Below are 44,406 nucleotides of genomic sequence, written 5' to 3'. Positions count from 1 at the left end.
GGAGGGCCCGGCCGCCCCCGCGCGCCGGGGCCGCTCTGTGTGCCCCCCGGGGGGGCTGGGGGGGGGGGGGGGGGGGCGAGGCGCCCCCGCGCCGGGGCGGGGTGGGCCGGGGGGGGCCGGGGGGCCGGGGGGGGCGCCTGGTGGGCCCCCCGGCCCGCCCACCCCGCACTGGGGGGGGGGGGCCCCCCGGACCGGCTGCCGTGGACCCCGCTCGGGTCCACGGCGGCCGGCCGAGGGCCGTCCCCCTCCGGCCGGCCGTTCTGGGGGAGGTGCCCCCGAGCCGTCAGGCCCCGGCGGCGATCTGCGCGAGGCGGCGAGCCTCGTCGCGGGTGGCGCGGGCGATGGCGTCCTCGTCCACCGTGGTCAGGTGGTTGCCCTCGACGACCGTCTTCCCGTTGACGAGGGAGAGGGTGACGGGGGCGGCGGCGCCGAAGACGAGCGCGACAACCGGGTCGGCGATGGAGGCGTGCGCGAGCGTGTCCAGCTTCCAGAGCACCAGGTCGGCGAGCTTGCCGACCTCCAGTGACCCGATCTGGTCCGCGCGGCCGAGGACCTGGGCGCCACCGTACGTTCCCAGACGCAGGGCCTGACGGGCATTCAGTGCCTTTTCCCGATGGGCGCCGAGGCGGTTGATGAGGAGGGCGTTGCGCAGCTCGGTGTGGAGTTCACCGGACTCGTTGGAGGCGGTGCCGTCGACACCGAGCCCGACGGGGACACCCGCGGCCAGCATGTCGGGGACCCTGGCGATGCCTGCCGCGAGGCGGGCGTTGGAGGACGGGCAGTGCGCGACGCCGGTGCCGGTGCGGGCGAACGCGGCGATGTCGGAGTCGTTCATATGGACGCAGTGGGCCATCCATACGTCGTCGCCGAGCCAGCCCGTCGACTCGAAGTAGTCGGTGGGGCCCATCCCGAACAGCTCGTGGCAGAACTTCTCCTCCTCCACGGTCTCCGAGCCGTGGGTGTGCATCCGGACCCCGCGGCGGCGGGCCAGCTCGGCTCCCTGGCGGAGCAGTTCGGTGGAGATGGAGAAGGGCGAGCAGGGTGCGACGGCGATCTGCGTCATGGAGTCGAAGGAGCCGTCGTGGTGCGCGTCGATGGTCGCCTCGGTGCCGGCGAGCGCACCGTCGAGCGTCTCGACGGCGAAGTCCGGCGGCAGCCCGCCGTCCTTCTGGCTGCGGTCCATGGAGCCGCGGGCGAGGGTGAACCGTACGCCCATGTCGCGGGCGGCTCCGATGATGGCGCCGGACAGGTCGCCGGAGCGCTGCGGGTAGACGTAGTGGTGGTCCATGGCGGTGGTGACACCGCCGCGGGCCATCATCGCGAGCGAGCCCTGCGCCGCGGCGCGGACCATCGGCTCGTCGATGCGCGCCCAGGTCGGGTAGAGGGCGACCAGCCAGTCGAAGAGGTTGTGGTCGGTGGCCAGGCCCCGGGTGATCCACTGGTAGAAGTGGTGGTGGGTGTTGATCAGGCCGGGGGTGACGAGGTGCCCGGCGCCGTCGATGCGTCGCACGACGTTCTCCAGCCCCTCGGGGGCCCGGCCGGCGCCTACGTGCTCGATGCGGTTGCCCGCGACGACGACATGGCCCGAGGCGTACTCGGTGTCGTCGGCGTCGACGGTCGCGATCGAACAGTTCTCGATGACGATGCGTTCCACACGATCAGGGGCTGCCATGGCGCTTCCTTCTTCTCTCTGTGATGAGGTGGGCACGGCAGGACCCTAGGAGGATTTGAGTGCCACAGCCGTGCGGCTGTGGGTGCCGAGATGGTGGAAGAACAGGTTGAGCAGGACCGCGACGAGCGCTCCCGCACTGATCCCGGAACCCAGCACGGTCTGCGCCCAGGACGGAAATCCGGCGTAGAAGGCGGGCGCGGCGAGCGGGATGATGCCCGCGCCGAGCGCCACGGCGACCAGGATGATGTTGGAGCTGTCGTCGAGTCCGGCCTCGGAGAGCGTACGGATGCCGCTGACGGCGATCGAGCCGAACAGGACGATTCCGGCGCCACCGAGCACGGGCATCGGGACGAGGGAGACGACCGCGCCGAGGACGGGGAAGGCGCCCAGGACGATCAGTGCTCCGCCCGCGGCGGCCACGACGTAGCGGCTGCGTACCTTCGTCAGTGACACCACGCCGACGTTCTGCGCGAACGCGCTCGTCGGGAAGCCGCCGAAGACCGGGCCGAGCAGGGTGGCGATGCCGTCGGTGCGCAGGCCGCGGGTGATGGTCCGCCCGTCGGTGCGCCGGTCGCAGATCTCGCCGAGCGCCAGCATGCCGGCCGAGGACTCCGTCATCAGGACCAGCATGACGATGCAGAGGGACAGGATGGCGGCGGGCTTGAACTCGGGGGCACCGAAGGCGAAGGGCGCCGGCAGGGCCGCGAGCGGTGCGGATCTCAGCGCGGAGAAGTCGGCCAGCCCGAACGGGATCGCGGCCAGCGTTCCGATCAACAGGCCGAAGAGCAGGGCGACTTGTTTGACGAAGCCGCGCCCGAATCGCTGGATGAGCAGGATGACGGCAAGGGTGAAGGCGGCCAGCGCCAAGTACTTCATGGCGCCGAAGTCGGCGGCTTCCTTGTCACCGCCCTGCGCCCAGGAGACCGGGACCGGCATCAGGGTGACGCCGATGAGGGTGATGACGACGCCGGTGACGAGCGGCGGGAAGAAGCGGAGCAGCCGCCCGAAGAAGGGTCCGACGGCCAGACAGAAGGCTCCGGCGACGAGCACCGCCCCGTAGATCGCCGGGAGTCGGTGGCCGGGGGCGCTGGTCTCGGCGATGGCGAGCATCGGGGCGATGCCGGCGGAGGACGCGGCGTTGACGAACGGCAGCCGGTTTCCCGCGACGCCGCCGATGCCGAGCGTCTGCAGGAGGGTGGCGAGTCCGGCGATCAGCAGACTGGCCGCGATCAACCGGGTCATTCCGGCCGGGTCCAGGCCGGCGGCCTGGCCGATGATGAGCGGAGGGGTGACGACGCCCGCATACATGGCGGCGATGTGCTGGAGCGCGGCGGGGACGAGCCGCGAGGGGGAAAGCTTTTCGTCCACCGGATGGACGGCGTTCTCCGGTGATGCGGTACAGGGGCCGTCTGCTGCCGGGCCCGTTGCAGGCTGTGCCATGGGGTTTCCCTCCGGGTCGGCCGGTCCCCGCCCGTCGGCGGGCGGGGACCGGCCTAGGGCCGCGTCAGAGGTTGGTCATGTCGACCGGGATCTGCGGCTCGGTGCCGTCCCGCAGCACGGTGGCCTCGATGAGTCCGTACGGGCGGTCGGCCGCAAAGTAGACAGCGCCGTCGGCGGTCTCGTTCTTGAGACCGAAGGGCTCCAGGTCCACCAGGAAGTGGTGGTTGTTCGGCAGGGAGAAGCGGATCTCGTCGATCTCGCTGCGGCTGTTGATCACCCTTGACCCCATCTGGTACAGGGTCTGCTGCAGCGAGAGGGAGTACGTCTCGGCGAAGGCCTGCAGGATGTGCTTCTTGGCCTGCGCGTACGACTTCTCCCAGTTGGGCATCCGATCGCCGTCGCTGGTCCAGTTGTAGCGCCAGGCGGCAGCGACATCGGTGCACAGGATGCGGTCGTACGCCTCCTTGAGCGTCGTGTACTTGTCCTTGACGTAACCCCAGAACTCCGAGTTGGTGGTGTTCATGACCGTGAGGTCCTTGAGTCCCGAGATGACCTGCCAGCTCTCACCGTCGTAGGTGATCTGGGTGGTGCGCACCTCCTGGCCCTTGCGGGCGAAGGAGTGGTTGACCTCGTCCGAGCCAATGAACTTGGAGTTGTTGTCCGAGGTGGCGATGCGCTCCCAGGAATACTCCTGGATACGGATGCGCGCCCGATGGATCGGCTCCTGCGACGTGACGAAGTGGCGGGCGAGGTGGATGCCGAACTGCTCGGCGGACTCGATGCCGTACTCCTTGGCGAACGCGTACACCGTGTTCTTGGTGGTGTCGGTCGGCAGGACGTTGGCGTTGGAGCCGGAGTAGTGGACGTCGTCCATGTCGCCGGAGAGGGCGACCGAGACGTTCAGGTCCTTGATGTGGTGGGTGTCGCCATCCCGCGTGATCTTGACGACGCGGTTCTCTGCTTTGCCGTACTGGTTCTGGCCGAGAATCGTGGGCATGTCTGCTAGCTCCCTCGGTATACGGAGTAGCCGAACGGGTTGAGCAGCAGCGGTACGTGATAGTGCTCGCCCGGTACGACGGCGAAGGTGATCGCCACTTCCGGGAAGAACGCACCGCTGTCCCTTACGCGGGGGGCGTCCTGCTGCGCCTCGGCTTGCTTGTTGAAGAAGTACGCCTCGGTCTCGAAGTCGAGACGTACATGGGTGGTGCCCTCCGGCAGCGCCGGCAGGTCCTTGCATCGCCCGTCCGCGTCGGTCGCGGAGCCGCCGAGCGTCACCCACGGCGCGTCGCTGCCACTGCGGGCGGCGAGCGTGACGGCGACGGCTGCGGCGGGGCGGCCGATGCTGGTGTCCAGGATGTGCGTGGACACCGATGCGGTGGTGTCGGTGCTCAAGACCGTCACTCTCCTTCGGTTACGAGGCGGGTCAGCCGGATGCGGTTGATCTTGCCCAGCTCGGTGCGCACGATCTCGCGCTCCTGCTCGGGCGAGTTCCCGATCCGGGACTTCACCGCGTCGCGCATCTGCTCTCCGGTGGCACCGGTGGCGCAGATCAGGAAGACATGTCCGAACCGCTCCTGGTAGGCCAGGTTCAGTTCGAGCATCTCGGCCTTGAGCTCCTCGGTGGCGTCGGCCATCCCCCGCTGTTCGCGGGAGGAGGTCGGGTCCCCGGGGGCCGGGCGGCCGATCGGGGGGTGACCGGCCATCGCGTCGGCCAGATCTTCGCGGCTCAGCTCGGCCGTGACGGCATCACTGGTGGCGAGAAGGGCTTCTGCGGTGGCGTACGGGCGCCGGGAGAGGATCGCTCTCCCCCATGCCGCACTGGCACACACCTCGTGCAACGCGGTGGTGGCCTGGCCGTCCGCCAGAGTATTGAACCGGGCGAGGCCCGGTGTGGAGCTCAGAGTCACGGGAGCCTCCGTGGCTTTTTTCGCTGTGCGTTGGTCGGGCTGCGGATAGCTAACGCCCTCCACAACACCACGTCAACACTTTGTTGAAATTCCGCGAACGCCGAAGGCCGTCGCCCGACGATCCGGGCGACGGCCTTCCGCGTGCTTCCGCGGTCTTCGCTCAACTACTCACCTTTGGCGGCATTTTCCCGGTTCAGATAGTTGTAGACGGTGAAGCGGCTGACCCCCAGCGCCCCCGCCACCGTCTCCACGCCGTGCCGCACCGAGAAGGCACCCCGTGCCTCCAGGGTCCGTACGACCGACTGTTTGGTCTTACGGTCCAGCTCGGCCAGTGGCATGCCGTGCCGCCGCTCCATGGCGGCCAGGATGTGGTCGAGCGAGTCCGAGAGCTGCGGCAGCCGTACGGCCATGACGTCCTCGCCCTCCCAGGCCAGCACCACGTCGTCGGTCCGGGCGTCCTCGGGCCCGACCAGCTCGGCGCCCATGGCGTCGACGAGCGGCTTGACCGCGGCGACGAGGGGGTGGTCCGCGGGTTCGGTCACTTCGAGTCCTCCCCGATGACGTTGACCTGGAGCGATACCCGGGTGGCACCGGACTCCAGGGCCTTGCGCAGCAGGGAGTCCACCGCGGTGAGCACCGCGTCGGCGCCGCCCTCCGCCGTATTGCCGAAGGGGCCGACATCCACGGCGTCCAGCTCGGCCGTCTGGATCACCTCGCGGGCCACCACCGCGTGGGCGGGCGCCTCGTCGAGATCGAAGGGCTCGGTGGTGAACTCCACTCTCAAGCGCACTGTGCCTCCATCATGTGCTCGCCGCACCCGGGGGCCCGCGGCTCGGCCCCGACCCTAACGGACCACTGGGGTTTCTCGTTCGGATCAGCCGCGCCGGAACCCGAGCGGCAGCACGCAGACGGCCGCCGGAGCGACGAACGGGGTACCGGTGCGGCGCAGCCCGCCGTCGGCCCGGTCGACCGCGAAGACCGTCACCGTCCCGGACCTCTGGTTGGCGGCGAAGAGCAGGCCCCCGTCCGGCGAGAAGGCGATGTGCCGGGGGAAGTCACCGCCCACCGGCACCGTGTCGATCAGCCGCAGCGCCGCCCCGCCGCCCTCGACCGCGTAGCGGGTCAGGCTGTTGTGCCCGCGGTTGGCGAGGTAGGCGAAACGGCCGTCGCCGGTGACCAGGAGCTGGGCGGGATAGCTGGTGCCCGGGCCCGTTCCGGTGGCCTGCGGGGTCCCCGGGGTGAGGGTGCCGGTCGCGGGGTCGTAACCGCAGACGACGACGGTGTTGTCGACCTCGCAGGCGAGATAGGCGAAACGGCCGCCGGGGTGGAAGGTCAGGTGGCGCGGTCCTGCACCCGGGCGCAGGAGCGCGTACGAGACCTGGTGGAGCGCGCCCCGGCGCAGATCGAGCCGGTAGGTGTACACGGTGTCGTTGCCCAGGTCGACGGCGAGGACATGGCCGCCGTCGGGGGCGGTGACGATCTGATGGGCGTGAGGTCCGTCCTGGCCGGGGCCGGGGGACGGGGCCGCGTGGGCGACCAGAGCGGTGCGCTCCCCCAGGGAGCCGTCGGCGGCGATCGGGTGGACGGCGACACTGCCCGAGGCGTAGTTGGCACTCAGCAGCCACCGCCCGGACGGGTGGACGGAGAGATGGCAGGGGCCTGCGCCGCCGGTGGAGCGGGTGCCCAGCACCCGGAAGGTCCCGTCCGCGGCGAGGGCCACGGCGGTCACGCCGCCCTGCTCCTGCTCATCGACGGCGTAGACCGTGGTGCCGGAGGGGTGCATGGCGAGGTACGAGGGGTTGTCGACGCCGGTGACGGTGGTACGCCCGGTGATCCTCCCGGCCGCCGACCGGTCGTACCGGGCCACACCTATCCCCGTGCCCCCTCCGGCGGTCGAGGTGTACGTCCCCAGGAGGAGCGTCCCGGACCGTCGGTCCGGGACGGCAGAGGTCTCCCGTCGGCTCGCGGGGCGGGCCGTCGTGGGCGGGGCCGGCGCGGTGGTGAGAGCGGCACCCGCCAGGAGCGCTCCGAGAAGGGTGCGGCGACTGGTGGGGGCGGTCATGCGGGGCACCTCGGAAGATCGGCGGCGGCTGTGCCAGCCACAGTGTCCTGCCGCGATCACCGCCGCAAGGGGCGCCCGGGCCCTTGCGCCGACGAGCCCGGAAGGCGGAGAGCAGCCGGAGGGCAGACGACCGGAAGGCGTCCGGCCCGACCTGCGCATGTCCGGACGAGCCCTTGACCGGCCCGAATTCCGGTCACCCCCTTGACAGCCACTCCACTCCCCGGGCAATCTTCCGTTAAGCAGAAACTAACTTCCGCAATACGGAAGGAGCGCCTGACCCTCATGGGATACCCGGACCAGCGCTTCGATGTGAACCTTTCGATCCTCTTCACGGAACTCCCGCTCCTGGAGCGCCCCGCCGCCGCTGCCGCGGCGGGCTTCACGGCGGTCGAGCTGTGGTGGCCCTGGATCGAGACCCCCACCCCGCCGCAGAGCGAACTCGACGCCCTCAAGAAGGCGCTCGACGACGCGGGCACGCAGCTGGTGGGGCTGAACTTCTACGCCGGACAGCTGCCCGGACCCGACCGCGGCGCACTCTCCGTGCCCGGCCCGGAGTCGGACCGCTTCCGCGCCAATATCGAGGTGGCGGCCGACTTCGCCGCTTCGGTCGGCTGCAAGGCGCTCAACGCGCTCTACGGCAACCGCGTCGACGGCGTGGACCCGGCCGTGCAGGACGAGCTCGCTCTGGAGAACCTGGCCCTGGCCGCCCGCGCGGCCGACCGGATCGGAGCGGTCCTGCTGATCGAGACCCTGAACAAGCCGGAGTCGCCGCGCTACCCACTGGTGAGCGCACCGTCCGGAATCGAGGTCGTCGACAAGGTCAACGCCGCGACGGGGCTCGGCAATACGAAGTTCCTGCTGGACCTGTACCACCTGTCGATGAACGGCGAGGACCTGAGCCAGGTCATCTCCGCGTACGCCGACCGGACCGGTCACGTCCAGATCGCCGACAACCCCGGGCGCGGCGCGCCGGGCACCGGCTCCCTGCCGCTGGAGCAGCTCCTCGACGAGCTGACGAAGGCCGGTTACGACGGCTGGGTCGGCCTGGAGTACAAGCCCGGCGACCAGCCGAGCGTCGAGTCCTTCGCATGGCTCCCGGCCGAGGCCCGAGCGGCCCGCTGAGGCCGTCGGACTCCCCCTCGTACACACGTTTCAGGAAGGCACCCCTCATGAGCAACAACCTCCCCAAGGTTGCGTGGATCGGACTCGGCATCATGGGCTCCCCCATGTCCGAGAACCTGATCAAGGCCGGTTACGACGTCACCGGATACACCCTGGAGCAGGACAAGATCGACCGGCTGGCCGCGGCCGGCGGGCACGGCGCGGGTTCGATCGCCGAGGCGGTCCGGGACGCCGATGTCGTCATCACGATGGTGCCCGCGTCCCCGCACGTCGAGGCCATCGCGTACGGCCCCGAGGGCATCCTGGCGAACGCCAGGTCGGGCGCCCTGCTGATCGACATGTCCTCGATCACCCCGCAGACCTCCGTGGACCTCGCGAAGAACGCGAAGGAGAAGGGCATCCGGGTCCTGGACGCCCCGGTCTCCGGTGGCGAGGCCGGTGCGATCGAAGCCGTGCTGTCGATCATGGTCGGCGGCGAGCAGGCCGACTTCGACGCCGCGCAGCCGATCCTGCAGGCGCTCGGCAAGACGATCGTGCTCTGCGGCCCGCACGGCTCCGGCCAGACGGTGAAGGCTGCCAACCAGCTGATCGTCGCAGTCAACATCCAGGCCTGCGCCGAAGCCGTCGTCTTCCTGGAGAAGTCCGGGGTCGACCTCGCGGCCGCGCTCGACGTGCTGAACGGCGGACTGGCCGGCTCGACGGTGCTGACCCGCAAGAAGGACAACTTCCTGGGGCGCGACTTCGCGCCGGGCTTCCGGATCGATCTGCACCACAAGGACATGGGCATCGTCACCGACGCCGCCCGTAATGTCGGTGCCGCGCTCCCCGTCGGGGCCGTGGTCGCCCAGCTCGTCGCCTCGCTCCGCGCGCAGGGCGACGGCGGCCTGGACCACTCGGCCCTGCTGCTCGCGGTCGAGCGCCTCTCGGGTCGGCCCGTCCAGGCCTGACCCGCCGCCCCACAGACTTCCGGATGGTGTCGGCGCTGACACCTGTCCTGTCGCGCCCAGGCGTCGGCACCATCCGGAACACCTCACTCCCAATTTCAACAAACTGTTGACGTCTGGTTCGGAGCGTACCTACGCTCCTGGAGCCCCCAGGGCGTAGCAGTTCAGCAGCTCCCGTACGGAAGGTCGCCCCGACACCATGACGCAGCGTGTGCTTACGACCGAGTCAGGCGCCCCGGTCGCCGACAACCAGAACTCCGCCACCGCCGGCGTCGGTGGCCCGATCCTCCTCCAGGACCAGCACCTGCTGGAGAAGCTCGCGCGCTTCAACCGGGAGCGCATCCCAGAGCGCGTGGTCCACGCCCGCGGTTCCGGCGCGTACGGCTACTTCGAGGTGACCGACGACGTCACCGGCTTCACCCGGGCCGACTTCCTCTCCGCCGTCGGCAAGCGCACCGAGACGTTCATCCGGTTCTCGACGGTCGCCGACTCGCTCGGCGGCGCCGACGCCGTACGCGACCCGCGCGGCTTCGCCCTCAAGTTCTACACGGACGAGGGCAATTACGACCTGGTCGGCAACAACACCCCGGTCTTCTTCATCAAGGACCCGATCAAGTTCCCCGACTTCATCCACTCGCAGAAGCGTGACCCGTTCACCGGCCGTCAGGAGCCGGACAACGTCTGGGACTTCTGGGCCCACGCCCCCGAGGCGACGCACCAGGTGACCTGGCTGATGGGCGACCGGGGCATTCCTGCCTCGTACCGCCACATGAACGGCTACGGCTCGCACACCTACCAGTGGACGAACGCCGAGGGCGAGGCCTTCTTCGTCAAGTACCACTTCAAGACGAACCAGGGCGTGCGCTCCCTCTCCAGCGAGCAGGCCGCCGAACTCGCGGGCAAGGACAGCACCTCGCACCAGACGGACCTGCTGCAGGCCATCGAGCGGGGCGTGAACCCGTCCTGGACCCTGTACGTGCAGGTCATGCCGGCCGCCGAGGCCGCCGACTACCGCTTCAACCCGTTCGACCTCACCAAGGTGTGGCCGCACAGCGACTACCCCCTGCAGCGCGTGGGCCGGCTGGTCCTGGACCGCAACCCGGACAATGTGTTCGCCGAGGTCGAGCAGGCCGCGTTCTCCCCGAACAACTTCGTGCCCGGCATCGGCCCCTCCCCGGACAAGATGCTCCAGGGCCGCCTGTTCGCCTACGCCGACGCGCACCGCTACCGGCTGGGCGTCAACCACACCCACCTCCCGGTGAATGCGCCGCGGACGGCTGTCGTCGACAACTACGGCCGTGACGGTCTCCACGCCACCCGCAACGGTACGCGCCACGACAAGAACTACGAGCCCAACTCGTATGCGGGCCCCGCCCAGACCGACGCGGCGCTTTCCGCCCCGCTGGCGATCCACGGCTGGACCGGCACCCACGCGGCGCCCGCCCACACCAAGGACGACGACTTCTTCCAGGCGGGCGAGCTCTACCGGCTGATGTCCGAGGACGAGAAGGGCCGCCTGGTCGCCAACATCGCCGGGGGCCTCTCCCAGGTCACCCGCGACGACGTGATCGAGAAGAACCTCGCCCACTTCCACGCCGCCGACACCGACTACGGCAAGCGCGTCGAGGAAGCGGTCCGCGCCCTGCGCGAGGACTAGAACTTCCTGGAACACCAAGACCGCGCAAGAGAGATGACGGGAGGTCATCTGTCCTGCGCTGTCCGTCCGGCCGGCCCTGAGGGGTGTCCGGCGGGACGGACGTGACCGAGGACCGCGGCGGCGTGCGAGCCAGTGCGGTGGTGCAGGCAGCCGTCGGCCGCTCTCGACCTGAGAGAGAGCGGACCCGGCCGCCCATCGCCCGCCGCCGCGGTCCCGGTGCGACAACCAGCCTCTCAGCCTGCAGAACTCCGCCCGGCGGCGGAGTCGAAACGGTCACGCCGGCCTCTCGCCGTCGGGCGGTCACCATGCCGGGCGGGGGAACGGTGATCCCGTGCCCCCGCCCTTTCGCCTGCACGTCAGTAGCCGGCCGGTCGCACCAGGCCCGTCTCGTAGGCGAAGACCGCCGCCTGCGTCCGGTCGCGCAGCCCCAGCTTGGCCAGTATCCGGCTCACATGGGTCTTCGCGGTCTGCTCCGCCACCACCAGCAACTGGGCTATCTCCGCGTTCGACAGACCCTGTGCGATCAGGGACAGCACCTCGGTCTCGCGTTCCGTCAGGTCACCGATACGGTCCTTGAGCGGGGCCCGGGGGGCGGCGGTCATCCGGGAGAACTCCACGATCAGCCGCTTGGTGATGTTCGGGGCGAGCAGCGCGTCACCGGCCGCCACCACCCTGACCGCATGGGCCAGTTCCTCGACCGATGCGTCCTTGAGGAGAAAGCCGGACGCGCCGGCACGCAACGCCTCGTACACGTACTCGTCGAGATCGAAGGTGGTCAGGATGAGCACCTTGACCCGGGCTCCGGGCGGTGAGGTGATGCGGCGGGTCGCCTCGATACCGCCGAGCACCGGCATCCTGACGTCCATGAGGACGACGTCCGGGGCGAGTTCGGCGACCTTGGCGACGGCGTCGAGGCCGTCCACCGCCTGACCGACGACCTCGATGCCGGGTTCGGCGTTGAGCAGCACCGTGAAACCCTGACGAACCATCATCTGGTCGTCGGCGATGAGTACGCGAATGGTCGTCACGGGGTTTCCTCGGCAGGTTCGGCGGCCAGGGCAGGGGCGCTCACCGGCAGGATAGCCGTGACCTCGTAGCCGCCGTCCGGGGTCGCCCCGGCCGCGAGTTCGCCGCCCAGCATGGCAGCGCGTTCGCGCATCCCCAGCAGTCCGTGTCCCATGGACTGCGAGCGCGCGGGCGCCCCGTCGGGCGCGGTGTTGGTGATGCGGACGGTCAGCCCGGTCGTCCTGTAGGCCGTCTCCACCCGCACCTGCGCGCCGGGGGCGTGCCTCATCGCGTTGCTGAGCGCCTCCTGGATGATCCGGAAGGCCGACAGCTCGACACCGGGCGGCAGCGGGCGCGGCGCACCGGTGGTGGCGGTGGTGACCGTGAGCCCCGCGGCGCGCACATTGGCGACCAGTTCGTCGAGCCGGTCGAGGGTGGGCTGAGGGGTATGCCTCACCCCTTGCGACAGGGCGTCCTCGGACCGGAGCACGCCGAGCACATGGCGCAGTTCGGTGAGAGCCTCGACGGCATTCTGCCGGATGCCCGCGAGGTTCTCCCGGAGCTCCTCGGACGGGTTCTCGACCAGGTGCGGGGCGACCTGCGCCTGGATGGAGATCACCGACATGTGGTGGGCGACCACGTCGTGCAGCTCGCGGGCGATCCGGTTGCGCTCCTCCAGGAGGGTGCGCCGGGCCCGCTCACCGGCGGTGAGCTCTTCCTGGACGACGAGCTGGGTGCGGGCCACCCGCAGACCGCGCAGCGAGGCGCCGAGCACCACGGCGGCGATCAGGACCGGAGTGGAGCGGTAGATGACGTAGTGGTGCGGCATGGTGGTGAAGAGGGTGCAGGACAGTCCGGCGAGGAGAGTGATCACCAACGCCCCGGCCGCACGGCGGGGCGGGACCCGCAGCGCCAGCAGGAAGAGCGCCCCGCACTGGAACGCGAGCCCGGGAACGCTCCATGGGAACAACTGGTCACGGCTCATATCGGGCTCGGAGAGCCGCACGGTGACGACCATGAGGACGGTCGACGCCCACCAGGCCGGCACCGGGCGGAACATCACGGCGACGAGCGCCGCCCCCTGGGCGGAGCCCAGCACCACCCCGTACGTGGGGATGCCGCCACCGTCCCCCGGACTCATCTCGTTCACATGGACCACGGTGAGGAAGGTCGCGCAGATGACCAGCAGCATCCCGAACACCGGCCGCCAGACCGGCCATCCGGGCCGGCCCATGTCCGGCAGCGGGTCGGCGGGCGCCGTCAGATCCTCGAGCAGGGCGCGAGGCGCCCTCCGCAGGGCGGCCATCACCCGCTCCTTGTCCCCCACCGGTTTCCACGTCATTCGGACCACCCTATTTGCGATGCATCGCATCCGACGCCGCGAGCCGATCGGACTCCCATGTTGCGATCTCCTCTCTCAGGCACGGCGCATCACCGAGGTCCTGGTGGGACGGTTCTCGCGGACGATCCGGCCCTTCTCGCTTCGGGGCCGTCCCTCCTCGTACTTACGGAACGCCGCCCAGCAGACCAGCAGCGCCACGGCGAACACCGGCAGCCACACCAGACGGGCGAACACCCAGCCCGAATCCCTGGGCACAGTGTGCAGTCCGGGCAGCGCCTCTCCGGGGAGCAGGCCGATGGCGGTGACCGCCATCATCGCGGTCTGGTGCCAGAGGAATATCGTCATCGCGGAGAGGTTGACCAGCGCCACCGCCGCCCAGGCCGCGGGGCGGCGCAGGACCCGCCGCAGCGGACCGAGCAGCAGCCGGGCCGCACCGCACTGGGCGAGACCGAAGGCCACGGCCGCGAGGGTGGGCGGGTCGAGGTTGGAGATCCTGCTGCCCGGCACCCCGACCATGGACGCGGGGTAGCCGGCCCAGAGGACGAGTCCGATGGTGGCGGTGGCCCCGACGAGCAGCAGCAGCCATCCGGTCGCCCGGCTCTGAAGGCCGCCGCGGGCCCAGGTCGCACCCAGGCAGTAGGGGACCAGCCAGCCGGCCGCCACATTGATCCAGCCGAGCCAGGCGGGTCCGCCCAGTCCGAACCGGATCAGGTCGACATGGAGCACCACGGCGAGCGGCCAGAGCGGATGGAGCCTGGAGACCAGTGGGGTGACCGCGGTCAGCGCCGCGAAGACGAGCAGGAACCAGAGCGGTGACAGGACCAGCTTGAGCAGTGCGTGCACGGTCTCCGTGCCCACCCCGGAGGCGAGCAGCGTGCCCGCGATCACGGTCCACACCACCAGCACGGCGGCGACCGGCCGGAACAGCCGGAGCGTCCGGGCGCCGAGCCACTGCCCGTACGTGGTGCCGCGGGCGCGGGCGGAGGCGTAGCTCGTCGCCGCCACCTGTCCGCCGACGAGGAAGAAGACCGCGAGGGTCTGGAACAGCCAGGAGACCGGGATCAGTTCGGGCATGTGCTGGAGGGGGCTGGCGGCGCGCACCGTGCCGGTGTCGGCGATCAGGGCGGTGACAAGCCAGTGGCCGAGCACCACGCCCAGGATGGCGAGAGCGCGCAGGGCGTCGACGGCCCGGTCGCGGTCGGGCGGGGTGGCTGCGTCGATCCGCCGGACGAGTTCACGCATGACGGCCCTCCTCGGCAGGGGTCCGGCCGGAGACGATCCGGGCGAGGTTCTTCAGGGACAAGGAGCCGGGCTTCAGGTAGTCGCTGTGGCCGCCGTCGCCCGCCGCGAAGTGCCGGGCGCCGAACTCGGGCGAGACCGGGTCGGTCCCGAACCCGAGGGTGACGAACGGAAGTCGGAGCTGTGCGTGCGGTACGTGGGTGATCCAGTCGCTGCCGCCCCGGCCCGCCCAGACGGTGGCCGGGGTGTGCAGCGCTGCGACGCTGTGCGCGCCGGTGCCGGGACTGCCGTACAGGACGATGTCCGAGACCTTCAGACCGGACGCGGCCTCGGCGCAGACGACGGAGCCGTAGGAGTGACAGAGCAGCGCGATCCGGGCGGACGGCTTGGACCTCTTCAACTCATGCAGGAATGCGCGCAGTTCGGGGGCGGCATGCTCGGCCAGGCCGGGGGTCACCGCTTCCGGGCTCACCGTGGCCGGCGTTGCGTACCCGAGCCAGCCGATGACTGCCGATCCGTCGCCGAGCTCCCGCCGGAGCGCGACACCGCCGGCCCGCAACCGCCAGTACTTGTCGAGACCGATGCCCGCGCCCGGGACCAGCACCGCGATCCGGCGTGCCGTGGACAGATCACCGAAGACCTCGACGCTGCGTCCGCCGTCGCGGCCGTCGAAGGAGAGGAAGTGGCGCTCCGGGTCGGCCAGTTCGCGCAGCGCTGCGGCCCGCTTCCGGTCGCCGTGGCCGGTGGCCATCCGTTCGGCCGCCTGGATGGAGCCTCGGTTGACGGCATATCGCACGGCCAGGGCGGCGGGGGTCGCGCGCAGCGGGGCGAGGGCGGCGGGAGCGGGCGCCGGGACGGCGGAGGGGCGTGCCGCACCCGAGACGGGCACGGCGACCGCGGCGATGACGAGGGCGGCGAGGAGGGTACGGGCGCCGCGCGGGCGGCTCGTGAGGAGGCGGCGCGTGCGCGGGCGGATCCTGGGCTGGCGGGGCGCCATAGGTGGGTGGTCCTTCCGTACCGGATGTCCGTCGTGCTTCCGGTACAGAAGCTAGGGAGCAGACCGTGTGGTCGGCGTCCATCCGTGGAGGACACCTTCCATATAGCTCTCAAGTACTACGGGTAGGGGCGTCGGCCGGGTTCGCCCCGGCCAGGACGGGAAGTGGGGGCGGATCACCGGGTTCCGGTGATCCGCCCCCACCTGGGAGACATGCCGAGGAGTGGTGCGTCAGCTCGCCACGAACGGGCGGATCGCCGTCGGGGCGTGACCCGGCTCGGTGGCGATGTCCTCCCACTCGTTCACGGCGTCGATCCCGGCGCCGCTCATCGAGATGTTGGTGACGCGCTCCAGGATCGCCTCGACGACCACCGGGACTCGGAACTCGGCGGCCAGCTTCTTGGCCTCCTCGAACGCGGGCAGAAGCTTGTCCGGCTCGGTGACCCGGATCGCCTTGCAGCCCAGCCCCTCGACGACCTTGACATGGTCGACGCCGTAGACGCCCAGCTCCGGGGAGTTGATGTTCTCGAACTCCAGGTTGACCTGGAAGTTGATGTCCAGGTTGCGCTGTGCCTGGCGGATCAGCCCCAGGTAGGAATTGTTCACCAGGACATGGACGTACGGGATGTTGTGCTGCGCGCCGACGGCCAGTTCCTCCAGCATGAACTGGAAGTCGTAGTCCCCGGAGAGCGCGACGACCTGGCCCTCGGGGTCGGCGGTGGCGACACCCAGCGCGGCGGGGATGGTCCAGCCGAGCGGGCCGGCCTGGCCGCAGTTGATCCAGTGGCGCGGCCGGTAGACGTGCAGCATCTGCGCACCGGCGATCTGGGAGAGGCCGATCGTGGTGACGTAGCGGGTCTCCGGTCCGAAGGCCCGGTTCATCTCCTCGTACACCCGCTGCGGCTTCAGCGGCACTTGGTCGAAGTGGGTGCGGCGCTGCAGCTTCGCCCTGCGTTCCTGGGTGGAGGCGGCCCAGGCGCTGCGGTCCGGCAGCCTGCCCGCGGCCTTGAGCTCCTTGGCCACCTCGACGAAGAGTTCCAGCGCGGCCCTGGCGTCCGAGGAGATACCGAGGTCCGGCGGGAAGATCTTGCCGAGCTGGGTGGGCTCGATGTCGACGTGGACGAACTTCCGGCCCTTGGTGTAGACGGCCAGGTCGCCTGTGTGGCGGTTGGCCCAGCGATTGCCTATGCCGAGGACGAAGTCCGACTCCAGGAAGTTCGCGTTGCCGTAGCGGTGCGAGGTCTGGAGGCCGACCATCCCGGCGTTGAGCTCGTGGTCGTCGGCGAGGATGCCCCAGCCCATCAGCGTCGGGATGACCGGGGTACCGGTCAGCTCGGCGAACTCGACGAGGAGTTCGGAGGCGTCGGCGTTGATGATGCCGCCACCGGCGACGATCACCGGGCGCTCGGCGGCGAGCAGGAAGTCGATCGCCTTCTCGATCTGGGCGCGGGACGCGGCCGGCTTGTAGACGGGCAGCGGCTGGTACGTCTCCGGGTCGAACTCGATCTCGGTCAGCTGGACGTCGATGGGCAGGTCGATGAGGACCGGACCCGGGCGGCCCGAGCGCATCAGGTGGAAGGCCTGCTGGAAGACGCCGGGCACCTGCGCCGCCTCCAGGACGGTCGTCGCGGCCTTGGTCACCGGCTTGGCGATCGACGCGATGTCGACGGCCTGGAAGTCCTCCTTGTGGAGCTTGGCCACCGGCGCCTGGCCGGTGATGCAGAGAATCGGGATGGAGTCGGCGATCGCCGAGTAGAGCCCGGTGATCATGTCCGTGCCGGCGGGTCCCGACGTACCGATGCAGACGCCGATGTTGCCGGCCCTGCTCCGGGTGTAGCCCTCGGCCATGTGCGACGCGCCCTCGACATGGCGGGCCAGGGTGTGGTCGATGCCACCACCGGCCTTGAGCGCCGCATAGAAGGGGTTGATGGCCGCTCCCGGCACGCCGAACGCGTGGGTGACGCCTTCCAGCTTGAGGATCTCAACTGCCGCTCGGGCAGCGGTCATTCGAGGCATTTGAGTACTCCTGCTCGGACCTGGTGGAGTCGGGCTCTGTCGCGCCACCTGAGAGCGCCAATTCCGTATTACGGAAGTTCATTTCTGCTATACGGAAGCAATCTAAGCGGCCGTCGCTCGGCCGTCAAGAGAGGGCGCCGGGCCCGCTGCCACGCGATGCCGGAACGGCCGCGAATCCTCCAAGTCACTCCCCCACGCCCCACTCGTGATGGAGCATGGGGGCGCGGGGCGCGGTCGGACGGTGACGGCCACGGAGCGATGTGCCCGAAGACAGGCACCGGGGCGGCAGCGGTGCCGGAGGGAGGCCATGGTGGAGTCCGTGCCGGTACGCTGCCCGGCCTGCCGCCGCGAGCACGCGTACCTCACACCGGTCTACCCGTGCCCGTGCGGGGCCCCCACCGCCGCCCCGATGCTGCGCGGCGCCGCGCCCGAGCCGATCACGCACCGCACCTGGGACGACGACTGGGTGACCGTGCGCTGCCGCGCCTGCGGACGCCATGACCAGTGGCCGCAGCCGGAGCTGTGCTGCCCGTGCGGGACGGTGCTGCGGATCCCGGTCGCGGCGGCCGGCGCCGACCCTGCGGACGGAGTCCGGCCGTCTCACATCCCGCTGCCGCGCACGGCGCCCGCCCCCCGCCCGTCCTTCCGGCCGATGACGATCCGCACCGGCCGCGACGCGGTCACGGCCGCCGCGATGTATCTGCGGTGGCTGGGCTACCGCGAGGTCGTCATATCGGCGGAGAGGCCCTCGTCCCGGATCGATCTGCGCGCCGCCGGACTGATCGCCCAGGTCGACTCGACCACCCGGCCGAGCACCCTGCGCGACGTCGAATGTCTCTGGCTGAACGCCCTCAACACATCGGTGACCGGCGTCTTCTTCTCGCTGGCGGGGTATGCGCAGGACGCCAGGGCGCGCGCCGACGGGCTCGGTGTCCCGCTCTTCGTGATGGACCTCACCGGGACCCCGCAGCCGGTGAACGGACCGGCGGACGAGCTGCTCTCCGCAGGGGCCTGAGGGCGTCCGCACCGTATCGCCGTCCACCCGAAGGGGCCGCTGGACGAGCGGGTACGCAACGCGATCGCCGCCGGGGCTCGGGGAAGTCCCCGGCGTTGCTCAGCTGTTTCCCAAGACCCACGGCTGTCGACAACCCTCGCGCTCAAGGCAGCTGGAGCACGCCGCTGCGGACCCGGCGGCCGGGTCAAAGCTGCACGATGACCAGGGCGGTGTCGTCGGTGACGCCGCCGAGCGGGAGCAGGTCGGCCAGCAGGGCGTCCGCGAGGGTTTCGGGGTCGGCTCTCCGGTGGCTCGCCAGGGAACGGGCGAGCCGTGCGAGACCGGCGTCGATGTCTTCGCGGCGGCGCTCGATCAGGCCGTCGGTGTACAGCGCGAGGACGGACCCCTCGGTGAAGGGCACGGTGGCCTGGGGCCGGGGGGCCGGTTCGGGGCGGGCGCCGAGCGGGGGGTCGGTGGCCTGGTCCAGGAACTCGACGGTTCCGTCCCCGTGCAGGAGGGCCGGCGGAGGGTGGCCCGCGCTGCTGTAGGTGATGGTGCGGGTGTTCCAGTCGATGAACGTGTTCGCCACCGTGGTGTTCTCGGCGCCGTCGACCGAGCGGGCGTACAGCCCGAGGACTTCCAGGGCACGGGCGGGGCTTTCGGTGACACGGGAGGCGGCGCTGAGCGCGCTGCGCAGTTGCCCCATGACCTGAGCCGCAGACAGGCCGTGGCCGACGACGTCGCCGACAGCGACCGCGATGCGGTCGCCGGGCAGTTCGACCAGGTCGTACCAGTCACCGCACACGTCCAGCGCGTCGACGGCGGGCCGGTAGCGTGCGGCCGCCGGGTGGCGCCCGACCGGGCGGAGAGCGGGCAGCATCGCCTCCTGCAGACTCAACGCGACCACACGGGCGCGGATGAGCTCGGTGACGTCCTCGATGCGGTGCATCAGCAACGCCACCCGCCCGTCCGAGCCGAAGACGGGAATGTTGATCATGGTGAAGTAGCGCTCGCCCGGCACCCTGGGCCGGTCGGGATCCTCCATGTCGTAGCGCTGCACCTCCATGGTGTCGCGCTCACCGGTTTCCGTCACCCGACGTAGTGACGCCTCGATGTTGCGCACCACGGCCGCGCCGGGGTCGTTCGGGCTGTGGGCAAAATCGTCGCGCATGTCGCAACCGATGACTTGGCTGCGAGTGCGGCCCAGCACGCGCAAGAACTCTTCGTTGACGTCCACGTAGACCAGCTGCGGGGTCAGCAGCGCCACCGCACCGGGCAGGGCCTGGAACACCGCTGCGTAATCGATCTCCGGTTCCGTCACGCCTGCCCCACCTCGACGCCGCTGGTGTGTCTTTTCACGATAGGCACGGCAAGCCGAAGCGACGACACTTCGCTTCCCGTGGGGCTGAGCAGGTCACACGGTTGGCCCCGGCAGCTGCCGGCGAGGGCCGGGAGAGCCGGATCGGCAGCCTGGCAGGCACGTCACGGAGGAGCAGCCGGTACGCGGTCGACGCGGCGCCCCGTCGACCGGTCGCACGGATCGGTCCGTGCGACCGGCGGCGTGCCGGATCTTCGCGCTGTGCGTCGTTCGCCGTCCACGACCGGACGTGGCCGGGTCCCCGAAGGAGAACCCAGCCACACGGTGTCACCACCTGCCCCGCGGACCCCCGCGAGGACTCAGAGGTCGCTGGGCTCCCAGACGGGCAGCCAGACGTCGTTGGTCGCACCCTGGGCGGTGCAGTCGTACTGGACGAGAGGGCGTCCGGCGCCTACTCCCCCCGCGACGTTGAGGCACTTGTCGCTGGACCTGACGACGATCTGGTAACCGATGCCCTTGGGGACGAGCCTCCACAGTGCGTTGTCGGAGTTGCCGCAGGTGTACTGGATGACCGGGGTGCCGTTGGCGCTGCCGCCTCCGCTGACGTTGAGGCACTTGCCGCTGCTGACGGACCTGAACCGGTAGTAGCCGCCCGCGACCGCGTTCGCTTCCCAGCGCTCGTTGGCCGCAGCGGACCACGGGTACTGGATGATCGGGACGCCGTTGCCCTGGGCCGCCCCTCGCACGTTGGCGACCTGGCCCGGAGCGGCAGCCAGTCTCAGGGTCAGCTGCCTGGCGACGACGGACCGTGGGGCTGCCCCCGCGGGGTCGCTGGCGACGGCCGGGCTGACTGAGCCCGACACCAGCGCGGCACTGATCGCGACGGCCCCCAGGCCCACAGCCCGCTTGCAAGTTTTCACGTTCATTTCTCCGATCCCGCTGCCGCACACGTCGACCCCAATGTCGCCGTGCGCAATCAACTCGCTACAGAAGGTAGCGAATCGGTTGCATGCGCCACAGATGACATTGGGGTCGCGCGGGAATCGACAAACGCCTCCACACGCCCCCTCGGCACCAGCAGCATCACCCCTGGCGGGCGTTTGTCGTGCTTGACCGTCCGCCAGGAAGCCCTACGCGGTCCGGCCCGTCCACGAGGAACCGGGCCCGTGTGCGCGCGGTTCACAGGACCGGTCAGGCGCACGCAAGCTGTACGCCGCCGCCCACAGGGGCCGCGACCCCCATACCTCCACCCCTGGCGGGGGGGCCGGGGGCGGTCCAGGAAGCGCCGGAAGGGAGAACCGGCCCCAGGGCCGGGACGCCACCGGGCCACCACCCGTACCCCGATCCTCACGCTGACGCACCACACCCGCACCCCGGGACCACGCCCGGTCGGCCCCGGAACCGCGGTCCGGCAATCCGGGGCCCCTGCCCCCGCACCGGCCGCCGACGCCATACTGGCGGCATGCGTATCCGTCCCGCACGCCGCTCCGATCTCCCATTGCTCCAGGACATCGAACGCGCCGCCGGCGAACCGTTCCGCACCCTCGACATGTCCGCCGTCTCGGACGACGACCCGCCGCCTCTCGACCTGTTGGACGACTACCGCAGGGCCGGCCGCGCCTGGGTGGCCATCGCATCCGACGACCGCCCCGTCGGCTATCTGATCGCCGACGAAGTCGACGGCGCGGCCCATGTCGAGCAGGTCTCGGTCCATCCGTCCGCCGCCCGGCGCGGCGTGGGCCGCGCGCTCATCGACCACCTGGCCGGCTGGGCGGGCGACCGGCGGCTCGTCGCCCTCACCCTGACGACGTTCTCCCATGTCCCGTGGAACGCGCCGTACTACACGCGCCTCGGCTTCCGTACGCTCGCGGAGTCCGAACTCACCGACGGGCTGCGGAAGATCAGGGCGGAGGAGGCGGAACACGGCCTGGACCGCTGGCCCAGGGTCTGCATGAGACGCGAACTCTGACCCGGCGTCAAACCTCCTGACCCCGGAGCGGAACCGGTCGGCGACAGCGAGTGCAATCGGTCACGTTCGCGCCTGGGGCCACAATTGTTCGGGCTGTGTCAGTGGGCGGCCGTAAGATAGCACGCATGGTCTTAATTCCACGGCACTCCCCCTCTTCCGACGCGCTGCACGCCGCACAGCCGACACACCCGTCCGCCGTCGAGGCGAACGAGGCGATCCGTGCGCTGGTGGACGCGCGAGCCGGGCAGGACTGGTCGTCCGTGGAGTCCGCGGCGTACGAGGTACTGCTCATCGAGTGGGCGGCGGCGACCCGCGGCGCTGCCGGCGACATCATCGAAGCCGCCTGACCGCACCCCGGGCACCGCCTCCCGCCTCACCGACTATCCGTAGCTCTCCCGCAGTTCGATCTTCCGGACCTTCCCGCTGACCGTCATCGGGAAGGCCTCCAGGATCTGCAGCCTCCGCGGGATCTTGTAGTGCGCAAGCTGCTCGCGGCAGTACTCCGTGACCTCGTCCAGGCTCGGCGGGTCCGCCGGGTCCCTGGGGATGACACAGGCCAGGATCTCCTCGCCGTACGTGGCGTCCGGTACGCCCACCACCTGCACGTCCGCGACCTTCGGGTGGCCGTAGAGGAATTCCTCGATCTCCCGCGGATACACGTTCTCGCCACCGCGGATGATCATGTCCTTGATCCGGCCGACTATCTGTACGTAGCCGTCCTCGCGCATGACCGCGAGGTCGCCGGTGTGCATCCAGCGCCCCGCGTCGATCACCTCGGCGGTCCGCTCGGGCTGGTCCCAGTAGCCGAGCATCACGCTGTAGCCACGGGTGCAGAGCTCGCCCGCCTCCCCGCGCTCCACGGTCACGCCGGTGGCCGGGTCGACGACCTTCACCTCGATGTGCGGCATGACGCGGCCGACCGTGCCGGTGCGGCGCTCCAGGTCGTCGTCGCGACGGGTCTGGGTGGAGACCGGAGAAGTCTCCGTCATGCCGTAACAGATGGACACCTCGTCCATGTGCATCTCGGCGACGACCCGCTTCATGACCTCGACCGGGCAGGGCGATCCGGCCATGATCCCGGTGCGCAGCGAGGAGAGATCGTACGAGGCGAAGTCGGGGAGGTTGAGCTCGGCGATGAACATGGTGGGGACGCCGTAGAGGGAGGTGCAGCGCTCCTGCTGGACGGCGGCGAGGACGGCGGCGGGCTCGAAGGCGGGAGCCGGAATCACGATGCAGGCGCCGTGCGAAGTGATGCCGAGGTTGCCCATCACCATGCCGAAGCAGTGGTAGAAGGGGACGGGCAGACAGACCCGGTCCTGTTCGGTGTAGGCGACCAACTCCCCGACGAAGTAGCCGTTGTTGAGGATGTTGTGGTGGGAAAGAGTGGCTCCCTTGGGGAAGCCGGTCGTGCCCGAGGTGTACTGGATGTTGATCGGGTCGTCGCAGGACAACTCGGCTGCCCGTGCGGCCAGTTGATCGGCCGTGACCGTTTCAGCCGCTGCCGTCAGCTCGTCCCAGGAGGGATCGCCGATGTAGTGCACGGACCGCAGGGCGGGGCACTCCGCCCGGACCTGGCCGACGAGGGCGCGGTAGTCGCTGGTGCGGTGGGCGAGCGACGAGATCAGGATCGAGATCCCTGCCTGGCCGAGCACGTACTGCAGCTCGTGCGCCCGGTAGGCCGGGTTGATGTTGACCATGATCGCGCCGATGCGGGCGGTGGCGTACTGGACGAGCACCCACTCGGGGCAGTTGATCGCCCAGATTCCGACGCGGTCGCCCCTGGCCACCCCGGAGCCCATCAGCCCGCGCGCCAGCTCGTCGACCGCCGCGCCGAATTCGGTGTACGTCCAGCGCCGCCCCGAGACGACGTCGACCAGCGCCTCGCGCTCCGGGTACGCCTCGATCGCACGGTCGAGATTGCGCCCGATCGTGTCGCCGAGCAGAGCGGTGGTGCCGGTGCCGTGGGCGTAGGCCAGCCCGGTCCGTCCGGTCATCGCAGATCCCCCTCGTCGTATTCGGTGCCGGTGCCCTGGGCCGTGCGCTCGCGCAGCTCGATCCGGCGGATCTTCCCGGAGACGGTCTTCGGCAGCTCGGCGAACTCCAGTCGGCGGATCCGCTTGTACGGGGCGAGGACCGCCCGCGAGTGCGCGAACAGCACCTTCGCCGTGTCCGGGCCGGGCTCCCAGCCCTCCGCCAGGACGACGTACGCCTTCGGGACGGCGAGCCGGACGGGGTCCGGTGCGGGCACGACCGCGGCCTCGGCGACCGCCTCGTGCTCCAGCAGCGCGCTCTCCAGCTCGAACGGCGAGATCTTGTAGTCGGACGCCTTGAACACATCGTCGGCACGGCCGACATAGGTGATGTAGCCGTCCTCGTCGCGGGAACCGATGTCGCCGGTGCGGTAGTAGCCGCCGGCCATCGCCTCGGCGGTACGGTCCGGGTCACCGTGGTAGCCGGTCATCAGGCCGACCGGGCGGTACGACAGGTCGAGGGAGATCTCACCCTCGGTCGCACCGGGCTCACCGGTGACCGGGTCGAGGAGCTCGACCTTGAAGCCGGGACTGGGCCGTCCCATGGAACCGGGCTTCAGTACCTGGCCGGGGGTGTTGGCGACCTGGACGGCGGTCTCGGTCTGACCGAAGCCGTCCCGGATCGTGACGCCCCACTCGCGCCGGACCGTCTCGATGACCTCGGGGTTCAGTGGCTCTCCGGCGGCGACGACCTCGCGCGGCGGGGTGTTCAGCTGGGAGAGGTCGGCCTGGATCAGCATCCGCCAGACGGTGGGCGGGGCGCAGAAGCTGGTGACGCCCGAGCGGTCCATCTCGGCCATCAGGCGGCCCGCGTCGAACCGGGTGTAGTTGAAGATGAAGACGGTGGCCTCGGCGCTCCACGGGGCGAAGAGGTTCGACCAGGCGTGCTTGGCCCAGCCCGGTGACGAGATGTTGAGGTGGACGTCCCCGGGCTTGAGACCGATCCAGTACATCGTCGACAAGTGACCCACGGGGTACGAGACATGGGTGTGCTCGACCAACTTGGGGCTGGCGGTCGTTCCGGAGGTGAAGTACAGCATCAGCGGCTCGTCGGCGTCGGTCTCCCGGTCCGCCTCGAAGCTCTCCGGCTGCTCGTCGGCGCCCGTGTACGGGAGCCACCCCGGTACGTCCTCGCCGACGGTGATCCGGGTGTAGTCGCCGGGCACCTCGTCGAACTTGACGGCGTCCGCGTCCCGCACGATCACATGCCGGACCCGGCCGCGCTCCACCCGGTCGCGCAGGTCGACGGGGCCGAGGAGCGGGGTGGCGGGGATGACGACGGCGCGCAGCTTCATCGCGGCGAGGGCCGTCTCCCACAGTTCGACCTGGTTGCCGAGCATGACGAGGATCCGGTCGCCGGCGCGTACCCCCTGGGCGCGGAGCCAGTTCGCGGCCCGGTTGGAGCGGGCGGACATCGCGGCGAAGGACACCTCGGTGCGGCGGCCGTCCTCCTCCACGATGTGCAGGGCGGTGCGGTCGTTGTTCTCCGCGATGGCGTCGAACCAGTCCAGCGCCCAGTTGAAACAGTCGGCCCGGGGCCAGCGGAAGCCCTCGTACGCCGTCGCGTAGTCCTCGCGATGCTGCAGCAGAAAGTCCCGGGCGGCCCGGAACGTTTCCGTCGCGCTGGTTGCCGACATGTGCCCTCCTTATTGCGGACCGGACCGGTCCCTTAACATCATGTAAACAGTGACCCAGGTCTCACCACCCCCGAACGGGGGTGACGCGGGCGGGGCGGAGAGGCGACAGGGTGCCGGAGCCGGTCGATGCGGTCGAGATGCAGGCGGCCCTACTGCGGTTGCGCCGGGCGAGCGGGCTGCCCGTGGCATTCGGCGGACTGCTGTCGGATGCGCGTCACGCCCGGATCGCGGAGCTCAACGGGGCGCAGACCACGGCGCTGCGCGGCCTCGTCATCACTGCGGGCAGCGGACTCGGCGGCAAGTCGATCGCCCTGTCCCGGCCGTGCGCGGTGACCGACTACCCGTCGTCGCGGCACATCAGTCACGAGTACGACACCGCGGTCGCCGCGGAGGGGCTGCGCTCGGTGGTCGCGGTGCCCGTCGTCGTACGCCGCAAGGTGCGGGGCGTGCTGTACGGGGCGCTGCGTGAGCCCCTCACCCTCGGGGACCGTACGTTCGACGCGGCCGTCGCGGCGGCCCGCGACGTGGAACAGGCGCTCGCCGTGCGCGACGAGGTGCAGCAGCTCATGACCGTCACCCGGGACCAGGTGACGGACCCGCGGGCGGCGCCGGGTGCGTGGGAGGACGTCCGCGAGGCGCACCGCGAGCTGCGCGCGCTGGTCCCGAAGGTGGCCGACCCGGCGCTTCGCGAGGAACTCCTCTCGGTGTGCGGTCTGCTGGCCTCGGCGTCCGGGACATCGGTGCCGGGCGCCCGCGGGGTGCAGCTGGCGCCGCGCGAGATCGATGTCCTCGCCTGTGTGGCCGCGGGCGCGACGAACGCGGTGGCGGCCGACCGGCTCGGGCTGCGGCCGGAGACGGTGAAGGGGTATCTGCGCGCGGCGATGCGGAAGCTGGGGGCGCACACCCGGCTGGAAGCGGTCGTGGCGGCGCGCCGGGCGGGGCTCCTGCCGTAGGCGCGCGCCGGTGTCCGCCTCGGTCGCGCGCCTGACATCCGCCGGGGTGTCTGCCGTACGGTCGGGGCCAGGGGGTGACGGACATGGTGTCCACGCATCAATATCTTGTCTTCGCGGCGATGTCCCTGCTGGTGATCGCGATCCCGGGGCCGAGCGTCCTCTTCGTGATCGGCCGGGCCCTGGCCCACGGCCGCCGCACCGCGCTGGCCACGGTGCTGGGCAATGTCGCCGGTTCGTACGTCCTGGTCGTGGCGGTCGCGCTGGGCATCGGTTCGCTGGTCGAACGCTCGGTGGTGGTCTTCATGACCGTGAAGCTGGCGGGTGCGGCGTATCTGGTCCTCCTGGGGGTGCAGGCGTTCCGGCACCGCAAGGAGCTGGGGCCGGGGGCTGTCGAGGCGTCGCCGGAGCGGCCCGCGCGCGGTGATCTGCGGACGGTGATGGACGGTGTGGTCGTCGGCGTCACCAACCCCAAGGGCATTGTCTTCTTCGCCGCGGTACTCCCCCAGTTCGTGGACCCGTCGACCGGTCATCTCCCGGCGCAGATGCTGCTGTTGGGGCTGGTGCCGATCGCGATCGGGCTGGTGACGGACACCCTCTGGGGGCTCGGCGCGTCGGCGGCCCGGAGCTGGTTCGCCCGGTCGGACAGGCGGCTGTCGGTGATCGGCGGGGCAGGTGGCTTCGCGATGATCGGTCTGGGCGTGACGGTGGCGGCAACGGGCCGCGCCGACTGAGAGGAGCTGAGCCCCGCTCCCGGTCAGTCCCCGAAGTCGACGAAGGGGGCGAACCGGATGTCGTGCGCGGCCGGGTCCGCGGGTCCCATCGTGGCGAGCATCCGCAGCCCTTCTTCCGTGACGGCTTCGCGCTCCGCCGGGCTCAGCCTGCCCAGCGCCTGCACGGTGACGGTCCCCTGGCCGCCGGGCTTCTGGCCGGGCGCGCCGAACCGCCAGATCGCCGCGAGCAGGCCGTCGACGAGCACGGATCCGTATGCCTGATTGCCGTTCCCGTTGCGTCCTTTGAACCGCGGCGGGATGACGCGCGTACGGTCCGCATGGCCGAGCAGGACGTTGTCGAACTCGGGCAGGAAGCGCGGTGGGGCGGGAGTGTCCGGGTCGGGACGCGGGGCGTCCGGCAGGTCGAAGAGTTCCACGCCGTGCTCGTCGCGGAAGGTGATCAGCCGCGGCCGAAGCCGTTCGAAGACCTCCTGCAGCCGGGTCAGTCCGGCCCACATCTGCATGTCCTTCACGGAGGCGGGTCCGAAGGCGCCGAGGTAACGCAGCACGGTCGCGTCGGGCGCGGGTGTCGGCTCCGACGGCCGGCCGAGCCAGTGCTCGGCGGTGGTCAGCGCGACCTGTCCGCTCCGGCCCCAGAGCCCGCGCGGCGTGACCTGGACCAGGGGCAGAGTGCAGCGGGCGGCCACGGTCAGGGCCTGCGGGTCGGCGCCCGGCCACTGCGCGAGGAGTGCCTCGCGCAGTTCCTTCGGGGTGCGCGGGCGCTCCTCGACGAGCTCTCTGCCGATCGCCGCGAGCCGGTCCAGGTCCACCCCGTCGAGTCCCTGCCGGAACATCTTCAGCTCCCGGCTGCGGGCCGGCTGGACCAGCGGACGCAGGGTCAGCGCGTCGTCGGCGGTGTGGGTGTGGATGGTGGATCGGAGGGTCACGATGCGGACCACCTCGCGCGACCCCATCAGCGCGGAGAGCTCGGCCGGGTCGAAGCCTTCGAGTCGGGCGAAGAGCTGATAGTACGGCGGCTTGGTGTTCTGCGCCTGGAGCCCGACGAGATGGCCGACCGCTTCCTTCGCGGACATCGGGCTCCGGCGCAGGAGCAGTTGGCGCTCCAGGGTGGCCCGGCCCAGTGCGCGGGGCGTGAGCAGCGGGGACCGGGCGGATGCGGCTCGTGCGGCGGGGTTCGTCTTCGCGGCCATGAACGGCACAGTACGCGGATACGCGGACAACTTCCGTCCGCAATGCATTCTCTCCTTCCTTCCCCCGGCCGCCGCACCGCAGGGCGGCAGGACCCCGGATTACGGGTGGGCCGCCCGCATCATGGACGGGTGATCAGCGTCCTGTTCGCCATCCTGACCGCACTCAGCAACGGCGCCGCGTCCGTGCTGCAACGCCGTGCCGCCCTCGCCGTACCCGACACGCAGACGATGCGCCTCTCGCTGATCGGCCATCTGCTGCGCCAGAAGGTGTGGCTGGCCGGGATCGGGCTGGTGATCGTCGCCGCCGTCTGCCAGGCCGTCGCGCTGGCCACCGGCCCGATCTCGGTGGTCCAGCCGATCTTCGTCATCGAACTCCCGGCGACGCTGCTGCTGGCCGGGTTCGTGATGCGGGTCCGGGTACCGCGCGGAGTCTGGTACGGCGTGGCTGCCGTGACCGTGGGGCTGGCCCTCGGCATGGCCTCCGCCGCTCCGGGCGGCGGCAGCACGTCGGTGCACGGCGCGGTCTGGGTCCCGGCGCTGATCGTGACGGGGATCTTCGAGGCCGCGCTGATCACCGGCGCGATGAGCACCCGCGGAAACCCCCGGGCTGCACTGCTCGGGCTCGCCGCCGCATGCGGGTACTCGCTCACCGCCGCACTGATGAAGGACGCCATGGGGCGGCTCGATGACGGCGGGGTGACCGCGCTCATGACGTCCTGGCAGCTGTACGCCACCGCCGCCGCCGGAGTGGGTGCGCTGTTCCTGCTGCAGAACGCACTCCAGGCGGGCACCCTGGTCGCCGTCCAACCGATGCTGACACTGGGCGACGCGCTGATCAGCATCCTGTACGGGGTGACGCTGTTCGGCGAGGAACTGCGGACTGGCTGGTGGCTGCTGCCGGAGCTGGTCGCCCTGGTTCTCATCGCGCTGGGCTGCATCGAACTGGCGCGTTCGCCGCTGGCCTCAGGGCACGCCGCACCGCCACGGCGCAGCACCCGGGTGACGTGATGGCCCGTACCGGGCCCTGGGGGTCCGGCAACCGGGTCCCGGTGCGGGCCGACGAGGTCGAAGTCGGGGTGGCCGGCGAACAGCGTGACGGCGATCGGCCGCAGAGATGGCCGACGGCGCACGCGGTGGCGGCGTGACCCTGCTCCGACTCACCTATTCGGCCCAGAGCCCGCTGGGTCCGGCACGACGGAGAGAGTGCGAGTTCCGGACGGCCCCGGATGACGCCCATCCGGCCTCACCCGCCCTTACGGCGTGCACCAGGTCGTCGGAGGAGCTCGCATACGGCCGCCTGCCCCTGCGACGCCCGCCCGACACGCGGAACCGGCCCCCGGGGAAGGATTCCCGGGAGCCGGTTCCCGCCGAGGCGCTTCAGGCGGTCTGCCCGGATCCCGAGCCCGTCACGGCCGCCGCCTTGATCCCCTCGGTGATCTCGTCCATCACCGAGAGCGCGGGCGCCTTGGGGCTGACGTCGAAGCCGGACCGTACGACAACCAGCATGTCCGCGGAGCGAGGGGAGGCAAAGGCCAGCGACTGGACGTAGCCGTCGTCGCCCTTCTTCGTGACCACCTTCCAGCGCACCAGATAGCCCTTCCGGCCCGCGACGGTGACCGCCTCGGACTTGAGCTGCTCGTGCGAGGTGATGGCGCCGTAGGCCTTGCCGCCGTACGACGACGTGGCGTTGACGGAGATGTCCGCCTTCGCCGCAGCCTCCGCCGTCTTCGCCGTGATCTTCAGCGCCTGGGCCGGGGCGACGAACGCCCCTCCGCGCTCGCACTTCTGCGAGGCGTCCGCCGGACACGTGTACGATCCCGTGCTCACCGAGGCACCGATCAGGGCCGACTGACCGGTCCAGCCGTCGGGCACCGGCAGGCTGATGCCACTGCTGGCGTCCGTGGCATACCCCTCCTCGGACGGCGGTTGCTGCTGGTCGGGCGCCGGACTCCGGCCACCCGGACCGCCGGGACCGCCCTGGCCGTTCTGTCCCCCGGGGGAACTGGGCGCCGGCGACACGGCACCACGGGAGGTGTTCTCGGAGCTGTGGGATCCATCAGTCAGCAGGATGGCGCCACCCGCGATCGCGGCCAGCACCACCACGCCCGCGGTGACGCCGACGCCGATCCGGATCCGACGGCGCCGGACGGCCGCGGGCGGCGTCCGGAGCTGGTCCGTCCACCGACTTCCGTCCCACCAGCGTTCCTGGACAGGGCCTGTTCCTGTATACCCGGGGTCCGTATGCCAGCCGGGAGGGCTCATCTCGGTCACGACGCCCACCGTAGAGGCGCTCCGTGAAAATCCCATGAAACGGTGCGAGGAACCCGCTCAGGGCCGCCGACAGTGCGCGGACCACCGAATCGGGGCGTAATGGGCTAGGACCTCTCTTTCGGATCGGGCGCGCCATCGGGAGTGCGGGCAGAACCCGGCGAGCCGGGCACGCTCCGAAAAGAGGCCCCAGGAGCCCGGACCACGACCGGACCGGGCCGTGCGATGGGAGAGCCATGCCGTACATCACCGCCGGCGAGGAGAACTCCGCCGGCATCCATGTGTACTACGAGGACCACGGGGTGGGGCAGCCCGTCGTCCTGATCCACGGGTTCCCGCTGAGCGGCGCATCCTGGGAGAAGCAGCTCCCGGTCCTGCTGCGCGCCGGGTACCGGGTGATCACGTACGACCGGCGCGGCTTCGGCCGCTCCTCGCAGCCCACCACGGGATACGACTACGACACTCTCGCCACGGATCTCAACGCCGTCATGGAGAAGCTCGACCTGCAGAACACCATCCTGGTCGGGTTCTCCATGGGCACCGGCGAGGTCGTCCGTTACCTGGGCAATTACGGATCCGCGCGGGTCGACCGGGCGGTACTGATCGCCCCGATCCCGCCGTTCCTCCTGAAGACCGAGGACAACCCCGAGGGGGTCGACCAGAGCGTCTTCGACGGCATCATGAGCGCCATCGCCTCGGACCGTCCCGCGTATCTGACGACCTTCCTCCACGACTTCAACAACGTCGACAAGCTCGGTGGCACCCGGATCAGTGACGAAGCGCTGCGGCTCCAGTGGACGGTGGCCGCCGGCGCGTCGGCCCACGCCACGCTGGCCTGCGTGCCGGCCTGGCTGACGGACTTCCGCGACGACCTGCCCAGGATCGACGTGGAGACGCTGATCGTCCAGGGCGACGCGGACCGCATCCTGCCCATCGACTCCTGCGGGCGGCGGCTGCCCGGCCTGATCAAGAACAGCCGTCTCGTCGAGATCCCGGGCGGCCCGCACAACATCGGATGGACGCACGCCGAGGAACTCAACGCAATTCTCATGGGGTTCCTGGGCCGGACGGCGTCCTGAGCGCCGCACGCCGCCGGGGTGTCCGGTCATGACCCGGGAGGTAATCGACGCTTCTTCACGCGTCGGACATCGTGTTCCTCACAAGCCGTACAGGAGCCCGGCCACAGGGCCGGGACCGTGACCGGGAGGACAGCACGATGACCGCATACGAGGACGCCGTTCAGCGCTACTTCACCGCCTGGAACGCGGCCACCCCCGAGGAACTGGCGAAGGCCGTCGCCGCCGCCTTCACCGAGGGCGCCACGTACACCGACCCGCTGGCCTCCGTGCGGGGCCACGACGAGTTGGTGGCCGTGATCAGCGGTTCCCATCAGCAGTTCCCCGGCTTCGAGTTCAAGCTGACCGGCGCCCCCGAAGGACACCACGACATCGTCCGCTTCAGCTGGGACCTCGTCTCCACCGCCGACGGCTCCGCTCCCGCCGCCGGGTCCGACGTGGTCACCCTCGACGACGACGGGCGCATCACCTCGGTCAGCGGCTTCCTGGACCGGGTCCCCGGAGCGTGACCGGCGCTGCGCGGGCGCGGGCGGACAGCGACGCAGCGAGGGGTCGGTGAGGGCGGCCGGGTGGTATCCGGCGTCCCGCGCGGAGAGGTTGCGGCCACGCTTCCCCACCGGCTGGAAAGACCCGGTCGGAGCCCGGCGGGCCATCCGTCACCGGGCCTCCGCCAGGTCGATGCCGATGTGCCCCTCGCTCCGGTCGACGGTCTCGAAGAGCCGGTTGGCGGGGCGCGGCAGCCCGTAGTGGCCGCGCAGCGTGCTTGCCGTGTACTCGGTACGGAACAGGCCCCGTTCCTGGAGGATCGGCACCACCCGGTCCACGAAGACCTCGAGGCCGGAGGGGAGAACAGCGGGCATGATGTTGAAGCCGTCCGCCGCGCCGCTGTCGTACCAGTGCTCGATGGTGTCGGCGACCTGTTCGGCCGTTCCGGCGAAGGTGCGGTGTCCACGCCCGCCGCCGAGCCGCCCGATCAGCTGTCGAACGGTCAGCTTCTCGCGCCTGGCGAGCTCCACGATGAGGGTGTAGCGGCTCTTCGCGCCCTCGATCTCGTCCTCGGTGGGGATGTCCTCGGGCAGTTCCGCGTCGAGGTCGAGGTCGTCCGGGGCGATCCTGAGCTGCCGGGCGAGCTGGCGCTTGGCGTACTCGGGGACGATGAGCGCCTCCAGCTCGGCGTCCAGGGCCAGGGCCTCGGCCTCGGTGTCACCGATGACGGGCACGATGCCGGGCAGGATCTTGATGCCGCCCGGGTTGCGGCCGATGGCTTCGGCGCGCTGCTTGACGTCCTTGTAGAAGGCGATGCCCTCCTCCAGGGTCTGCTGGGCGGTGAACACCGCCTCCGCGTAGCGAGCCGCGAAATCCTTGCCGTCCTCGCTGGATCCGGCCTGCACGAGCAGCGGGTATCCCTGCGGGGGGCGTTGGACGTTGAGCGGCCCGTCGACCCGGAAGAACTCCCCGGAGTGGTCGATGCGGCGCACCCGCTCGGCCACGGCGTGCACGCCGCGTTCCTTGTCGGCGATCACGGCGTCGTCCGCCCAGCTGTCCCAGAGCTTGGTGGACACCTCCACGAACTCGCCGGCCCGGCGGTAGCGGTCGCGGTGCAGCGGGGTGTCGTCGAGGCCGAAGTTACGGGCCGCGTCGGCGCCCGCCGTGGTGACGATGTTCCAGCCGGCCCGGCCGCCCGAGACGTGGTCCAGTGAGGCGAACCTTCGGGCCAGGTTGTACGGCTCGTTGTAACTGGTCGAGGCGGTGGCGATGAGACCGATGTGCTCGGTGGCCCCGGCGAGCGCGGTCAGCAGGACGGTGGGCTCCAGCTTGGCGGCGGGCCGCCGCCCGGGATCGCCCATCAGGACGGGGCTGTCGGCGAGGAACAGCGAGTCGAGTCGGCCGCGTTCGGCGATCCGGGCGAGGTTCTTGTAGTGCTCGATGTCCGTGCTCGCCTCGGCCGGGCTCTCCGGGAGGCGCCAGGAGGCCTCGTGGTGGCCGGTGGACATCAGGAAGGCGTTGAGGTGGAGCGGCTTGCGGTCAGGCGTGCGGGACATGGGTTTCCTTCTCCTCGTACGTGGTGTGGGGCTGCGTCACGCCGAGCGCGTTGAGCAGGGTGTCGCGGTACTCCTGGAACCGGGGGTCGCGCCGGGACCGTGGGCCCGGCAGGTCGACCGCGAGGTCGACGGAGATCAGGCCGTCCTCCAGGACCAGCACCCGGTCGGCGAGCTCGACGGCTTCGTCGACGTCATGGGTGACCAGCAGCACGGCGGGGCGGTGACGCTCGTACAGCTCGCGGAGCAGGCCGTGCATCCTGATCCGGGTCAGGGCGTCCAGTGCGCCGAACGGTTCGTCGGCCAGCAGGAGTTCGGGTTCGCGGACCAGGGCGCGGGCCAGGGCGGCCCGTTGCTGTTCGCCGCCGGACAGTTCATGGGGCCAGGACCGGTCGCGGCCCTCCAGGCCGACCTCGGCGAGTGCGGTCAGTCCGCGTTCGTGCGCCTGGGGTCCGCGCAGACCGAGGACGACGTTGTCGAGTACGCGGAGCCAGGGCAGCAGCCGGGAGTCCTGGAAGGAGAGGGAGACCCGGTCGGGGACGGTGAGTTCGCCGGAGCCCTCGACGGTGTGGTCGAGGCGGGCGACGGCCCGCAGGAGGGTGGACTTGCCGGAGCCGCTGCGGCCGAGGAGCGCGGTGAACTCACCCTGAGCCAGGGTCAGATCGAGTTCCTTGAGGACGTTCCGGTCGCCGAATCGGCGTACCAGTTTCCGGGTCCGAACCGCCGCCGGCCGTACCGCGGTGGCCGGGCCGGTGCCGGTTGCGGCCTCTTCGTGGGTGCCGGTCAGCCCGCCAGTGTGCGTCGCCATGACAGGACCCTCCTCTCGACTGCGCGTACCGCCGCGTCCGAGGCGAAGCCGAAGATCCCGTAGGCGACCAGCCCCACGATGATCACGTCGGACTGGGCGTACTGCTGGGCCTGGAACATCATGTAGCCGATGCCGCTGGTGGCATTGATCTGCTCGACGACGATCAGGCCGAGCCAGGACGCGGTGACGCCGAGTCGCAGTCCGACGAAGAAGCCGGGCAGCGAGCCGGGGACGACGACCTTGCGGATGAACTGCAGGCGGCTCAGGTCGAGTCCCTCGGCGAGCTCGACGTACCTGCTGTCGATTCCGGTCAGTGAGGAGTACGTGTTGATGTACATGCTCACCGCGACGCCTAGCGCGATCACGGTGACCTTCATCTGCTCGCCGATGCCGAGCCAGAGGATCAGCAGCGGGAGCATCGCCAGGGACGGGATGGCGCGCTTGATCTGCAGGGGCCCGTCCAGAAGGTACTCGCCGGTGCGGCTCAGTCCGGCGGCCACGGCCAGGATCACCCCGGCGGCCACCCCGAAGAAGAGGCCGAGACCTGCCCGCTGGAGCGAGATCAGCACGTTGTCCTGGAGGCGGCCGCTCTGGATCAGGTCCGTGGCGGTGGCCAGCACGGCGCCGGGTCCGGACAGGATCCGGGGATCGAGGTAGCCGACGGCAGAGGCTCCCCACCACACGGCGACCACCAGTACCGGGCCGATCAGCCGGCCGAAGGGGAGGGAGCGGCCGGGGCCGAGCCGCCTGCGGGTGGTGCGGGCGGGGGCGGCGGCCGACCCGGCCGCGGGGGCCGGGACACCCCGGCGCGGCTGGTCCGGGGCCTCCGGTGCGGTGGTCCCTGACGGCGGGTGGTCTGCTGTGCGCGCCTGCGAAAGCAGCTCGGTCATGACGGCTCCCGGTACCGGGCCGGTACGGCCTTCGCCGCCAGCCCCTCGAAGCGGCGGTCGAACAACTCGGCGACGTCCAGCTTCGGCACGAAGCCGCCCTCGGCCATCAGATCGGCGGTCTCCTGCTCCCACTCGATCGCCTTGTCCCAGCTCACCGGGAACTGCGGCTGGTGGAGAGAGGCGACGATGCGCCTGCCGTCCTCCTTGGTGACGCCCTGGTCCTTGACGTAATAGGTGTCGATCCACTGGTCGCTGTTCTCCCACGCCCACACCAGGCCGCGGGACCACAGCGGGATGAAGGTGCGGACGGCTGCCGCTTTCGCCTCGTCGTTCAGCACCTCGTCCGGTGCCCACAGGACGGAGAGCAGGTCCACCACATCGGTGGTCACACCGCGGGCGCCGTCCTTGCCGTACTGGCTGAGGTACTTGGTCAGCGTCGGTTCGCCCAGCGGGGCCACATCGACCTGCTTGGACTGCAGGGCGGTCAGGAACTGGGTACTGGGCAGCGCGACCAGCTCGACATCGCTGTTGCGCAGGCCCGCCTTCTTCAGCGCCCGCAGAACGACCACGCCCTGTGCCTGCCCCTGGGAGAAGCCGATCTTCTTGCCGCGGAAGTCCGCCACCGTCCTGATGTCGGAGCCGGGGGCGGTCGCGAAGACATAGGAGGGGTGGTTCCGCACCTGCACCGCGACAATCTTCGCTCCGACACCGATGGCGTGGGCCTGGATCGGCGGAATTCCGGCATTGACCGCCAGGTCGATGGAGTGCGCCCGGAATCCCTGGATGATGTCGGGCCCCGCGTTCAGATTGGGCCACTGCGAGACGGTGAATGCCAGGTCCTTCCGCAGTCCGGCGGGACCCAGTTGAAGGCGTGTGGTCCGCACCGCTATCGACAGTTCGGTGCCGGGCGGTGGTGCGCCCGAGGGCAGCTTTCCGGCTGCCTCCGCACCGGCGACCTCCTTTGCCTGCGGAGAGCAGGCGGCCAGTCCCAGAATCGCCCCGCCGGTGAGGGCGAGGAACGACCGGCGGCCGACCGCATTGTGTATGTCATGGCGTGACATGGTGAATTTCCGATCAGTGGTCATGAGGGGGTGTCGGTGTTCGTCGTCGGTCGTCGGCGGTTTCGGAGCGAGTGATAGGTGCCGTCGTGGAACAGGAGCGGGCTGCGCCCCTCGTCGAGCCAGGAGTCCACGACCCGGGCGATGACGATCCGGTGGTCGCCGGCCGGAACGATCCGCTCGGTCTCCAGCCGCAGCCAGCCGGCCACCCCGTCGAGCACGGGTTCGCCCTCCGGCAGCCGATGCCACTGGGTGGGTGCGGCGAACCGGTCGATGCCGCTGGTGGCGAACGTCGTTGCCAGCGCCTGCTGTTCGGCGCCGAGAAAGTTGACGACGGTGCCCGCGGACCGCTCGATGTGGGGCCAGGACGAGGTGCTGGTCCCGATACCGAAGGAGACCAGTGGCGGGTCGAGCGACAGCGACGTGAGCGAGGTGGCGGTGAATCCGACGGGGCCACGACCGGCGTCGGCGGTGACGACGACCACGCCGGCCGGAAAGCGGCGGAAGGCCTGTTTGAAGCGGTCAGGGGCAATTCCCGCCGCGATACTCGCAGGGTATGGGGGCACAGTGACAGTCAACGTCTCTCCCGAGATGGCATGGCGGAACGAAATGACGGCAGGAGGGATCCGCCGGACACGAGAAATGCAGGCCGAATCGAGGCGGCGCACACCGGTGCGCAACCGATCGGACAATTAGAGGAGCTCACACAATGGGAGCGCGAGCCGGGCGCCCATTGTGTGAGCTCCTCTTAAGCGAGTGTTATCGGCTACCCGGACAGGGGCGACAACAGAATCGCCGGGCAGCAATACGCACCGGCGTGGCCGCGCGGCGATAGCGCGCCGCCGAGGGCGCGTACCGGGAATTCCGCTGCTGGCTGGTCATGAATCCATCATCGCGTCCGCGCTCCGGCCCGGTCAACAATGCAACTTCCTGAATTAAGTCGGGTGTCCGGGGCCTGTTACGACACCGCGGGCAGTGCGGACCACGGGCCGAGCGGGTCCACGTACAGCGCCCCCAGCGCCACCGCGCCACCCGCGGTGGCCAGGACGGAGCCGGTGAAGCTGGACGGCACCACCGCGCGCTCCGGGTCGTCGCAGACCCAGGAGCGTTCGGCCACTTCGGCCCGGAGATCGGCCAGGCACTCCGGAATCCGACCCACCCCCGGTTCGACCACGACGAGCACCTCGGGGTCGACCATGTCGAGGAGCAGGGCAGCGGCCCTGCCCACCAGCCGGGCCCGACGCCGGAACAGCGTCACCGCCCGAGGTTCCCCGGCGAGCGCCTGGTCGAGCAGTTCGGGGAACGAGCCGACCGGCAGGCCCTGTTCGGCCGCGCGTCGTACCATCGCCCGCTCCGACACCTCGGACTGGAGACAGCCGGACCGCCCGCACACGCAGAGTTCCCCACCGTCGGATCCCCCTGCCCCGAGCGGCAGATGGGCGATGCTGCCCGCCCCGGAGCGCGGCCCGCGGTGGATGCCGCCCTCGGTGGCGAAGGCGGCGTCCACGACCGCACCGATGAACAGCAGGACGGTGCTGGTCCGGGTGGACGCCTCGCCGAACAGCTGCTCCGCCCGCGCCAACGCCCGGGAGTGGCTGTCCACATGGACGGGCAGCCCGGTCGCGGCGGAGAGGATGTCCCGTACCGGCACATCACGCCAGCCGAGCAGCGGATGCTCCACGATCGCCCCGGCGACGGGGTCGACCCGGTGCCCGGTGGCGACACCCAGAGCGAGGACGGTCCGCCCCGCCGCCCGGGCGGACATCAGCCGGGGAAGGCGTGCGGCGAGGTCGTCGAGCATCCGGCGCGGGTCCAGGGTCCGGTGCGGCTGCCGGTCCTCGGCGACGACCCTGCCCCGGAGGTCCATCAGGGAGAGGGTGGAGTGGGCAACGGCGATGTGCGCCCCGGCCACCAGGTAGCGGCCGGTTTCGATCTCGACGGGGATGTGCGGCCGGCCGAGCCCCCGGGGGCCGGAGGTCTCCGCGCTCTCCCTGACCAGTCCGCGGGCCAGCAACTGGCCGACGTGGCCGGTGACGGAGGCGGGCGACAGACCGGTGAGCCGGGCCACGGTGGATCTGGCGACCGGACCGTGGTCGAGGATCGCGCCCAGTACGGACCCGGTGCCGGAGACGCGGCGGGCGGGTACGGAGCGCGGCATGTCGGAGCGGAGAAGGGGGGTGGGGCGGCGGGCGGGCGCAGACAGACTCTTCACGTGTCTTCCAGGTCCTCGATGGCAGGTGACGCGATGCGTGCACTCCTCGAAGGAGGGCGTGACAGACCTTTGCTGACGCCTGGTCAGCGACGGTCCGCTTCTCCCGTGGAGAGAAGAACGCCCTGCGAAGATCCGTGGGCCGGCCCCGGGGCGTCCATCCACCCCTGCGGCCGCTCGCGCGGGCGCCGTGCTCTCAGGCCCGATGACACGCGGCGGAGCACACACGCTTGAGGTCGACATGACCTCGTGTCGTCAGGTGTGCGGATCGCTGCATGTGGCGCAACGTAGCCGGAATGACGTAACCCGGTCAAACCGTTGCCCGCATCATGGACACCCTTACCGGCGGCGCGTGTTGCCCGCGTGTTGCAGCCGTATGACCGGCCCCTTCAGCGCGTGAGCGGCGCGGTTTTCCGGTGCGCGCGGTAGTCGGGCAGTTCGATGTTCGTGACCTTCCTCCCCTCTTCCAGCATCCGGTTGAGGACGAACGCACGGCTGAGCATCCAGTTGCGCATGCGCAGCGCGAATGCGGAGCCGGGGGCGAGGAAGGGGCCGGTCCGGTCACCGCTCTTCTGGCAGCCCTGCGCGTAGGTGCGCAGCAGGCTCTCGTAGCGGGCGAAGGCGGTGGCGTGGTCGCCGCGGTGGGCGGCCAGTTCCCCCGCGAGCACATACGCGGCGACGATCGCGGTCCCGGTGCCCATGCCGCCGATGGTGGCTCCACAGGCGGCATCACCGAGGAGGGCGATGCGGCCCCGGGACCAGGTGTCCACGTCGGCGCGGCTGATGGAGTCGAAGTACAGGTCATCGGCGTCCTCCAAGGTGGCCAGCAGCCGGGGCACGTCCCAGCCGATTCCGGCGAACGCCTCCGCGATGAGGCCCTTCTGCGCCTGCTGGTCGTGCCGGTCGTGGTCCAGCCGGTCGGCGGCGAAGACGAAGAAGGCGCGAGCGGTGTCGAGGTTGCGGTTGTCGGTGCCGACGGAGGCGAGACGCCCCGGGGTGTTGCAGCCGATGGAGCCCTCGCCGAAGCCGAAGCCGGCGTAGTTGGGCAGGCTCCAGGTGGCGGCGTAGTGGCCGAGGTGGCGCACGTACGCGTCCTCGGGGCCGAAGGCGAGGCGCCTGACGTTGGAGTGCAGCCCGTCGGCACCGATGACCAGGTCGAAGGTGCGGGTCGCACCGCCGCGGAAGGTGACACGCACACCGTCCTCGTCCTCGTGCAGCGCGGCGATCGATTCCCCGAAGAGGTACCGGGCGCGGGGCAGGCTGTGCTCGTACAGGACGCGGGCGAGGTCGCCGCGCAGGACCTCGATGTCTCCGCCCGCGAAGTCTGCGGGCAGTTCGAGCCGGAGCCTGCCGGCCTCGTCGACGAAGCGCATGGGGCTGCCGCCGGTCCGCAGCCGCCGGAGCTCGTCCAGGATGCCCATGCGCTCCAGAACGGTCAGATGGGTCGCACCGCGGAAGTCGACGGCCTGTCCGCCCTCACGGAGGGCCGGGGCGATCTCGACGACGCTGACGTCGAAACCGTACTCACCGAGCCAATGGGCGAGCGCGGGGCCCGCGATGCTCGCACCGGAGATCAGAACCTTCTGGGACATGACAGGTGCTCCTGTGTCGGGGGTCGTTGATCCACGCAAATTGCGTCCCATGGACGCCATTTCTTGTTGTGTACGATAGACACAGTTTCTGATCCTGGCAAGGAGACAGCGGTGACGGACGACCCGACGAACCTGGTGCATCTGCTCTGGGGACCCGGACCACAGCCCCGGCGCGGACCCAAGCCCGCGCTCACCCTGGACGGCATCGCCCGCACCGGCACCGAGATCGCGGACGCGGAAGGCCTCGGAGCCGTGTCCATGCAGCGAGTCGCGGAGCAGCTCGGCAAGACGAAGATGTCGCTCTACCGATACCTGCCCGGCAAGGCGGAACTGATCGCCGTCATGGTGGAAACGGCGCTGGATGACGCACCGGAGGGCGGGGAGGGTGACTGGCGGGCGCGCCTGACGGCCTGGTCGTACGGCCTGGTCGAGATGCTCCGCCGTCACCCCTGGCTACTCGAGGCGACGGTCGGCCCGCGCCTGATGGGCCCGAAGGAACTCGGCTGGATGGAGCGGGCCCTCTCCGCGCTGGACGGCACCGGGCTCACGGGCGCGGAGCGCATGGACGCGGTGGTGCTGCTCACCAGCCATGTTCGGGGCATCGCGCTCCAGAGCCGGGCGGCCGCCCCTTCCAGCGCACCGGAGGCGCAACTCCTCGCCGCGCTCGGCACGGTGCTGCGGGACCACGGCGCGGACTACCCGCACCTGGCCGCGGCGACGGCCTCCTCGGTCCGCTCCGGAACCCAGGGACAGGACCAGGCTCTGGAGTTCGGCCTTGACCGCATCCTGGACGGCCTGGAGGTCCTGATCACCTGGCGCACCCGGAGCTGATCCACCCGAGGGCCCGCAGCAACAGGACTACTGCAGGGTCGTGACGGGCGGATGACCGTACGAGACGGTGCACCGGTAGACCTGGAGCGTGTACCCGCGGCCGACGGTCACCATCGTGGGGCAGTCCCAGTCGGGATACGGCGGCCGGCCCGTGTCGTCCCTGTCCTCGACAGGGCGCCAGCCAGTGCTCTCGCCGTCCCATTCGCTGCTGTCGACGGTGAGGAGGGGTTCGACCGGGGCACCGCAGTCGCAGCGGACCTCCATCGGGTCGCAGAAGGTCCAGGGGGCGGACCAGCCGCCGACCTTCCAGCCCGGGGCGACCGACAGATCGCCCCGGTAGCTCAGCCCCTGCCCCTCACCCTGTTGCTGCTCCTTCTCCCATGCGTATACGCGCTCGGTCAGCGCATGGTCCAGCTCATGGGCCGCCGGATACTCGACGACCCGCTCGGGGTGCAGGACGCACGGGGCAGGTACGTAGTCGTCGAGGCCGACGAAGTCCGGCGCGGGCGGGTCGGCGAGGACGTCCCGCACACTGCCGGACTGCCGCCACCGCAGGTGCACGGCCGACGGCGAGTCCTCGATCTCCGTGAACGGGCACCACAGCACCTGCAGCATGTCCGTGCCGTCGGGACAGGGGAGGTCGGGAACGTCCCGGGCGTAGAGCTGCGCCAGCGCGATCAGCGGCAGGGGCTCCGCCGGGAGCAGCGACGGGTCGTGTCCGGCGTGGATCCGGTCCACCACCGCCTGCTCGTCGGGGGTGAGCAGATTCGTCCGCGGTGGCCTGGGCCGCTGCCACGCCTGCGTGAGGATGCGGCGTAGTGTGCGCACGTCCTCCAACGTCGTGAGCCGGTGCGGGTGATGGTCGTCGGCGCAGACCGGCCAGGCCTCGTCGGCCGGCCACAGCAACGGACCGCCCACCGAGCTCTCGTGCACCGTGGGATCACCCGGGGACGGATGAAGCCGGGTGGCCGTCCGTGCCATGCCCGCCAGGGCCGGAAAGACCGAGGCCACATCCCAAGGGCGCGGCGGTGTCGTACGTGTCATGCTTCCCCTCCTCCTCGACAGCCCGCATCCAAGCACGCCTCACCGACAGCCGGTCCGGAGGACCTGACCTACTGATCCGGGTCGGAGACGAACCTGCCGCCCTCCAGCAGCGTCTTGAGCGTCGAGAGGATCATGATCCAGCCGTCGCTGACGCCTTCCAGCATCCTGCTGTCCGGGCTGTCGAAACCGTCGTGGGTGATGGTGAGCTTGATGCCCATCTCAGGCTCCTCGGCGGGCTCGATGTCGAAGGTGACCTTCGACCGCTCCTGGACCGCCTTCTCCCATTCCTCGTCCGAGGCGAAGCCGAACATCGCGCGGTGCATGGGCTGCAGGGTGTGCCAGGTGTACGAGAGCCGCTTGCCGGGCTCCGCCTCCAGGACCCGCTGGCCGACCTCCTCGAACTCGCCGTCCGGGTCCATCTTCCAGCGGACCGGCGCGCCGACCTCCCAGGTCGACTCGGGGCCGTAACCCCCCATGTAGATCTTGATGAACTCGGGGTCGATCAGCGCCTGGTAGAGCTTCTCGGCGGTGGTCTGGATGTAGGTGACGTAAACGAACTCGGGCTTGTCCATGACCGGTTGTCCTTCCAGCGTTTCCTTGAGACGGGAGAGCGCGGTCATCCGGCCGCGCTCGTACCGGCCGATCCAGCGGTCGGCCACTTCCTGGATGGGCACCGGGTTGAGGTAATGGAGCTTCTCCCGGCCCCTGCGGACGGTGGAGACCAGCACGGCGGACTCCAGGACCGCCAGATGCTTGCTCACGGCCTGCCGGCTCATGGCCAGCCCTTCGCTCAGCTCGCGCAGTGTCTGCCCGCCGCGCGCGTTGAGCCGGTCGAGGAGCTGTCGACGGCTGGGGTCGGCGAGCGCCTTGAATATCGCGTCCATCGCCGCCACCCCTCCCGCACCTCTCTGCCGTCCCGGTCCCACCTCACCATAGGCAACCTTTTGGTTGCCTGTCGAGCAGCGACCCGACCGGGTCTCCGACCTGAACAACCTCTGGAACGCCGACGATGTGCGCTTCGACCACCGCGCCCCGGGCCGTCCACCGGCGGGCACTGCGCGTTCCCCACCGTCCTCGGCCACTTCAGGATCAGTGACTTCAAGGTCAGCGAACTCGCGGTCCGGCGCAGGAGCCCGAGTGCGGACCCGGGGGTCGTCGGAGCGTTTTCCGGAATTAACCTCTGATGCCTTGTCACAGCAAGGTCTACGCGCATAGCTTGTGGCCCCTCATCACACTTTGAGGGGCAGCTCACCGTGCACATATCCAGACCTCGTTCCATCCTGCTGGCCGGCGCGGTCGCCGTGACCCTCTCGGCGACCGCGCTGCCTGCCGCTTTCGCGGCCCCGTCCTCGACCGCCGTGATCTCCGAGGTGTACGGGGGCGGGGGCAACTCGGGTGCGACGCTCACCCGCGACTTCGTCGAACTGGCCAATGCCGGCTCGGCCGCGTACGACCTCTCGGGCTTCAGCGTCCAGTACCTGCCCGGCACGCCGTCCGCAGGTTCGCTCTGGCAGGTCTCCGCGCTGACCGGGTCCGTCGCGCCCGGCGGCCGCTACCTGGTCGCCCAGGCCGCGGGCACCGGCGGCACCGTCGCCCTGCCCACGCCGGACGCGACCGGCACCGTGGCGATGTCCGCGACCAGCGGCACCGTCGCCCTCGTCTCCGGAACCACCCCGCTGACCTGCAAGACCGCGGCCGACTGCGCCGCCGACACGCGCATCGTGGACCTCGTCGGCTACGGCTCCGCGGTCGTGCGGGAGGGCAGTGGCCCGGCTACGGGTGCCTCCGCCACCGCCTCCGTGGCGCGCGGTACGTCCCTCGCCGACACCGACAACAACGCCGCAGACCTGTCCGCGGGCGCCCCGACACCGGTCAACGCGGCCGGTGAGACGTCCGGCGGATCAGGGCCCGGCGACCCCGGGAACCCGACCGAGCCCGGCACCGTCCGGGTGCACGACATCCAGGGCACCACCCGCGTCTCGCCGCTGAACGGCCAGTCGGTGACCGGGGTCCCCGGCATCGTCACCGGCGTGCGGACCACCGGTTCGCGCGGCTTCTGGATCCAGGACGCCACGCCGGACGCGGACGCCCGCACCAGCGAAGGTGTCTTCGTCTACACCGGCTCCACCGCACCGTCCGTCGCCGTGGGCGACTCCGTGCTGGTCAGCGGCAAGGTGGACGAGTACTACCCGTCGGCCACCACCCAGTCGATCACCGAGATCACCGCCCCCAGGGTCACGGTCCTGTCGTCGGGCAACGCGCTGCCCGCGCCGGTGGTGCTCGACGCGGCGTCCGTGCCCGACGCCTACGTCCCCTCGGCAGGTGGCGGTTCGGTCGACTCGCTGGCACTCGACCCGTCGACGTACGCC

42 protein-coding genes (1 of these 42 running past the window's edge) are annotated in these 44,406 nt (G+C 70.5%); 14 read left to right on the top strand and 28 right to left on the bottom strand.

Going from position 1 to position 44,406, the window contains the following annotated elements; translation table 11 throughout:
* Positions 1-283: 283 nt before the first annotated feature.
* The 8 genes from ACFU8W_RS17980 to ACFU8W_RS17945 form a co-directional block, all read right to left on the bottom strand.
* Positions 284-1,672, bottom strand: a complete 1,389-nt coding sequence (locus tag ACFU8W_RS17980; protein ID WP_384037807.1) for an 8-oxoguanine deaminase — start codon at positions 1,670-1,672, stop codon at positions 284-286.
* Positions 1,673-1,717: 45 nt separating this feature from the next.
* Positions 1,718-3,112: a nucleobase:cation symporter-2 family protein gene (locus tag ACFU8W_RS17975; RefSeq protein WP_384037804.1), complete on the bottom strand. Its 1,395-nt coding sequence runs from the start codon at positions 3,110-3,112 to the stop codon at positions 1,718-1,720.
* Positions 3,113-3,176: 64 nt separating this feature from the next.
* The gene (gene pucL / locus ACFU8W_RS17970) at positions 3,177-4,109 is read right to left on the bottom strand and encodes a factor-independent urate hydroxylase (protein WP_384037801.1); all 933 of its coding nucleotides are present in this window, start codon (positions 4,107-4,109) and stop codon (positions 3,177-3,179) included.
* A gap of 5 nt (positions 4,110-4,114) precedes the next feature.
* Complete coding sequence (gene uraH, locus ACFU8W_RS17965) at positions 4,115-4,504, bottom strand: hydroxyisourate hydrolase (RefSeq protein ID WP_266749620.1); 390 nt, start codon at positions 4,502-4,504, stop codon at positions 4,115-4,117.
* 5 nt (positions 4,505-4,509) lie between these two features.
* Positions 4,510-5,019, bottom strand: a complete 510-nt coding sequence (gene uraD, locus ACFU8W_RS17960) for a 2-oxo-4-hydroxy-4-carboxy-5-ureidoimidazoline decarboxylase (protein WP_384037798.1) — start codon at positions 5,017-5,019, stop codon at positions 4,510-4,512.
* Positions 5,020-5,183: 164 nt separating this feature from the next.
* A complete protein-coding gene (locus ACFU8W_RS17955; protein WP_345511461.1) occupies positions 5,184-5,561 on the bottom strand; it encodes a helix-turn-helix domain-containing protein in 378 nt (125 codons plus the stop codon).
* A complete protein-coding gene (locus ACFU8W_RS17950) occupies positions 5,558-5,809 on the bottom strand; it encodes a hypothetical protein (RefSeq protein ID WP_037692010.1) in 252 nt (83 codons plus the stop codon). The genes ACFU8W_RS17955 and ACFU8W_RS17950 overlap by 4 nt, the downstream gene beginning before the upstream one ends.
* Before the next feature lie 84 nt (positions 5,810-5,893).
* A complete protein-coding gene (locus tag ACFU8W_RS17945) occupies positions 5,894-7,081 on the bottom strand; it encodes a lactonase family protein (protein ID WP_384037794.1) in 1,188 nt (395 codons plus the stop codon).
* Positions 7,082-7,363: 282 nt separating this feature from the next.
* Between ACFU8W_RS17945 and ACFU8W_RS17940 the strand changes: the two genes are divergently transcribed.
* From ACFU8W_RS17940 to ACFU8W_RS17930, 3 genes are all read left to right on the top strand, one after another.
* A complete protein-coding gene (locus ACFU8W_RS17940) occupies positions 7,364-8,203 on the top strand; it encodes a TIM barrel protein (RefSeq protein WP_384037791.1) in 840 nt (279 codons plus the stop codon).
* 47 nt (positions 8,204-8,250) lie between these two features.
* Positions 8,251-9,150, top strand: coding sequence for a 2-hydroxy-3-oxopropionate reductase (locus ACFU8W_RS17935; protein ID WP_345511464.1), 900 nt, complete (start codon positions 8,251-8,253; stop codon positions 9,148-9,150).
* A gap of 196 nt (positions 9,151-9,346) precedes the next feature.
* Complete coding sequence (locus ACFU8W_RS17930; RefSeq protein ID WP_384037788.1) at positions 9,347-10,804, top strand: catalase; 1,458 nt, start codon at positions 9,347-9,349, stop codon at positions 10,802-10,804.
* Between the two features lie 356 nt (positions 10,805-11,160).
* Here the strand turns inward: ACFU8W_RS17930 and ACFU8W_RS17925 are convergent, their stop codons facing one another.
* The 5 genes from ACFU8W_RS17925 to gcl form a co-directional block, all read right to left on the bottom strand.
* Positions 11,161-11,832, bottom strand: coding sequence for a response regulator (locus ACFU8W_RS17925; RefSeq protein WP_384037785.1), 672 nt, complete (start codon positions 11,830-11,832; stop codon positions 11,161-11,163).
* Positions 11,829-13,151: a sensor histidine kinase gene (locus tag ACFU8W_RS17920; protein WP_384037782.1), complete on the bottom strand. Its 1,323-nt coding sequence runs from the start codon at positions 13,149-13,151 to the stop codon at positions 11,829-11,831. Before ACFU8W_RS17920 ends, ACFU8W_RS17925 begins: the two co-directional genes overlap by 4 nt.
* Positions 13,152-13,226: 75 nt before the next feature.
* On the bottom strand, positions 13,227-14,393 hold the full coding sequence (locus ACFU8W_RS17915) for an acyltransferase (protein ID WP_384037779.1): 1,167 nt from the start codon (positions 14,391-14,393) through the stop codon (positions 13,227-13,229).
* Positions 14,386-15,387, bottom strand: coding sequence for an alpha/beta hydrolase (locus ACFU8W_RS17910; RefSeq protein WP_384037776.1), 1,002 nt, complete (start codon positions 15,385-15,387; stop codon positions 14,386-14,388). The genes ACFU8W_RS17915 and ACFU8W_RS17910 overlap by 8 nt, the downstream gene beginning before the upstream one ends.
* A gap of 228 nt (positions 15,388-15,615) precedes the next feature.
* Positions 15,616-17,400: a glyoxylate carboligase gene (gene gcl / locus ACFU8W_RS17905; RefSeq protein ID WP_384037773.1), complete on the bottom strand. Its 1,785-nt coding sequence runs from the start codon at positions 17,398-17,400 to the stop codon at positions 15,616-15,618.
* Between the two features lie 310 nt (positions 17,401-17,710).
* On the opposite strand from gcl, the gene ACFU8W_RS17900 reads away from it, so the two are divergent.
* Entirely contained in the window at positions 17,711-18,415 is a 705-nt protein-coding gene (locus ACFU8W_RS17900; protein WP_384037834.1) for a hypothetical protein, read from the top strand.
* 184 nt (positions 18,416-18,599) lie between these two features.
* On the opposite strand, the gene ACFU8W_RS17895 is transcribed toward ACFU8W_RS17900, so the two are convergent.
* The gene (locus ACFU8W_RS17895; RefSeq protein ID WP_384037770.1) at positions 18,600-19,715 is read right to left on the bottom strand and encodes a PP2C family protein-serine/threonine phosphatase; all 1,116 of its coding nucleotides are present in this window, start codon (positions 19,713-19,715) and stop codon (positions 18,600-18,602) included.
* A gap of 356 nt (positions 19,716-20,071) precedes the next feature.
* On the bottom strand, positions 20,072-20,638 hold the full coding sequence (locus ACFU8W_RS17890; protein WP_384037767.1) for an RICIN domain-containing protein: 567 nt from the start codon (positions 20,636-20,638) through the stop codon (positions 20,072-20,074).
* A gap of 536 nt (positions 20,639-21,174) precedes the next feature.
* On the opposite strand from ACFU8W_RS17890, the gene ACFU8W_RS17885 reads away from it, so the two are divergent.
* Both ACFU8W_RS17885 and ACFU8W_RS17880 read left to right on the top strand, forming a co-directional pair.
* Complete coding sequence (locus ACFU8W_RS17885) at positions 21,175-21,681, top strand: GNAT family N-acetyltransferase (protein ID WP_384037764.1); 507 nt, start codon at positions 21,175-21,177, stop codon at positions 21,679-21,681.
* 125 nt (positions 21,682-21,806) lie between these two features.
* Positions 21,807-22,028: a hypothetical protein gene (locus ACFU8W_RS17880; protein ID WP_384037761.1), complete on the top strand. Its 222-nt coding sequence runs from the start codon at positions 21,807-21,809 to the stop codon at positions 22,026-22,028.
* A gap of 33 nt (positions 22,029-22,061) precedes the next feature.
* Here the strand turns inward: ACFU8W_RS17880 and ACFU8W_RS17875 are convergent, their stop codons facing one another.
* Together ACFU8W_RS17875 and ACFU8W_RS17870 are read right to left on the bottom strand one after the other, a co-directional pair.
* Positions 22,062-23,675, bottom strand: a complete 1,614-nt coding sequence (locus tag ACFU8W_RS17875) for an AMP-binding protein (protein WP_384037758.1) — start codon at positions 23,673-23,675, stop codon at positions 22,062-22,064.
* Positions 23,672-25,348, bottom strand: coding sequence for an AMP-binding protein (locus tag ACFU8W_RS17870; RefSeq protein ID WP_384037755.1), 1,677 nt, complete (start codon positions 25,346-25,348; stop codon positions 23,672-23,674). Before ACFU8W_RS17870 ends, ACFU8W_RS17875 begins: the two co-directional genes overlap by 4 nt.
* A 110-nt stretch (positions 25,349-25,458) precedes the next feature.
* Here ACFU8W_RS17870 and ACFU8W_RS17865 point away from each other — a divergent pair, with 110 nt between their 5' ends.
* Both ACFU8W_RS17865 and ACFU8W_RS17860 read left to right on the top strand, forming a co-directional pair.
* Positions 25,459-26,301, top strand: a complete 843-nt coding sequence (locus ACFU8W_RS17865) for a response regulator transcription factor (RefSeq protein ID WP_384037752.1) — start codon at positions 25,459-25,461, stop codon at positions 26,299-26,301.
* A gap of 83 nt (positions 26,302-26,384) precedes the next feature.
* Positions 26,385-27,032, top strand: coding sequence for a LysE family translocator (locus tag ACFU8W_RS17860; protein ID WP_384037749.1), 648 nt, complete (start codon positions 26,385-26,387; stop codon positions 27,030-27,032).
* 23 nt (positions 27,033-27,055) lie between these two features.
* Here the strand turns inward: ACFU8W_RS17860 and ACFU8W_RS17855 are convergent, their stop codons facing one another.
* Positions 27,056-28,222 (bottom strand): winged helix DNA-binding domain-containing protein, encoded by a 1,167-nt coding sequence (locus tag ACFU8W_RS17855; protein WP_384037746.1) that lies wholly within the window; start codon positions 28,220-28,222, stop codon positions 27,056-27,058.
* On the opposite strand from ACFU8W_RS17855, the gene ACFU8W_RS17850 reads away from it, so the two are divergent.
* Together ACFU8W_RS17850 and ACFU8W_RS17845 are read left to right on the top strand one after the other, a co-directional pair.
* A complete protein-coding gene (locus ACFU8W_RS17850; protein WP_345513902.1) occupies positions 28,221-28,355 on the top strand; it encodes a hypothetical protein in 135 nt (44 codons plus the stop codon). The genes ACFU8W_RS17855 and ACFU8W_RS17850 overlap by 2 nt on opposite strands.
* Positions 28,352-29,230 carry a DMT family transporter gene (locus ACFU8W_RS17845; RefSeq protein WP_384037743.1) on the top strand — a complete coding sequence of 293 codons (879 nt, stop codon included), beginning with the start codon at positions 28,352-28,354 and terminating at the stop codon, positions 29,228-29,230. The genes ACFU8W_RS17850 and ACFU8W_RS17845 overlap by 4 nt, the downstream gene beginning before the upstream one ends.
* 369 nt (positions 29,231-29,599) lie before the next feature.
* On the opposite strand, the gene ACFU8W_RS17840 is transcribed toward ACFU8W_RS17845, so the two are convergent.
* Entirely contained in the window at positions 29,600-30,493 is an 894-nt protein-coding gene (locus ACFU8W_RS17840) for a DUF2510 domain-containing protein (RefSeq protein ID WP_384037740.1), read from the bottom strand.
* 233 nt (positions 30,494-30,726) lie between these two features.
* Here ACFU8W_RS17840 and ACFU8W_RS17835 point away from each other — a divergent pair, with 233 nt between their 5' ends.
* Entirely contained in the window at positions 30,727-31,569 is an 843-nt protein-coding gene (locus ACFU8W_RS17835; protein WP_384037738.1) for an alpha/beta fold hydrolase, read from the top strand.
* Positions 31,570-31,706: 137 nt separating this feature from the next.
* Positions 31,707-32,075, top strand: a complete 369-nt coding sequence (locus ACFU8W_RS17830; RefSeq protein ID WP_345513907.1) for a nuclear transport factor 2 family protein — start codon at positions 31,707-31,709, stop codon at positions 32,073-32,075.
* 147 nt (positions 32,076-32,222) lie between these two features.
* Here ACFU8W_RS17830 and ACFU8W_RS17825 read toward each other — a convergent pair whose 3' ends face one another.
* The 7 genes from ACFU8W_RS17825 to ACFU8W_RS17795 all read right to left on the bottom strand — a co-directional run bounded on the left by ACFU8W_RS17825 (position 32,223) and on the right by ACFU8W_RS17795 (position 40,162).
* Positions 32,223-33,608 carry an LLM class flavin-dependent oxidoreductase gene (locus tag ACFU8W_RS17825; RefSeq protein WP_384037734.1) on the bottom strand — a complete coding sequence of 462 codons (1,386 nt, stop codon included), beginning with the start codon at positions 33,606-33,608 and terminating at the stop codon, positions 32,223-32,225.
* Positions 33,592-34,413: an ABC transporter ATP-binding protein gene (locus ACFU8W_RS17820; RefSeq protein ID WP_345513910.1), complete on the bottom strand. Its 822-nt coding sequence runs from the start codon at positions 34,411-34,413 to the stop codon at positions 33,592-33,594. The genes ACFU8W_RS17825 and ACFU8W_RS17820 overlap by 17 nt, the downstream gene beginning before the upstream one ends.
* Positions 34,389-35,303, bottom strand: a complete 915-nt coding sequence (locus tag ACFU8W_RS17815; RefSeq protein WP_384037731.1) for an ABC transporter permease — start codon at positions 35,301-35,303, stop codon at positions 34,389-34,391. The genes ACFU8W_RS17820 and ACFU8W_RS17815 overlap by 25 nt, the downstream gene beginning before the upstream one ends.
* Positions 35,300-36,364, bottom strand: coding sequence for an ABC transporter substrate-binding protein (locus ACFU8W_RS17810; protein WP_384037728.1), 1,065 nt, complete (start codon positions 36,362-36,364; stop codon positions 35,300-35,302). The genes ACFU8W_RS17815 and ACFU8W_RS17810 overlap by 4 nt, the downstream gene beginning before the upstream one ends.
* A 20-nt stretch (positions 36,365-36,384) precedes the next feature.
* The gene (locus ACFU8W_RS17805; RefSeq protein WP_384037725.1) at positions 36,385-36,939 is read right to left on the bottom strand and encodes a flavin reductase family protein; all 555 of its coding nucleotides are present in this window, start codon (positions 36,937-36,939) and stop codon (positions 36,385-36,387) included.
* 380 nt (positions 36,940-37,319) lie between these two features.
* A complete protein-coding gene (locus ACFU8W_RS17800) occupies positions 37,320-38,573 on the bottom strand; it encodes an ROK family protein (RefSeq protein ID WP_384037722.1) in 1,254 nt (417 codons plus the stop codon).
* Positions 38,574-38,959: 386 nt separating this feature from the next.
* The gene (locus ACFU8W_RS17795; RefSeq protein WP_384037719.1) at positions 38,960-40,162 is read right to left on the bottom strand and encodes an FAD-dependent monooxygenase; all 1,203 of its coding nucleotides are present in this window, start codon (positions 40,160-40,162) and stop codon (positions 38,960-38,962) included.
* A 111-nt stretch (positions 40,163-40,273) separates the two neighbouring features.
* Here ACFU8W_RS17795 and ACFU8W_RS17790 point away from each other — a divergent pair, with 111 nt between their 5' ends.
* A complete protein-coding gene (locus ACFU8W_RS17790) occupies positions 40,274-40,993 on the top strand; it encodes a TetR/AcrR family transcriptional regulator (protein ID WP_384037716.1) in 720 nt (239 codons plus the stop codon).
* A gap of 27 nt (positions 40,994-41,020) precedes the next feature.
* On the opposite strand, the gene ACFU8W_RS17785 is transcribed toward ACFU8W_RS17790, so the two are convergent.
* Complete coding sequence (locus tag ACFU8W_RS17785; protein ID WP_384037712.1) at positions 41,021-42,037, bottom strand: hypothetical protein; 1,017 nt, start codon at positions 42,035-42,037, stop codon at positions 41,021-41,023.
* 68 nt (positions 42,038-42,105) lie between these two features.
* Entirely contained in the window at positions 42,106-42,921 is an 816-nt protein-coding gene (locus ACFU8W_RS17780; RefSeq protein ID WP_384037709.1) for an ArsR/SmtB family transcription factor, read from the bottom strand.
* A gap of 369 nt (positions 42,922-43,290) precedes the next feature.
* Between ACFU8W_RS17780 and ACFU8W_RS17775 the strand changes: the two genes are divergently transcribed.
* Positions 43,291-44,406, top strand: partial view of an endonuclease/exonuclease/phosphatase family protein gene (locus ACFU8W_RS17775; protein ID WP_384037706.1) — the 5' end (the start) only. The gene runs 1,290 nt beyond the window's last position; only the first 1,116 of its 2,406 coding nucleotides appear in the window; the start codon lies at positions 43,291-43,293; the stop codon falls past the right edge of the window.

Source organism: Streptomyces sp. NPDC057565, from assembly GCF_042801455.1.
Classification (GTDB): domain Bacteria; phylum Actinomycetota; class Actinomycetes; order Streptomycetales; family Streptomycetaceae; genus Streptomyces; species Streptomyces yanii.
This window is presented reverse-complemented; position numbering and strand designations above follow the sequence as displayed.

Coding starts and splice junctions, on each gene's coding strand:
- ACFU8W_RS17855 (WP_384037746.1), bottom strand. CDS start 28,222: ATGGCCGCGAAGACGAACCCCGCCGCACGAGCCGCATCCGCCCGGTCC.
- ACFU8W_RS17860 (WP_384037749.1), top strand. CDS start 26,385: ATGGTGTCCACGCATCAATATCTTGTCTTCGCGGCGATGTCCCTGCTG.
- ACFU8W_RS17885 (WP_384037764.1), top strand. CDS start 21,175: ATGCGTATCCGTCCCGCACGCCGCTCCGATCTCCCATTGCTCCAGGAC.
- ACFU8W_RS17870 (WP_384037755.1), bottom strand. CDS start 25,348: ATGTCGGCAACCAGCGCGACGGAAACGTTCCGGGCCGCCCGGGACTTT.
- ACFU8W_RS17810 (WP_384037728.1), bottom strand. CDS start 36,364: ATGTCACGCCATGACATACACAATGCGGTCGGCCGCCGGTCGTTCCTC.
- ACFU8W_RS17820 (WP_345513910.1), bottom strand. CDS start 34,413: ATGGCGACGCACACTGGCGGGCTGACCGGCACCCACGAAGAGGCCGCA.
- ACFU8W_RS17935 (WP_345511464.1), top strand. CDS start 8,251: ATGAGCAACAACCTCCCCAAGGTTGCGTGGATCGGACTCGGCATCATG.
- ACFU8W_RS17945 (WP_384037794.1), bottom strand. CDS start 7,081: ATGACCGCCCCCACCAGTCGCCGCACCCTTCTCGGAGCGCTCCTGGCG.
- gcl (WP_384037773.1), bottom strand. CDS start 17,400: ATGCCTCGAATGACCGCTGCCCGAGCGGCAGTTGAGATCCTCAAGCTG.
- ACFU8W_RS17815 (WP_384037731.1), bottom strand. CDS start 35,303: ATGACCGAGCTGCTTTCGCAGGCGCGCACAGCAGACCACCCGCCGTCA.
- ACFU8W_RS17780 (WP_384037709.1), bottom strand. CDS start 42,921: ATGGACGCGATATTCAAGGCGCTCGCCGACCCCAGCCGTCGACAGCTC.
- ACFU8W_RS17890 (WP_384037767.1), bottom strand. CDS start 20,638: ATGAACGTGAAAACTTGCAAGCGGGCTGTGGGCCTGGGGGCCGTCGCG.
- ACFU8W_RS17975 (WP_384037804.1), bottom strand. CDS start 3,112: ATGGCACAGCCTGCAACGGGCCCGGCAGCAGACGGCCCCTGTACCGCA.
- pucL (WP_384037801.1), bottom strand. CDS start 4,109: ATGCCCACGATTCTCGGCCAGAACCAGTACGGCAAAGCAGAGAACCGC.
- ACFU8W_RS17825 (WP_384037734.1), bottom strand. CDS start 33,608: ATGTCCCGCACGCCTGACCGCAAGCCGCTCCACCTCAACGCCTTCCTG.
- ACFU8W_RS17920 (WP_384037782.1), bottom strand. CDS start 13,151: ATGACGTGGAAACCGGTGGGGGACAAGGAGCGGGTGATGGCCGCCCTG.
- ACFU8W_RS17835 (WP_384037738.1), top strand. CDS start 30,727: ATGCCGTACATCACCGCCGGCGAGGAGAACTCCGCCGGCATCCATGTG.
- ACFU8W_RS17850 (WP_345513902.1), top strand. CDS start 28,221: ATGAACGGCACAGTACGCGGATACGCGGACAACTTCCGTCCGCAATGC.
- ACFU8W_RS17785 (WP_384037712.1), bottom strand. CDS start 42,037: ATGACACGTACGACACCGCCGCGCCCTTGGGATGTGGCCTCGGTCTTT.
- ACFU8W_RS17880 (WP_384037761.1), top strand. CDS start 21,807: ATGGTCTTAATTCCACGGCACTCCCCCTCTTCCGACGCGCTGCACGCC.
- ACFU8W_RS17830 (WP_345513907.1), top strand. CDS start 31,707: ATGACCGCATACGAGGACGCCGTTCAGCGCTACTTCACCGCCTGGAAC.
- ACFU8W_RS17930 (WP_384037788.1), top strand. CDS start 9,347: ATGACGCAGCGTGTGCTTACGACCGAGTCAGGCGCCCCGGTCGCCGAC.
- ACFU8W_RS17915 (WP_384037779.1), bottom strand. CDS start 14,393: ATGCGTGAACTCGTCCGGCGGATCGACGCAGCCACCCCGCCCGACCGC.
- ACFU8W_RS17940 (WP_384037791.1), top strand. CDS start 7,364: ATGGGATACCCGGACCAGCGCTTCGATGTGAACCTTTCGATCCTCTTC.
- ACFU8W_RS17795 (WP_384037719.1), bottom strand. CDS start 40,162: ATGTCCCAGAAGGTTCTGATCTCCGGTGCGAGCATCGCGGGCCCCGCG.
- ACFU8W_RS17910 (WP_384037776.1), bottom strand. CDS start 15,387: ATGGCGCCCCGCCAGCCCAGGATCCGCCCGCGCACGCGCCGCCTCCTC.
- ACFU8W_RS17875 (WP_384037758.1), bottom strand. CDS start 23,675: ATGACCGGACGGACCGGGCTGGCCTACGCCCACGGCACCGGCACCACC.
- ACFU8W_RS17980 (WP_384037807.1), bottom strand. CDS start 1,672: ATGGCAGCCCCTGATCGTGTGGAACGCATCGTCATCGAGAACTGTTCG.